We start from the raw sequence: 57,671 nt of genomic DNA on the forward strand, positions 1-57,671 counted from the left end.
TACAGGAAAGCGATAAAAACAAAGTGTCCTCATTGATCGAAACAATAAACAGGATGAACCAATCGGTATTCACCCCCGGAGAACTGATCGCACTGTTCGTGTGGGACATCGCCGCCTGTCTGCAACCGGGAGAAAGAAACGGTTCCTGACAAGGCGGCATCGGTTAATAATAGTTAAAAAAACAAGTATTGCTATTTTTATATTTATTTTTGCAGTGCTTTTATCAAAAAGATTTAGTTTAACAGCCTATAGGATCAGATAAAATATGGAATGCTTCTCCAAGTCAAGTTAAAGTTTTTAACAAAAAAGCAGAGTTTTATATATCCTACAATAGCAACTCAAATTTATTAGCCAATTTATGGAATTCCATAAAGTATCTTTTAAAAAATAATACCCCCAGCATTGAAGGAGCATATGCTTATGCATATACTACAACCTCAGATAAAAAGGAAGTAAAAGGTCTGATATTACAAAAAATTGGAAAATAAAAAATAGTATGAAAAATTTATTCGCTTATTCTTGCATACTTATCGCTTTTTTCCTCCTCTCTGCAGGAGCAATGGCTCAAAAACGGGTCGATCTTAAAATATTGGGATCGAGTGTGGCCGAATTATCCATAAATAACAGATTCGGGGATAATCCATCCATATCGAAATGGGGGTATAAAATAGGTGCCGGATGGGGATATGTAAAAGGAAACACCAATATAATCCCCTTTACTTCAAGAGATGGAATTGTCGGGCTGCCCGATAACCCGGCTTGGATTTCAATTCCATTGGAAGTAACATATACTCTTGGACAAAATTCCCACAAGTTTGAAATAGGTGCGGGATTTGTACCCTTTTATTCGGTAAAATCAGAAATCCTGGATAAATTAGATAAAAAGCATATATCCATGTATGGTATTGTCGAGCCCAAATATTTATACAATAAAAAAGGCAGTTCTTTCCTTTTCGGTATCGGACTCGATTTCAAGTACCAAATCCCCGGGTTGAAATTCTCTGATTTTTACTTGAGGGACTTTTCTGTTTTTCCCGGCTTATATTTCGGTTATATAATCTGATTTTTTAACATTTTATATAAGCCATTACACTAAAAAGGGCAACCTTGTCTGCCCTGCCGCCGTGTTACCGGACAGGTAATTGTGAAAATTCCGTCCCTAATCGAACATTTTCCGAAATTTTTTGAACACACTCTTCCTGGCCGATTTCGACGGTGCAAAATTAGGTGATTTATCCTGAACGGGGACAGTTGTTATAGCTTCAAACTTGTCGGCATCAAAAGGCTGTCCAAGGGCAAACATCCGTTATAACCCAAACGGGAAAGTCAACTTCCGCCTGTCGTATAGCGAAGGGTTCCGCGCGCCGCAGTATTTCGATGAGGACCTGCACGTGGACATTGCCGGCGGCGAACACATCGTCCGTATCCTGTCAAAAGACCTGCAAGAAGCGTGTTTGCAGGGATAAAACTAACGCTTTGAAACATATTGAATTCTGAACTCCAGGAAATTACAACTCCTGGAGTTTAGGTTTCGATCAGACCTACCACTGTATTGAATAGCCTCCCTCCGCGTATTTTTCGAATCGAAAAACAAACCGGCTTGTGGTATATGCACCTAAAATCCCCAATCCGTTTTCCACGTTTGTCCGTACTTGCACCGGCTCCACAAAAGGGTTTTCATCCACATTATACGCTTTGGCGGCAGAAACCACAAAATGATAATAATCGGGAGACATGCTGGATAAGGCGATAACATATTCTTTCGTGAAAGGACCACCGGCATTGATGATTTCTTCGTTTCCATTTGGCCTTTTCATGACGGTTTTGAGGTTCTCATAATATTCAAAATTAAAGAACAGCTCTTTTCCGTTCACCAATGCATCGGAAAAAATATTCTCCAGTTGCCTTTTATAACCGGAATCTTCTTCTCCCCACAAAACTTCTTCGAGCGGGTTACCCGTATCCGAAATGTTTCCTTTCAACACTTTGCTCAACTCTACCTTTTGCAACTCTTTTCCGATGGACTTATCCTTATCGTACAAATTGTGTTCGGCTTTGATAAAATAAAAATTCTCCTCGTTCTTTTCCTCTTTTAAGCGTAAGCGGATCTTGTTAACATGCTCCCATTGCTTAAATGTATACCCCGGATCATCGGTGAATTGGCTGGAAACATCTTTTACCGTATGCGTAAGGGTAGAATCCGCCAATTCAAACACCGGAGCCTGCGGAATCCCGGTTTTCGCTTTTACCGCTTCGAAACCCGGAGCCGATGCGCGGACTTCAATCTCATCGCCAATTCGCGGACGATATTGCCCGGCGTAATTCCCCTCATTACCGTAAACAAGCTTTTCCTTCAACACCCCGTTCACGTATAGCTCTACGGAAGCGTTTTCGATAGATACGTAGGGCGTATGGTCATCCATGACAAAACGGCTTTTCGATAGATGTACCGTTACATTTTCATCGGGCGTGAGATAACCGTTCAATACCAGAACCGGTTTTTTTACATCTCCTTTAAATTCGATTTCTTTTTCGCAGGCGCAGAACAGGAGTGCGCAGAGCAAAATAATACAGAATATGGATTTTTTATTCATTTTTGATTGTTGTTTCATTGACCGTTAACTGTTTAAAACTTTACCACATACGTCACCGACGGCAATACCGGAAAGATGGACACCTGCTTGAGCACCGTTTTCGAACGGCTCTCGCTTGACCCCGTCTGTTCCGTTTTTGACGAAGGATACACGAAAAACGGATTCAGCTGATTATACACGTTATATACGCTGATGTTCCACGTACGCTTCCACCCGCGCCGGGTAGTTTTGTGAAAGTTTACGCCCAAATCCATGCGGTGATAGTTGTTGTACCGAAAGTTGTTGCGGCTCTCCACGTAAGTGACAGATTGCAAGGCGTAATGCGATTCCTGATAATTGGGTGCGGGCACAGTGCGGTAGGACTGATAGCCAAACGTGGCAGCGTTACCCGTGCTGTAAACCCAAGATCCCGAAATATCAAACCGGTCAGAGAACTTATGCATGAGGGTAAGGCTCACATCGTGCCTGCGGTCATACTTGGCAGGAAAAACCTTTCCGAAGTTTATTTCATGTCCTGGCCGATCAAAAATACGATCGGCTTTCGACCACGTGTAGCCCAACCATCCCGAAGTATTTCCGAACGACCGCTGCGCCAGGAACTCCACGCCGTAAGCCACACCACGCCCCATACTGACCTTGTCTTCCCAATTGGACGATGCTCCCATGAACGACGCTCCATCTTTGTACTCCAACAGGTTGTCCATGGTTTTGTAATACCCTTCTACAGAAAAATCGGCCACGTGCGGTACCGTATAAAACAGGCCCGCCGAATATTGGTGTGACGACATGGGTTTTATCTTTTTCGTAACGGGAACCCACAAATCGGTAGGCAGACTCACCGAACTGTTCGAAAGCAGGTGGATATATTGGTTCATATAGGCGTAACCGGCTTTTGCCGAAAAGTTTTCGGCCAACATTACCCGCATTCCCGCACGCGGTTGCACCGAGAAGTAATTTTCCTTTTGCACGTGAAACGACGAAAAATGCACACCCAGGTTCACCTTGAACAATTCCCCCAACGCAATATTGTCTTCGATATAGCTCATGGTCTCGTGCGCATACACTTTAGGACTTCCCACAATCGTATCGATTTTTTGCGTATTGGGGTCGGTATCGTTTACCTTTATCGACGACACATCGGGTGAAAACGTGTGATACGTGTAGTTTGTGCCGAACTTGATATCGTGCGACGGGCCGGGCGTATAATCAAAGTCAACCTTAGCCGTCCAATCGTGGATACCCGAATCGTATTTCAAAGCCGTTTCCGATTTACTCGTTTTATGGGGCGTCACGGATTTATCCACGTATTGATCTTCGTAGCCCATTTTCAGGTCAGACCTGTATCGCGTGAATGCCGCAGTAGTATTCATAAACAGTTTGCTGCCCACCACACGGCTCCACCGTAATGACGTAACCAGGTTACCCCAACCCCAGTTCATTTTTTGCCATTCTTTGCTTTCATACGTTGAACTATTGGTAGATTTTGTACGCATTTTGGTATGCATGGCATCATCTCCCGTGTAAATACTGAGATAGAGTCGGTCACGGTCGGAAAACTTGTGTGTAAATTTGGCGTTAATGTCGTAAAAATAATATCCGCCACCGTAATTCGTATCGTCCTCCTCCTGCCTGGCGGCGTACTTGATAAGCGGCTGGGCCAAAATATCGAAGTAAGTACGGCGCAACGAAACATTAAATGTGGTTTTTTCTTTCACGATGGGCCCTTCCACCTGGAGTTTCGCCGAAAGTGTCCCGATGCTGGCTGTCCCGCTGATCTTTTTATCGTCGCCGTCCTTCATGCGCACATCCACCACGGAGGAGAGCCGTCCTCCGAAACGTGCCGGGAAGCTGCCTTTATAAAGCGTTACGTTTTTAAGCGCTTCACTGTTGAAAACGGAAAAAAAGCCCATCATGTGATTCACGTTGTAGAGCGGGATACCGTCCAGGAGTAACAAATTTTCATCGGGCCCACCGCCCCGCACATACAAACCGGCCGATCCTTCTGTGCCCGACTGCACGCCGGGCAACAGCTGCAAGGCTTTAATAATATCGTTTTCACCCAATAACGATGGAATATTTTTGATTTGTGCGATGGGTACTTCCACGGCGCTCATTTGCGAACCACGTACTCCCGTTTCGGAGCGGTGCCCTACCACGGTCACTTCTTGCAACACGTTTTGCAAGGTGAGTTGAATATTGACAACCGTGTCGCGTTGCAACACAAACGATTGCTTTTCGGGCTGGTAACCGATATAGGAAAAGGCCAAAGAAACCTCGCCTTTAGGCAAGGTGAGGGAAAAAAAGCCAAAATTGTTCGTGGCGTTTCCTTTAGCCGATAATTCGTCAAAGACGGTAGCGGAAATCAGTTGTTCGCCGGTTTCCTTGTCCGTAATATATCCGCTAATGGTGTAATGCTGTGCCGACACACCCAGCGCCGGCAAAATAAAAAACAAAAGTAAGATCCTTTTTAATGTCGTCATACCCTTTAGTTATGGTGTTGGAATTTTGATAAGCTTGAAATTGTTTTGCCGAAAGGTATATGTGCCTCGGTACAGCAATGATGCAAAGCTGCACAAAATCACGGCACGAGACTTAGTTAAAAAAATAAAATAAAAGGTGTAATTTCGTTCTAATGGTACTTATCTCTTCGGCACAGTCGCCTTAAGTGTAATCCTGGCCTGGTATTTTTCTGTCGATTCGGGTTGCGAGGTATCCGGCTGCCAGCTCAATTTCTCATCCACCCAAACTTTCAAGGTTTTAGGAGAATCCGTCACAAAACCACCATCCGATACTTTATTGATCTCATAAAGCACCTTGATGTTCTTTTCGGCATTTCCTTTCAGTGTAAGAAAGATCTCAGTTTCATATTGTGAGGATTTGTCAGTCTCGGATAGCTTTTTTGTTATCTCGCTCAACGATAGTTTTAAGTACGGACTGTCATCCGTTCGTTTTACCGAAAACCCTCTTGGATTATTTGTCATATTTGCATTAAAATAGGGCTTTCCACCTTTAACAAAGCGCACTTCTATTTCTTCATCTTTGAAAGCATCACTTTCATTGGATAACAAATTACGGCCCTCCATATCTTTCACTTCAACGTGAATGTTTTGAAAAGGCTGTAACGCCACGGGCGGCTCCTCCCTTTCGGTTTCACACGACACAAGCAAAAGTAGAGCGAAGAACAAATACAAAAAAATAGCGTCGTGGCCTGTCTCTATTCATCTCTTCATCGGATGGATTCTTTTGAAGGCTGCTTTCTTAATGATTCTATTTATGGTGTAAAAAATTGAAATATGGATGCTGATGGGTTGTTAAACAAATTCGCGGGCGTTGGTTTTTATCTTCGATTGTTTCCGCGTAAGCCATTACCGAAAAAATGCCCCTTATCAGCTCCGGCACCAAGTTTGAGCTGTACCGCCCGCAAAACCTCGACTTTATTTTCAATGAACGATGATTGGGAGTTGGTGGCCGGGCAATCAGTAATTATCAACCTGCCGACAGACATTCTTTCACTTCGCCACACACCATTCGCAGAAGGGTGCGAGCACACGCACAAAAAATGCGCAAACCTTTTTATTCAATTGGTTTACACGTCAAAACTGTCAGTGTTGCAATAATGCGCGTTCAGTTATCAAGTTTTATTTTTAGGATTACGGTGCGTATGAAAGATTGAATACACCACCACTTCATTGTCAACCACTTCATAAATAATGATATAGGGAAACTTCCTGACCACGGCTTCCCGATAGGGAATTTTTCGCGAGGGATACTGATAAGGATTTTGTTGAATACCATTCAAATACGTTTCGATAGTATTCAAAAAAACCAAGCCAAGTCCTCGCTGTTGGCTCTCATACCATGAAATAGCGTCCGACAATTCATTTTCAGCTCTCGCCTTTAACACCAAGTTATAATCCATGCTTCTCAATCAGCCTTTCTTTCACTTCTTTCCAACCGTAAGAGGGCGTGGCTTGGTTCAAGTGCAGTTCCCGTTCTTTATCCAACACCTTATAAAACGATTCGGGCACGGATGTTTCATATGCTTCTTCCGTGTCGATAATTGCCTCCAATATGCGCAGTATTCTATCATCCGCCTTATCCACAAATTCGTGAATCTTCTTTTTGACTACAGCTGTTTCCATATTCTATTATATTTGTTGAAATAGACAACCAAAGATAACAAATATAATTGTAGAACAACTACCTCAAAAAGAAAGTTTTTTCGTGTAAACCAATATGTCAAAGAACGCTATAGCTATCGGGATTTATGACAATATGGATGCGGAGGATATTGTGCAAGACGTTCTGGCAGACATTTGGGTAAATAAACAAGTATTGTTGGATAATAAAATAACGCACAAAGAATCGCTTAACGCATTTTTAATAGAAAAAATAACCGGGAAAATAGCCAACCTAAACAAAAAACACGACCGGAACATTTCATTAGATGTGCCAATAGCAAATGAGAAGGATATATTGAATAATTATATTTTCGACGAGGAAATAGAAAAAATAGAATGGAATGAATTCTCCGAAATACTAAATACTATTATAAAAGAGCTACCCACCCCTTTGAGATTTACGTCTTATTTACTCCTAAAAAAACAATACGGCGAATATGACACGGCCCGTGTTATGGGCGTGTCCACTCATCAGGTAAAGCTGTATTTTGATGTAGCCAAAAAACGTATCAATGAAAATCTAAAGAAGTATTACTCGTTTGATTTTAATATTGGCAAGCACGACCTGAAAAACTCGATATAAGAACGATTCTTATTCTTTGTCCTTAATCAAATGCTTCAAATTATCGTCGTTCTCGATACGGTGTTTTTCTAATTTCACGATATCTCTACAACGGAATCACATATTTTTTCAGCGCAGGATCTTTGAGTGAATAATGCTGTGAAGATCCAGCTTTATTGTGCAATCATCACATATTGCATGGTGACCATAGTAGGTAACAAACTGAAAGTAGACCGTTTAATCTACGAAATTTTACAGATTTTCAGTTTCTCTCTACTTGACAAGTCACCTGTAAAAGAGACACTTAACAAAAGCGATTACAAAAATGTCAAAGAACTCAATTATAAACAATTAGAAATCAAGTGGATCTAAGAGCCCACGTATGAGATGATTAATATAAAACATCTATCATTTTCTTCTCGCAAAAAATAGGTATTTTTACAGATTAAAATGATGAGTCCACTTTAATAAGTCGTTTTTTGAAAATATGATATTTGATTTTCAAGTGATTATGATGTCAATCATCTAATTTGAGACTTCCTCAAGCAGACTCAATAATGGATATATACAATGATTGGAACCCTTGTAAATACAGTTGCCGTGCTGGGAGGCGGAATTATTGGACTTTTGCTGAAGAAACGGATGCCAGAGCGTGTAACCTCCATTTATTTTCAGGCGATAGGGCTTTTTACGCTGGTCATAGGAATAACAATGGCCATTAAGATGGGGAACATCCTCATTGTGGTGAGCAGCCTAGCAGTAGGGTCTCTGCTGGGCGAATGGTGGGACATAGAGAAAGGTGCCGAACGGATGAGCGACAACCTGAAGAATCACTTTCATGTTGGCAGTGAAAAATTCTCCGAGGGACTGGTTACGGCCTTTCTGCTGTTTTGCGTGGGGTCCATGACCATCCTGGGAACCATCCAGGAAGGCACCGGCGGCTCACCCGACCTGCTTTACACCAAATCGTTGATGGATTTTTTCTCTGCCATCCTGCTTTCCTCTGCATTTGGAGTGGGAGTTGTTTTCTCCGCACTCCCCCTGTTTATTTTTCAGGCGGCCCTTACCCTGCTCGCCGGATACGCCGGGAGCTTCTTCACCGATGAGATCATTCTCGGGCTCACCAGCGTGGGAGGGATACTACTCATAGGGCTGGGAATAAACATCCTGGGGATAAAGAAGCTACGCATCATGAATATGCTCCCATCACTGGTAATCGTAGTATTGCTACTCTGGATTTTTCTCTAATCAGAAGATGGGGAAGGACACAGCCCATTCAAAAAAGCCGGTGTTTACCTGCCAATCGTGTATCGAAGCGTAGCCCCAAAACGGGTAGGATACCCCCTCTGAACAAACTGATTCACCTTCCCGGTAGTCATGTCCGATGCTTCGAAAAGGAACGAATGGTAATCGGTGTTGAACAGGTTCTTAGCCCAAAGTTCGAGCGAAAAGGCACCCCTCTCGGCAGAAATGCTACCGTTCACAAGCCCATAAAAAGGCTGATACAGCTCTACCCCTTCGCCCCCATCCTGAGGCGTCGTTTTATTAGATTCTGTCCAATAAATTTTCCCTACTCCAGCATACTGGATGTTTCCGCTCAGGCGGTCGATCAGCGATCCATTGGCAAAATTATGCACATAACTGGTACCCAAGCTTACCGTATGCCGGGGAGCAAACGGTATATGATTCCCTGAGTAATCCACATCCTCAGCCGCTTCATAATCTACAAAACGCGCATCGGCAAATCCGTAGTCGGCATACAACGACAGGTTCTGCAAAGGAACATATTTCAGACTTAACTCAAATCCTTTGCTTTCCGATTTTCCGGCATTCTTTACCGTGCGACCGGATGTTCCCTGATCTTCCAGTTTGATGATCTGAATATTGTTGACACGGGAATAAAACAATGCATAGTTGAGCGATAAACTGTTTTCAAACATCTCATATCTCCCGCCCAGTTCATAGGTCCAGCTGGTTTCCGGATCATAGGAGAGCTGCTCCTCAAGGGTTGGCTTAGTGCCGTCACCATTTGGCGCCCCTCCAGGCATGGGCATATTGGGAGGCATTTTCGCTGCAATTCCTTCCATGATCGACGCCGCCAATGCACCCTGCAATATTTTGGAGAATACTTGTTCATTATATCCGCCGGTCTTGTACCCTTTGGAGGCAGACAGGTAGATGTGGGCGGTGGGGGTGAACTGGTATTGGAGAGCAAACTTAGGTAATATCTTCCAGAAGTCTTTGCTATAGCTTCCCGTCAGCAATGTGTCGCCCTCTATAAACATGGAAGGCATGGGACGGTTGGGAATATTAAACTGGAGATTTACATCGCCACCCTCGCTTTCAGTAAAAAAGTCAAGCCCTGTATGTTCGTAGTCGAAACGGATGCCGGCCGTACCGGACAAACCCGTCACTCCAAAAAGATCGTTCACCGTAGATTGATGAAAGAATGCAGCCCCTCTTGAGGGTTTGGTATACACACCCGGCAAATCGATCTGGTCATTGGCATAGGATATTGTTAAAGGTGCTTTGGCTGTAAAAGCATCGAGATGTGCCTGCATGGCTGCAATTCCCTCCTTTTTGATGGCTACCGGTGTGTCGATCACCCGGTGATCATAGAAACCAAAGGCTCCCAGCACCCAGCGATATTTCCGCTGTGAGTCCGACTTCACCGTGATCTCCTGGCTCAGCGAGTGTTGCTTCTGCATCTGACGAATGGAAAATACCGATTTGGGGGAGTAATCCTGATCCATCTTCATATCGTCTTTCAGATACTGATAACCTGTGGTAGAGTGAATACTATAGCCCTTCCCGGAATAATCCAGCGACAGACCGTTTGTAAAAAGGTGCCGGTCGTACGACGAGGGTTCGTTAAAATTGGATGCGGTGGAATCCTTATGCATATAGGGGAAGGCGCCTCCAGACACATAGTCGTAGTTTCCAAAAAGCAACGCCTTGAACGAGGGAGTCAGCTCCCACTCAAACTTAACCCTGCCGCCGGCATTTTCAGAGGCATCCACTTTCTTTCCGGTATAGCTGTTCGTAAAATATCCATCGTCACGCTTGTAATAGCCACCCACAGAGATCCCGAAATTATCCGCAAGCTTGCTATAGTTCGAGACTTTTGCCGAGAACTGGCCGTAGTTGCCACCACCCACCATCAGGTTGGTACCCTGAAAGGTGAGAGGCGAGAAGGTGTAAAGATTCACAATTCCTCCAATGGCATTCCTGCCGTAGAGTGTTCCCTGGGCACCGCGAAGCACCTCCACACGCTGTATATCCTGAAATTCAAAATCGAAAGCCGAAGGATTAAAGCTGGGGACATTATCCACGTACATGCTCACCGTCTGCGCTCCCAACCTTGCGCCGATACCCCGGATATAGATTGGAGTGGAGACTTTTGAGCCATATACCGGAATAAAAAAGTTGGGTATATAGGCGCTTAAGCCAGGTAATGATTCAATCTGTGTATCCCGCAGTTGTTTTGGAGAGACCACGGATACTGCGGTAGGCATATTTTTCAGCTCGTTGGTTTCTTTCACCGATGAGGTCACCACCACTTCATCAAGATAATAAACCTTGACGGTATCTTTTGGATTGGCCTCTTTTCCCGGCATGTTTTCCCGCGAGAAAGAGATAAATATGTTACAAAACAGGGCAATACATACTATCAGCAATTGTTTCATCGTATACATTTTATTGGATTCTTAACTGCATGCAAAGAAAATCGATTTAATGTTACGAGTCAATCACTACATTTAGTGATATTTTATGCTACTGCTTAAAAATGAAATAGACAGCCAGCACCAGAAACAGAAACCCAATCAGGTGATTCATCCTGATCTGGGTCTGAAATGCAAGGGAAGAGAAGATCACAAACACCAGAAGCGTGATCACCTCCTGAATGACTTTCAGCTGCAACAGCGAAAAGCTGCCTCCGTTACCTTCGAATCCGAGACGGTTGGCGGGCACCTGGAAACAGTATTCAAAAAAGGCGATAAGCCAGCTGATTACGATGACGCCGATGAGCGGCAATTTGCCAAACCAGCTATTTTCAGCCAGCTTCAGATGACCATACCATGCCAGTGTCATAAAAACATTGGAAACAACCAAAAGTCCGATAGTAAGCAAATAATTCATAGATATCCGTAAAAAATTGTGCAAAAGTACAACATTTCCGCAAACAAAGCCCTTCGGAGTCTGCAGGTTTCTCACCTATACATTGCGAACATACTTACACTGGGATCATGCACAACATCACAGTCCAGTCGTTTCCGCTACTTTATCCCGGGAAATGACATTCACGAGTGAGGATGCAGAAGACTGTACGTGAACACCTTCTTAATTCTGTTGTTATAGAGAGAAATAAGTTGTCAAAAATTATGAGAAAAGTATTATTGATTGTAGATGTGCAGAACGACTTCTGCCCCGGTGGTGCACTTGGTGTAAAAGACGGTGACAAGGTTGTTCCGATAATAAATGGTATTATCGACAGATTCGATTTTGTTATTTCGTCACAAGACTGGCATCCGTCCCATTCGGTTCATTTTGAGAAGTGGCCGGTTCATTGTGTGGCCGGCACACATGGAGCTGAGTTGCATCCCGAACTAGAAGCCAATAAGATAGATCTAAGACTATTAAAAGGGACAGATAATAAAGATGACGGTTATTCAGCTTTTGAAGCAACCAATGTGGCGCTTGCAAGTTATCTCCGCGATTATGAAATATCCTCGGTGTACGTTTGCGGTTTGACCACCGACTATTGCGTAAAAGAAACTGCTTTGGATGCAGTTAAACAGAAATTCAATACCTATGTAATCACCGATGCTATCGCCGCGGTAAACGCACAACCGGGCGACGATAAAAAAGCACTGCAGGAGATGTATCGCATAGGGTGTATACTGATAGAATCGAAAAAGATTTCATGAGATTATCGGTTAACCAAAGTAGAAGTATTTATCAACTTTACCTGTTTGCCTTGTGAAATCTTCTTTTCCTTTCGTAAAGCAGTTGTTTGTTTGCCGAATGTATCCATGTTTTTAGCCCTTAAAAGAGTTAATAAAGCCAGCCACAGCCCAAGTGGTGAGCAAAGTGGACATAGTGGCTGACCGTGGTCCCCTGGCCGAGAAGTATTGTAACATGAGTCCGTATGCGTATTGCTCGAATAACCCAGTGAGGTTAATTGACCCGGATGGAAGAGAGTGGAAGTATTTTATAAATGCAAATGGTCATATTACTATTAATGTTGCATTAAATTTTTTCGTATCAGGAAATTATACGTCAAAAGAAATAGCAGCCTATAAAAATGTTATTGCAACACAATTCAATAATACCATATCGGAGGCATCAGGAGGGGTAATGTCCGGAACGATTACTTTCTACGAAGGAAATCAAAACATAGTCCAGTCATTGTCTTTGGGTAAAATGGACGGTGCAATTGGGGGAAGTACTTCTTACTTCAACTCTTCGGTTAATTTATTTAATAAGGCAGGAGAACTAAGATCACTTTCAGAGATAGGTTCGGATGCAACCCACGAAATGTTTCATACAGTAAGATTAGCACATCCATTCGAGATTACGCAAACAGAAGATACAAAGTTGTTGAAGGTAGCTCCTAATTCTTTTATTTCAACTCCTACAACAGATGCAAACATTGTGAATAATATTATGAGTTATTCCATGATAACAATAGACGGGCAAAAAAGTACCAATCAAAATTCATTGACAAAAGGACAATTAAATTTTATGATGAATAAAATAAATTTACAAAATCAAGGATACGGTTTCTTTAAATATAATCCATCATTAACAAATGAACAAAATACTAATTTGTATGAAAAATATTATAAAAACTATTGGGATAATATTCCCGGGATGCCAGTTGGTAATAAATAAATGAGTCTCCTCCGATAAGTCTTTTTTCTTGAAAATTTCACAATATGAACATTGATTTTCAATAAGTTGCAAACCAATAAAAATGAGTTTTGAGGTTTTCGGAGAGGACTCATAAATACAATCTATTAATTATTATCATTTCTGTATTTTCTTGTTCTTCCATAAAAGGTCAACAAAAAAATGAAGGCGTACAATACGATGATTTGACAAAAAAGAATGTGTACATTGTTGTTTAAAAAATGCCTGTTTACAAAAATGGAGAAAAAGATTTTTTGGACAATTTTATAAAATCTTTTCACTATGATTTTCATCCAAATGAAGACATTCAAACAATGTTGCGATTACAATTTGTTATTGACGTAAAAGGAAATTTAATTGGAGCAAGGATTTACGGTAAAAAAGATGAATCTCTAACTAACTTTGAAAAAGAGGGATTAAAAGCATTAATATTGCTTCAAGATTGGTATCCTGGAAGACATAATAACAAGAACGTCAATGTAATGCTGACAAAGATAATAAATGTAGATTATAACAAATAAAGGAGACGGAGCGGATTAGCAAAAATATTACAGGAGACTGTAAAGTAAACTGTGTCAAAGAATAAATCATTTTTTTTACTTTTACACAACAGTTTACATTATGGAAGATTTTGATTACAAGTCCTTTCAAGCCAAGGCGCTGGAACAGCTAAAATCCGGCAAGCCTCTTTTAGGAAAAGACGGTGCATTTGCGCCATTACTGGAGAACCTTCTGAATGCAGCATTGGAGGGTGAGATGGATGTTCACATGGATGAAGAGGAGCGCTTATCGGGTAATCGCCGCAACGGCTATAACCGCAAGCAGGTTCAGACTTCCCTGGGTGAGGTTACAGTTCACACACCTCGTGACAGGGATTTCCGGTTTGAACCTGAGTTTATCAAAAAGCGGGAACGCATATTGACCGAAGGTGTGGCAGACCGTATTATTGGTTTGTATGCATTAGGAAACAGTACACGGGAGATTAGTGACTGGATGGAGGAGAACCTGGGTAATCGGGTTTCAGCCGATACCATCAGCGCCATTACCGACAGGGTACTGCCTGAACTTCAATCCTGGTGTACCCGTCCCCTTGATTCAGTCTATCCCATTGTATGGATGGATGCCATCCACTACAAGGTGATGGATGATAAAAACAGACCGGTTACCCGCGCCATTTACAATGTGCTCGGAGTCGACCGCAACGGGCATAAGGATCTGCTGGGAATGTATATTTCCAGGAGTGAAGGTGCCAATTTCTGGCTCTCGGTACTGACTGATTTACAAACCCGGGGGGGTACGGGATATTTTAATAGCCAGTGTGGATAATCTGACCGGTTTCTCCGATGCGATCAACAGTGTGTTTCCGGAAACAATCGTTCAGAGTTGCATCGTTCATCAGATACGCAATTCCCTCAAATATGTTGCCAGCAAGTATCAAAAAGCCTTCATGAAGGATCTCAAGCCCGTTTACCAGGCCGTAAGCAAGGAACAGGCGGAAGTAGAACTGGACAATCTGGAGTTGAACTGGGGCGAACAATATCCACTGGTGATAAAATCCTGGAGGGACAACTGGCATAAACTATCGGCCTATTTTCAGTATACTGACGCCATCCGGCGACTGATCTACACCACCAACACGGTGGAGGGATATCATCGTCAGATTCGCAAGGTGACAAAAAACAAAGGGGTTTTCACAAACGACACGGCGTTGGAAAAACTGGTTTACCTGGCCTACCGCAATATCCGCAAGAAGTGGACCATGCCCTTGAAAGACTGGGGACAGACGGCCCAGCAACTGGCTATTCTTTTTCCGGATAGATTTAAACTTTTCGATTAAATTTTTATTGATAATGGCGATTCAATAATTTTCATTAGTTTTGTGATGACCAACAAGACGATGGCGATGCTTTGCACCATTGGAACATAAAAACGATTAGGGGGTCGACCCCTAACCGTTTTTGACCAACTAAAACTCAGGTCTCAGCATTACCCATTAGAAAAAAGGTGCCAAATTAACTATAAAAATAAAACCTGACACAGTTTAATTTACACAACCGATAATGAGGCTGTTCGTCAGTAAAAACGTTATGAGAACGACCTGTCTTCGAGAACTTAAAGCAATAATTTTCGAAGGAAATTTTAGTTGCATCAAAAAAGCGCTACTCATTTGAACAAGATAATTAAACGTTTTCTTCATATTTATAACAAGTTTTGAGTTGATCATGAAATTGGCATATCATTTTTCAATCTGTCTTACAATCACAGTCATCACCACCTTCTCCTCTTTCATTTTCTTTTCATCATATTCGAACTGAAGAGATGATATTTTGATTGATTGTATATTGCCTTCCCAGTATTTCAGGGTTTTTACCAGATCGATATATTTCCCCGACAATGTCATATTGGCACTATACAGTTTATAATTGCCTTCGCTATCCAGCAATATGGGCTCGTATTGCTTCACTGTGATGCTGTCTTCTTCACATGCCGGACTGATTAGTTCGATCAGACGGCCATTGCTGGTCAGGTTCTCATCAGAGAACAGCACCGGTGCCAACATCGATTGGCTTAACGCCATATTCGGCAGCTGTTCTTCCAGGGTTTGAATCTGCCGATAATCATTATACAATTGAAATGTTTTGGAAAACGTGCATTTTCCCAGCACAAAGGGCATTAGTATGATCAATGCCGCTAACTTGATGATCCCGCTATAGTATCTCATAATATGATGTGTAATTCAAAATCATATGAACCGTTATCCTTCAAATTGTTGATATTGATGATGTCAACCTTGCTGAATAATTTATCTTCCTGTAAATATTGGGCGAACAGAAGTACTGTACCGGCAATTTCAGCCTTTCCTTTTACAATGATCAAATTCGCGTTGTTTTTTACGGCCCTGGCTCCGGCATTGGATCTGTTTTCAGGGAAGAAGACCATGGAGACCAATCGGACATCCTTCGGCATATAGGAGGCAATGCGATCTGATAGCAGGGCGAGGGGATATGAGCGAATCTTGTCGTACTCACCGAAAAGGCGGTTGGCTTTTTCATTGTTCTCCCTTTCCTGTTTACTTTTCTGAAGTCGGATGTTATAAGCTGTCTCACTGATCTCATATTTTTCCTTTATATTGGAAAATGCGATATAGTTGACAAAAAGGAGTACGAAGAAAAAGAGCAGAAACGGGAGCTTTATCTTATCAAACAGGCTGTCGAAAAAAAATGCGCTGAACTCTTTCGATTTCTTCAGGTGCTCAAAATTCAGCTTCTTTTCGTACAAGTCCAGCAGGGTGGTACGAAGATCGGTATCACTATGTCGGGATACTGTGATTTCCATGATGTGAAGGCTCCTGTCACGCAGTGCGTTCAATATATTTTCAACGGATGATTTTCGTATAAAATCAATGGTGGAAAAATCATTTTCTTCATGAACTGTCCAAAGCAGGTTCTCATTTTCAGTGATCTTTTTCACTCCATCATTATCGGAGGTTGCGAACTCTTTTGTACCCACGTCGCTACCTCTGATAAGCAACAGGGCGATGCCGTGCTTTCTCTTCGGCCATTCCTCCTTTTCATGACCGATCTCCCGAAGAATAATGTCGGAACTTTTTGATGAATATCTGGCAGTCGTTACCCGGGTAGAAGCAGTACCGTTACTTGCTTCCACTTCCGCAATGATGATTTCGCCCAATATAGAAGGGAGTAGTCGCATACTATTGAAGGATTATCGGCCTGATAAATACATTCAGCTTCTGGGAGGATCTTATTTTGGTGGTGTTGCCAAAAAGCAGGCGTAAAACCGGTACCCTTGCCAGAAAAGGCAAACCCCGCGAGGAGGTGTCGGTGAGGTTTTTCTCGATCCCTCCCAAAAGCACCATCTCCTGATCTTTTACCTTGATGATGGAATTAAAACTCCGCTTTGTCATCCCCGGAGGCGCATCCTCGTCGCTGCTCTCGCGCACGGTAAATTCTGCCTGGTCGAGATTGATCTGAAGGGTGATGACACTGTCGAGGCTTACGTAAGGCGTGATTTCCAGTATAAAGTTGGCCTCTACATTTTTCCACAGGTATGATTCCGATTGAAGCGGGTTTTGTGTCCCAATGATGTTGACCTGGCTCTCCTTGTAATATTTCACCTCCCCGCTTTTTAGCACGGCCTTGTGTCCGTTTAACGTAGATAGCCTGGGTGTCGACCTCAAAATGATTTTTCCGGCGTCTTCAAGAAACTTCAGATCGGCATAAAAATTGGGAGTTACCTTACCCAGGTTCATAGAACCGAAACCATTGAATGAGTTGATGATCTTGTTCACGGAAGCCGCGCTGAGCGAAAAATCGATACCCGGACTGATGACACCTCCGCTTACCGAAGGCTTGGCACCTACTCCCATGGATAAACCAATGGATTGCGACGTTTTGTCGGTGGCATCTACAATAATCACATCAAAGGAGATCAAGGGAACACTTCGGTCGATTTCATTCAGGAAGTTCATGATTCGTATTACCGCGCGCTGGTCGCCGTTGATGACAAGGCTGTTCAAATCGGGAAAGGTAATGATCTCCACGTTTGCTTTGAGTTCGGTAGGAATAAATTCCGACACTTTATCTACCATCCGATATTTCATTGGAAAAACCTGCACCGTGGATAAACGTTCCCCTTCGGTATTGCTGCCTATTATGTACACGCCATGATCTATGCGCCAGGTAATGTGGGTACCCGTGAACAGCACATTCAGAAAAGTATGCAGGTCAACTTCTTCCACATTTATATTGGTGGCATGACTGATATCGTTGGATAAAAAGTAGTTGATTCCAAGACGGTGAAACAGATCCGGTATCATGTCACGTACATTTCCTGCAGTGATCTTAGCCGTAATCAGCCCGACGCTGTCCACCAGAAGCTGATCAAACCGGAAGGCATGATCGGTTGTTTGTGATTGTTCTCCCTGGGGTTTGAACAGAGACCACGAACTTTCGGATTGCCTTGCATATCCGAGCCCGTTCACTGCCGCGATGGTTCTCACCGCCTCGTTCATATCCATGTTCGTACCATAAGCCGAAACCCGGTGTTCGTATAGAGGCTGAGGTATGACGATGTTATACCCGGTGCTCTCCATGATCTTTTTGGTTACAAACGACAATTTGCTGTCGGTAAAGTCAAAGGTGATCACCTCTCTCAGCGGATCATAAGCGATGTGTATTGGAGGCTCCGTTTCGGGTTCATTATAAGGAATAATGGATAGTATGTTATCCATTATTTCTACCTCGAGGCTTTTTTCTTTGCAGATAAAGAAAAGGATATCCACTATCGGAACCTGTTGCAGGTTGCAATTAATGAGTTTGTCAGGCCCGAAAGCCACGTTGATATTCAGAATCTGTGCTTTCGCCAGACTCCGGATCAGTTCGGAAACCGGGAAACTGGTGACAGAGACATCTACTTTCTCAGCATAACGGCTGTCGGCATACGACAAGCGCTGCAGTTTACCCTTCAGCTCAGCCAGCCGGGTTTCTTCAAGAGATTGTGCAAGCAGGTTTACCGATATGGATATCAGGATAATAAAGAAAGCGGAATATTTTTTCATCTGATCATTGTTCATATCGTTTCACTGATAAGCGGAAGAATTTCTTCCAGTGAGGTTTCACCTTTGGCAAACATTTCCAGAGCTGAATCTTTTAATGTTTTGATTTTGTGACGCTCTAGATATGCATCAATGTCAGGTTCACTTTTTCTAATGAGTTGCGATAAATGCTTGTCAATCGGTATCACCTCATAAATGGCTTTTCGTCCCAGGTAGCCGGTATAGTAACATCTTTCGCATCCTCTTTTTTCATGATAACCTGCGTTGGGATCTAAAGCAAACCCACTGGTAAAGGAAGCATCGGGATGTAATGCCTTTTTACAGTGGGGACACAACAACCGGATCAGTCTCTGTGCCACACAGGCAATCAGGGTCTCCGATATCAGGTAAGGGTGTACCCCCATGTCTATCAAGCGGGTAATGCTTCCCCATGCGCTGTTGGTATGCAGCGTAGATAATAAGAGGTGCCCGGTTAAGGAACTGCGTATGGCCATTTGAGCCGTATCCTGGTCGCGGATCTCGCCCAGCATGATGATGTCGGGGTCCTGCCGGAGGAAGGTGCGCAGGGCGCTTCCGAAAGTCAGACCTATCTCCTCCTTCAACTGCATCTGGTTAATTCCCGGCAGCGTATATTCCACGGGATCTTCAATGGTAAGGATATTGTTATCCTGTCGATTCAATATGCCCAGGGTGGCATATAACGTGGTACTTTTACCCGAGCCGGTAGGTCCGCTAATAAGGATAAGCCCGTTGGGTTGCATGATCGCCTGATAATAATCGGCATATTGCTTTTCACTAAACCCCAGGCAGCTTAGGGAAAGCAGGCGCTGATCTTTTGAGAGCAGACGGAGTACGATCTTTTCGCCGTAGATGGTGGGCATCACCGAAACGCGCACATCAAATTTGAGATTGTTCCTTTCAAAGAGGATCCGGCCATCCTGGGGTAGCCGTTTCTCGGAGATGTCAAGGTTGGCCAGTATCTTGAGACGGTTTACCAGTGCGGGGTAGTCCGTTCTATTGATGATATAGCGTTCAATCAGCTTCCCGTCGACCCTGAAACGGACACGGCATTTTTTCTCATACGGTTCAAAATGGATATCGCTCGATTTTAAGGTATCGGCTTCCTCGATCAGTTTACCTACAAAGTCAGCGTGGCTTATATTGAGGGATTGTGCATTTGAGGAGAAAGTCCGGTCCTGCCGGTAATAGAAATTCAATGCTTTGTCCAGTTCCGCATTATCTACCGGTTCAATCTCCACGCTTAAATCATAAATGATGGCAATCTCCTGTATAATTTTCTCATACGCCGTACTGCTGTCGCCATAACATTTTAGCATGTTATTTTCACCTGTTTCAAAGGGAATAATCCGATAATTCAAGGCATCGCTGCTGGAAAATAACTGGATCAGTTCGGTGGGGATATGGGCGTTTATCATAAGATTCAGATTAAGTGTTGATAGAGAAGAAGTATACATAGGCAGACTCCTACTCCCGATACCAGCGGAATGTTGCTGTCATTTCTGCGGATGGAAGCAATGATGATCCACATCAACAAGGTAACGACGAAAGATACCAGCATAAAGACAAGAAACGACCGGGGTGTAAAAAAAGGGGTCAGAAACAGGATAAACAAGATATCCCCTTTTCCTATGACCGACTGCACCGATTTATACTTCCATAAAAAATAGCCATATACGCATAATCCAATGAAGAGCGATAAAAATATGTTGGTTACCAGGTTGGTGCATGTTTCCCATAACCCGTTCTCCAACCAGCTTATGATCAGGACGGTTATTCCAAACAGCAATAAGTGCCACAAGATAACCGTTCTGCTTCTGTAATCTGAGAGGATCATCAGCGTTAAAGGTATCAGAATGATCAGTTGCATATTCAGTCTCTTTCGGTCTCTCTCAAATGTTTGTTATGATCTATTTCCCAGGTATTGAATGTGCCGTCACGGTCGAAATCCACCACAGCCATGGCCTGTGCCCGGTAACCATTCTCATCGGCTTCTACAATCTCAATCTTGTAGTTGGCAGTGCCGTCTTCACTTACGAGTGGTTGTTGTTCAAAACCCAGTTCATCCAGCGAGAGTGAGTATTTGGAATGGGTGAAGAAATAACTTTGTTGCAACGAGTGTAAAAAAACCAGTTGCTGTTGTGCCTCCACACTCTTAGCCTTCGAGATCAGTGGCATCAGGTTGGGTAGGGCAATTAACACCAGGATACCGATAATTACCAAAACTACCAACAGTTCAGACATAGAAAATGCATTCAGCCTTTTGGGAGTGAAATGCCGATTGATTAAATTTTTCATGCGACTATTTTATCTTTTTCATTACAAAGTCAAAATAAACTGTTTTTCTAAAACATGTCAATAGGTGCAGAGAAATCTCACCTGCTTTTGATGGTTAACATGCAATATATAAGATGTTTGAGAAAATAAATCTCACCAGCATAACCGGCTCAAAACCCAAAATAGGCAGGCTTGTGGTCGCATGAAAATCCCCTGTTTTTCACACAAAACTCCCCAACAATGGGTAATTGTTGGGGAGTATCACAATCACGACAGTTGTGGTCGTCAAGAAACCACTTCTCTTTCTTTAAAGAAAGTATCCAACCGAAAAGGTCGCCGTCCACATTTGTGTGGTGGGTTTTATTGAGCCGCCGCCCGAGATGATACCATATGCGGCCATATTGTTGAGTACCTGACGGAACCCGATACCGGCGGTAATGCTGTTCCTGATTTCAATGCCCGTTTCGGCTGCCAGGCCGGCGTTCCAGCGTTGCTGCAGATGCACATTGCTTTCATCCTGATCAAAAATACGCACGTTGGGCTCATACAGGCTCCATTTCAGTTTGAGGGGTACTTCGCCCGCTAACGACAGCTTCTCAAACATATCAGCTTTTAGCGCATATGTAGCAAATCCGCCTCCCATCAGGTAAATTTTGACGGTGGGTGAAAGTGCGAACTTTGTTTTCAGATACAAGGGTAACTGAAACGTGTGCATGTTCAAACTTCCGGTCACGGAAACATCTTCGGAAACATCAAACCATTTTTTAAACTGTCCGGGATTTATGTTGGCTCCACTGTTGAAGTAGATCAACTCGGTATGCAACCCCAGATGAGCACCAAACATGTATTCGGTCATAAATCCGGCATGAATGCCGGGACGCGGATCATAACTGTCGAGTTCAATGCCGTTGATATTCATGCTTACATTCGATAAATTTACTCCGCCTTTTATTCCGGTGTGGAATTGTGGAAACACGAATGAGGCCGATAATAACAATGCCGTGAGACAGATCATTTTTCTTGCCATGGTGATAGTTTGTATAAGCTTGGGGATTACCACGAACGGAAGCTGATGAACAGCGTCGCCATCAGGTTCGACACACTGATTTTCTCTTCTGGTTTCACGTTTTGTCCTTCCACGTTCAGGTTGTCAATCGAGCCCATCACGTACGACAGCTTAAGTCCCACCCCTGTCTTATTGTTCACTTTATATTCTCCTGCAATCCCAGCATTAACGCCCACGGTGGTCTTATTTCCCGTAATGCTCTGTCCGCTGTAATTCATATCGGCATTGAAGAAAAGCGGCCCGACACCCACGTGGGTAATCAACAGGAATTTTTCCGACTCGTTTCTCCCGACGAACGAAGGTCCGACATACACAATGCTTTGCGTTTCCTTGTAATTCACGGCTTGATCAATGCCCGGTATGGTTACATTATTTCCCGACGTGCTTGCCGAAGAAAAATTGGCATTCAAACCCAATCCCCAGCTTTCTTTAAAAAAGTATTGGGCATCGGCGTCAACTGTAAAACCGTGTCGCAGTTTTTTATTCATATCATCCAATGCGGCATCGCCTGTTTTCTCGATGTTGCCGAGGCGGTAAGCATAGCCACCGCCAATGGAAAAGCGGAAATCCCTATAACGTGGCATTGTTTGGTATTCTGCCTGCTGGGCCATGGCCGTTGAAAATACCGAAGTTAAAACGATAGCAGTTGCGAGTGCGATAAAGTACGTAAGTTTCATAAATAGGTGTTCTTTAAGTTGTTGATAAAAATAAATTAAAAAATATTTTATTCTTTTTCTCCACTGTAAGTGATCTTCCAATCTATTTCATTTAAATCATGAATCGTTAAGACATATTTACTATAATATAAATATTAGAACGAAAAAAGTTTATTTCCTCTATGATCCTCGATAATATGATTCTCTTTCTACTGGCCAATATGGTAATGACCTCATTATTGGAATTCCTTTTGGCCGGCGATCATCTGGATAGTATAACTTATAAACCACTTCTTTTGAACAAATATCCCCATTTTTAACGATATACTTAAACGGTACTGGATCATAAAAAAACATTGCCTCCGTTCTATTCATATCACCAGTCCCCCAAATTGGTCCAATCACACTATCATTCGACCAGACTACATTAAAATCGGGAGCACCTAACACAATACTAGTCTCTTTCATGATATTATTCAACCAAGTAGAATCACTTACATGAATGTGATCTTTGGTATACAGGTATGTTATTATTGTATCATTACACTTGAAATAGCAGTCGGGCCTTTTGAACATTATTTCAAAAATATATCTCGTCGAGAATAGATATAATTCATTGAAATTATCTCTTTCTACTATTTCTATAAGAAAAAACTTCTCATTTTGCCCTCCTGCTCCTGTTTGCATAAAATCTTCAAAAGCAACTTCTATATCATACACTACTTCGTTGCTCAACTCATTATCTTCTATATAGTGTATTTTATCACATAATTGAGGCCTTACAGTTTGAAATAAAAATAGAATAATAACGGTAAATATAATTTTTTTCATATTAAAGGTAAAATGTTTCTTAGAAATATTATTATTTGAAATAACCTGGACCACCATATTGATATCTGACACCACTCCAGCCAAGTACGTATCCAGTTATTCCAAATATTCGTGACAATAACAAATCTGCCCCTGATGGTGGACTATTATGTGGATGGGTATGTGTTTCAGAATAAACTCTAGCTCTTTGAAAAATATTGCCAATATAAAAAAAATCTCCAACTTTGTCAAAGTAAGTATAGCGGTATGCTTCATTCATAGAATTTCTCTGTTCTCCAATATTCACATTATAATTATATGGAGTAAAGTTTATTTTATTATCGTGTGCTACACTAGGTGGTCCCCAATCTACATTAAATGCTTCTCCAGATACACTTTCGAAATAATATCCTCTACTAGTTTGATAGTAAGATGTTTCCATTCCTAATTTTTTACTTAAATTTAGAGTGATTGCATCTGCTTCTTCCTGAGTACCAGTAAAATAATCTCCATCCCATTTCGGTTTTTGGTGTTGTTTGTATTTTACAGCAGTATCTTTTCGATTTTTATATGTCTCGTTTGCTCCAGCTAATTGTCCTAGTGCACCGCCAAGCGTTGAGCCTATAACCGCTCCTCTCTTTCCCATTTGATGCGCAAAACTTGAATTTCCATTACTATATAATAAGCCTCCTGCATATCCCGAACCATAACCTATTGCACCGCCAATAACTCCTCCTGCTACCGTGTATGCAGCTACAGTTCCGCTTGTACCAAAATGAGCAAAAAATGCTGTGTTTGCTAAGGCAGGAGCTCCAAGTGCAAAACCATATCCTCCTGCTCCTCCAATCACAGCACCTATTCCAATGCCAAGCCAAGTTTTTCCACTCCAACTCCACTTAAAAGGATTCAATTTTCCACCTTCCGCCGATGAACCTCCAATATACCCTCCGATTACTGCTCCAATAATAACAGGTATAAACCATGCTAGTTCACCATCCTGATCAATATACACCAGCGGATTATTCATCGCGTAGGTATACCGGTTATAATTTTGTGATATAAATGGATTTTGCACATAGGGATCGGGGCTTAAGAACCGTCCCAATGCCGCATCGTAAAGACGCGCATTCATATTAATCAGTCCGAACCAGGTCAGGTGTTCGTGACCCGTGTATCCCCTGCCGAGGTACAAAACCGGTTCACTGCCGGGCGTGTATGCGACGTGTGTGGAGGGATTTCTTAACCGTCCCCATGCGTCATAGCTTAATTCCTGTTTCAAAGAACCATCGGCATTCGCCACGTGGGTGATACTGCCCAGATAATCACGACAAATATAGTAAATATTCCACACACCCGCTTCTTTTACCAGGACAGCGGGTGCCGAATAGGCATCCCCTCCCAGATAGAGCCGTTCGGTATTGGACTGCAGGTCCAGTTCATACTGTCCCCCGATGTAGTATCTGGTCAATACCGGAGTGACTCCGTTGGCTACATACATTTTCACCCTCCCGCCGGCCGCGTTGTAGGTGAACGATGCGCTCAAGCCATTTTCGTCGATACGTGATGGACGCTGGAACGAGGTGTACGATACGCTCTGGTTGCGCAAGAGTACGGCCATGCCTTCCGGGTTGAGCATGGTCACCTGGTACGGCTTGTCCATGTTGCCGTATGCCATGGTGCCCACCCCTTCGATGTGGGTGATATTTCCATTGTCGGCATAGGTGATTACCTTGCCGGCGGCACTGGTCAGACGGTTCAGGTTGTCGTAGGAGAACGATTCCGTCCTTGTGTGTCTGTTGTCTGTACGACTTAAAAGGTTTCCTTTCTGCGTGTCAAAACTGTAGGAGAAGTTCTGGATGCTGCCGGCCGTCCTGCCGGTAGGTATACCATAGTCGTTATAGGAGTAGCTTCTGTTCATGCTTCCGGTGGTGGCTGCCGTGGGTTGACCGGGATCATTCTCCGCCGTCAGTTTCCAGATGGTGGTGGAGCCGTTTAGCCTGATCTCCGTATTGTGTCCGTAGGCATACAGGAAACTTTCCGTGCCAAGCGTCCCGCTTTGGGCCGCATATTGTACCGAGGATACATTTCCATCACCATAGGTGTAAGTCTTTTGCAGCCACTTGTTATCGGGAACGGTTTCCTTTTCTGTCAGTATCCGGTCAAACGTGTCGTAAGTGAATGCCTTAGAGGTACCGTTCGTGGAAGTTTCGCCCGCCAGTAACTCGTCCGCATTATACACGTAATTAGTCGTGAACTCACCCTGCCGTTGCAGGCTGGTGATACGGCCATATTTATCAAAAACCGACACGCTGGTTCCCTTGGGGTTTGTTTCGGTAAGAGTCAACACTCCCGCAGAAGAATAGACGGGCTCAGTAATTTGGCGCCCGGCGCTCGGGTCCACCAAGGCGGTTTGCCTGCCAAAGGCATCATACTCAAACGAAGTGATAACACCACCCGGAGCCGTGATGGACGAGGGTTGTCCGTCGGGGCGGAGGCTATAGGAGATGGTTCCCCCGGGGTCGGTCACGCTTGCCAAGGCACCCGAGGCATCGGTCGTTTTGGTGGTAGCAATTCCGTTTTTGGTTTCCGTCACACTCAACCCGTTGTAACTCCAGGAGGTAGTTTTGCCGGAAGCTTCCAAAAGCTGGGTAGGACGGTGATAGGTGTCGAACGAATAGCTATTCCAGTAAGATGGAGAAGCGCCTCTGAAAGGCAATGACACCTTCTCGAGCCTGCCCTTGTTGTCGTATGCGTTGTCCACATACTGCCACTGGCCGTCGAAACGTTGATTCCCTTTGCGCAACCCACGCCCCGCCGCATCGTAATGTGCCACTGTTGAAGGTTGTCCGGTAACCGTCCTGGTCACGGTGTACACTCCCTGTCCGCCCCATGCGGGTGTGGTGGCTTCAGTCACGCCATCATGACCCGTCACTGAAACAGGTTGTCCCCAATCATCAAACGTGCGGGTAGTGATACGTCCTTTGTGGTCGGTAACTGTACGTGCATTCCCGTACTTATCGTAATTGGAGAATGTGGTAGTTTGCGAGAATGCATTGGTCTGCGAGGCAAGATACCTTCCGGAGGGATCATAGGTATAAGTATTTCCTAAAAACTCCGTCACGTTGTAGGGCGCCGTTTTTTCAGAGGCAACAATACCACTGCCGTTCGTCTCGTATGTCCACTTGGTTTCTCCTGTTTTATTCACGGCAGTCGTGCCGGTGTAGGTGCTCCTGCCCAGTGGAAGGCGGGTTGTGGCATCGTATGTAATCTCTTCCTTGTCCTGCCACGACGCACCACCGCGTGTACTGGTCACTGTTTTTATCAATGGTTGCCCAATCAGGTAGCGCGATGAGGAAACCGAGTTATGATAGGTTTGATTGGTGACAGTATTCAAAGCCGAACCGATATTATGATTCACTTGTGTCGGGTTACCATATGCATCATAGTCATAATAGGCATAGGTGTAAACATTGGTCAGCTTATCTGTTTCCGACACGTTATATGCCCTGGGGTTTGCCTGCTTGTTACTTTCTTCGTTTCTTATGTAGTTATAAAAACTCTCTTTCAACGGGGAACTGAGAGATATTGTGACACCAAACATCTGGGGATCTTTGGTTTCAACGGACTCCATGTTTAGCATGTAGTCAAACGTTCTTACTTTCTCGAATCCACAAAAGCCCAGTCCCTGCTGGTGAATTACCGCCCCGTAATAGGTATAATATTGATGCTTTATGTAATTCCCGTAGTTTGGTAAAGTGACATAAGCCGAAGAGAGTAGGTTCAACGGGAAAATCGAAGATGCGTACGGGTAAGAGCGGGATGTTGTGGTTGGGATATAATTACCACCCTCCGCCATATTAGAATAGTTGTTCTGATGCAGCGAGCCGTAACTGTCTGTCGTCAATGTGAGCAAGTTTGCCTTGCTCTCGTCCTTGGTATAGGTTATGGTATATATTTCAGCATCTTTAATACAAACCAGGTAGCTTGAGTTGTAATAATTCACCACATTCGAAGGCATAAAACCGGATGTTCCGGAAGGAACGTTGATGGGGCTCACCGGCGTGGAGCTTTGAATGGTTCCTTTGGAATTTAAATACAACTTTGCCTGTGTGCCCCTTATTTGTATCAGGTCGGAGAGCCCGTCCCGGTTCATATCCATCACGGTTATCTTGTCATCATATTCTACGTTGACAATATTCTGCGTGGTGGCGGTAAATCCTTTCCCCGTATTGATATAGCAACTCCATTGATTCCCGTTATCCACATATCCCATTTCAATTTCGGCCAATATCACAGATCCATGTGTGGGGCAGCAAAGACTTTGCCCCGGATAGTTCGGATCGTTGTAACATGTTTGTAACTGTAAACCACACTCGCGGCAGCTTGCGTTATAAGGATTCTGCTCATAATAAAGCTTAAGATCTATGCCACAGTATCTGCAGTGAATACTATACGAGTCTGTGATGGGTTCGCTTCCATCACAGTATGGGCAATTATGCGGAGCCCACACCGGAAGTTCCACATACTGTATGTCTTGATATGAATCATTCGGTGGGACAAGGATGTCGAGCTTGCCGTCCGCGTTCAAATCTCCGAACTTTACTTTTTTGTAAAAGGCCGACCGGGGAACAGCGGTAGAACCGTACTGATAGGTGAAGCTGTTTCCCGAAAGGCCGTACACATTGTAAGCAGAAGCGCTTGCATGGCACAATTCAGATTTGGCGTCACCGTTCACATCAAACGTGTGCACATATGTATCTTCGTAAGTGGAATGTGAAAAAAGTGTGTTCTCACTGATCAGACTCCCGCTGTTCAGGTCGACCACTGCAAAGTAAGAGGTCCTGTCCTGGTTATCAAAAGTCTTGTTGTGCGAAACGGTCACCATTTGTATCTGTCCGTCTCCTCTGAAATCTCCAAAGTAGTAGCTTCTGGAAACAGGACTGTAATAATAGTCGTCGCTGTTGACCACCCCTTCCACATTTACATTGAAGGTGCGGGTAGTGTATGCAGTTCCCGTCGTGAGGGTGTAAACCGTTACCTTCAGGACGGTCTTGGATCCGGATGTCCCGTTAAAGTTCACTTTAACGATTTCATCCACGCCGTCTCCGTTCACATCCACGGCATTGATGGTTTGAAATCCAGATTCAGCTGTAATGGAGATTGAATTGCTGAAGAAATCGAGATTTGGTACAATCAGGATGGTTTGATCGGCAGGATAAGTACTCCCATATAAATAGGCATAAACGTAATGGAACGGCACCCATCTTCTTCGTGTAGCTAACAGGCCATACGTTGAAAATTTACCCGGGAAGGTGATCATACCGTCGCCGAAACTGTTTTTTCGGAATTTTCCACGAATATACTGCATCTTATTGGCCGGGGTGTTGTTAAAATACTGAGAAAGGAATCCATACAGCTCTTCATCAAATTGCCCGTTTGACATATAAGACGGATAGTAGTCATAACCGAAAACGAGTGGGTTCAGGGAACTTGTGCCGGAAGAACAATCCAGCCGGGTAAGCCTGTTTACTTCGCTTTCCAGCGTATGGGTAAGGGTATACGTCCGTATTTCCTGTCCATTATTGTAAGAGGTCACCTTTTTCAATAATTGATTCAGAGAGATTCCGGTATTGGAAATATAAGCGGTAGTGTAATCTGTTCTGGCAACATATTCAAACCGGATTTCAGCCGGATGTGTGGTTGTCTTGCTTCCATACTTTATCTTCGAGATGAAATACATGTTGCCGGACTGCAAATATTCAAAATCTATCCTGTACCCTTTCATATCCACGATGGAGGTTACAGGATACGTATGTTTCATGACCGTGTTGTTGGTAAATCCGTAGGTTGCCTTGCTGCCATCGGGGAACAAGGCCTCAAAATAGGCAACATTGCTGCCGTACATGATTTTCTTCACCAAGATATATCCTTGTGCGGTCTCGTAATGGTAGTCGGGAACAGCGGTATTGTTGTTCGTGACCAACCGGGTTCCGTCCAAAGAAAAGGCACAGGCTGAAGGATTGGAAAGATCGGCCGGGGCGCTTGTCCCGTCGTAGTGTATGGTTTTGTTGGTTACATTGATCGCTGTCAATCCGGAAATGTTCCAGCCATATCCTGCCGGCGAGTTGCCCATTTGGCTGTTGTAGTTCAATGACACCTGAGGAGCAGCTGAAGCAACCGGGGCGGTGAGGATTGGAACAGTGATCGTTTTACCGCCGGAAGGTGTCACCCCTTCTTCAAAAGGAATCTGCCCCACAGACTTGCTTTGATCGATTGACTGTACGGTGATGCCGGTGGTCGTTGCTCTTTCGGGCTGAGTTTCAGCCGACGCCTCCTTCCTGTCAGCCGGTGCTTTCTTTGCATTCGCATTGACGGTAGATCCGGAAGTATATAATTCACCGAAATCAAAGGGTTCATAAATATAGTGTGTAATGGTATCGCCTTTTGCGGTTATTTCAAAGCGTGTTCTGACATCTTTCCTTTGTTGTAATTCCGCTATCTCGTCGGACACATTTTTCACCGTGCCTGTTCTCAACGAATCTGGTACCGGATTTCTCCTCACGACGGAATGGATGGTATCATCGGCCGTTTGGGAAAAAACGACCGTGTTTACAATCGATAAAACGAGTATCCCGGCAAAGATTATTACCGGAACACTTTTTATGGAAGTGTATAAAGTTTTCATAAGGGTATGTGTCAAGTTAGGTATTTGGTTACAATTTAATCAACTCCCATTCGGAAGAGTGATCGTTTACGAGGATATGGAGCGTGTAAGTGCCTGGTGGAACCTCCTCCAGTTCCACGCGTGTTTTCCTGTCAGATAGAATATCTCCGGTTAATAGATCGTCATTCTTGTCTGAAAGGGTGTATGTTCCCTCTAATAAGGAATCGTGGCTACTTACTTGGATTGTAAGACCGGGCTTTTCGCGCTCGACATGGATGGAAAGTTCTCTTCCGTGGATGTTCTCCACGTAAAAGCGGGATGAGTCATGCTGCTCCCCGCCAGAGGGATGATAGGCACCCACTACAATAGTCCGGCTGATGCGGTTACCCGCGGCATCGTAAGCATAAGAAAGCTGTTGCGACCAGCCTGTAAGGGAGAACAGCAAAACAAAAAATAGGAGAATAGTTTTCTTCTTGTTGTCAAGTTTTGTCACGGTACCACGGAAACCCGTAATTGCATGGAAGGACTTCATCCGCCCCCATGGTAAGACCCCGGGAAAAATGTTTGGCTTCATAGCTGTTTATTTTTGACTGATGGATTATGGGGTCAAAATAAACTGTTTTTCTAAAACATGTCAATAGGTGCAGAGAAATCTCACCTGTTTTTGACGGTTAACATGCAATAAATAAGATGTTTGAAAAAATAATTCTCACCTGGTTAATGGATCAGAAAATCAAAAAAGTGACATGATCTGTTCAAAATTATTGATCGATGAAGCATTTTCTTTCAGTTTTTTCTTTAAATAAGTTTTTCTTGATTTCAGGTTAACCAGGTTTATATTTAAAAATGCGGCTATCTGGGAATTTTCAAGTTTCATCGCGAGCATGGCCAACAGAAGATGATCTCCTTCATTCAGGAAATTCTGTTCAGATGAAAGCTCTATCAAATTATTAGATATTTGCGATAAGAACAGCTGATTTGAGAGGTCATTAAATTGCTCTTTCCCCTGTTCTATCATTTTTTTAAAATCATCGGCCAGCTCATTCTTATTTCTTCGACCACCTCTGATTTTCATTTCAAATAAACTCATTAGTTGCTTATTTTCTGAATATTGGGTTAAATATAAACTGAATATCTTAATTCTGTGGCTTTGCTCTGTTGCTTTGTTTTGCAACAACAAGGCCTGAGATTCTATTGCCAGTTTCTCTGCTTGGAGTATGTCATTTTTTAATTTAGCCATTCTTTTGCGTTTTGAATAAACGAACAAGACGAAGGATAAAATGAGTATCAACAGAAACAACAGAAGTAAAAGAATTTTTGCTTTTGATTCTGCTTTCAATGCTTTGTTTTCGGCTTCGGTAAGGTTATAAAGCTTTTCCAGTTCTAAAATTCTTTTGTCAACCCGCTCATCCACCGATTTTTGGTAGCTTTCAAACATTTTTTTCCTGTATTCTTCTGCCATTTTATAGTCATCCCGTAGCAAGGCGATATCCGCAATGTTCTGGTATAACAGATAATTTGATCTATACGTTGAATCTTTGTTTTGTTGAATTGCCTGTAAACCGTAATACATGGCACTATCTACCTGATTCAGACTCTTGTACTTGGTGGAAATTGAAAAAAAGGTATGAGATTCATCCACCTTATAAAGAACGAAAGGGAGTAGATGGGACATTTGCATTTCGAGTTGTAAAGAAAGATTATCATTGCCCTGGATAAGGTAATAGGTAGATTGCATGTTCAACAAATTGTATTCTTCCTGCCGGGAAATATTTTCAATGGCCAAAAGCTTGTCTAAATACATTTTTCCTGCCAGCGTATCCTCCCGCTTCATTTCATTCCAGAAAAGGGCTGTGTATGCATCAAAAATATGTGTTTTGTTATTCTCCAACTCCGCAAAACGGAGACTTTCCAGGTAATAATGATTTGCCTCTATAGGGTTATTATGACTGTAATGCATATCACCCAAATGATAATGGATCAAGTATCCTGCAGAAAAATTATTGACTTTTGATTCATTGAAAAGCTTTTCAGCCTCCTTTAACGGTTTGTAAGTCATGGTGTCAATATGCCCCATCCGAATACCCACTATACTACGATAAATTAGTGAGCGGATATGGTCTATTGATCCTGGTTGGCTTTTCCAATAGTACTGCTCAGTTTCGGTAATCAATGAATCAGAACTGAATTCTGTATATGTTTTATCATCGACAATGGTTTTTAAAAGCCCATAATAAGCGCTATTAGCTTGGGATAATTTCTCAGGTTCAATCGCCTGGAGGCTGTCGAGAACCATGTCTGGGTGACGTTCCAGCAGAGCGTCCCATTGTTGCAGTCGGGCATAGGTAAGTTTCTCCTGTTTCCTGTCGCATCCGATAAACAGCAGAAACAGAGACACGACTACTATCGTAATCCGACGTCCGAAGTCGGACTTGGTTATTGTTGAAAGTTTCATGTATCGCAGAAGAAGAATAGAAGACCTCTAAGATACAAAAGTAAGGAAATAAATGAACAATAAAGTTAAAAAAAGACCTCTGCCTTGTTAAAGATGTAATTTTATATATTTTTCTTTGGGGAGTTTAAGAGAAAAGGGACTGAATTTAACTTGTCATTGTATGGTCTGCCCAAGTTTAAACATAGGGAGGTACATGGCGATGAGAATAAATGCTACAACAATACCGATACCCAAAATCAGTAAAGGTTCCAGTACATTACCCAGTTGTTTTAATTTGCACTCAAGCTCAGTCGTAATATCTGCAGCTTGCTGGTGCAGCATTTTATCAAGCGTATTGGTTTCTTCTCCCACTTTCATTAAAGCGATCAGTTTCTTGCTGTAGATTTTTTCATACTTTCCCAGGTTCTGAGCAAATGAACCCCCTTCAATTATATTTTTGGATATTTCCCCAAACGATATGCTGAAAGGGTAAAAGCGAATGATATCCCCGAGCATCTGCAACGATCTCAATAATGGAATGTTCGCACTGATAAGCAAGTGCATAAGCTGGCAGAACTGCGATTGATAATATAATTTTAAAAGCTCACCGGCAAAAGGAAAACTGAGTTGTACTTCAGCGGTAGCCTGTAGGTACTTTTCGCTTTTTCCATAAAAGTGTTTGATAAACAAAAGCAACGACACAAGAATTGTTATAACAATAAAAATTACCGGTGCGATGCCGGATAACTTAATAATAAAATAAGTTACCCCTGGCAATTCACCTCCCATTCGTGCATATACCTGTTGGAACATAGGCACAACGACCAGAATCATGAACGTAAGTACTAGCACTGCCACGATCAAGATAATAAGTGGATAGCTGAGTGCTCCCGTAAGTATTCTGCGTTGTTCATTTTTTTTGTGGTAATAGGTGTTTAAAAACTCTAAAGACTGATCGAGTTTACCCGTTTCTTCTCCAATCCTGATCACTCCGCAATCCAGATCGGAAAAATTACCGTTTTTCTTTAGTGCAACCCAAAGTTCATCACCAGAGATAATATCTTGATAAACAACCTTTAATATTTTGGATTCATCCTCACTGCCATTTTCGATAAGCAGCTCGAATGAACGGCTAAAGCTCAGTCCCGATTTCAGTAAGGAGGTGAGCTGTGAGAAAAACAGATACTTTTTCTTATCCGTAAATCGATGTAATTTAACTGGGATCTTCATATCTTTCCGTAACATTTAAATAAGCGTAACGGCTGGAGGGCAGCCCATATTCCAGCCACACCGAGTCGCCTGTATTTACGATACAATGAATCAATAAAGAATCTACATGATTGATACGATTCAACGATGGTATGATGCGGTAATTTAAATAGCCGCTAAATAAAGTATCCGTAACTCCCCGCGATTGAAGCATAAAAAACGATTCGCCTATGGTTACAGCGTCGGATCCAATTCCCTGCCCGTAAAAAAGAAACTGGTTATTCCGTTCAACCACACTATCTGCATTTTCCATCAAGTATTCCAAAACCTCGTGGCTATAGAGCATGGCCTGGACGGAGGAAATACGTTTATTTACGGTAAGACTGAATTTCTTAATCATATCGACTCCATCGAAAACCAATGTGAAAATGATGCCGGAAATGATCATGGTCAGTAAAAGCTCTACCAGCGTACTTGCTTTTAACTGCTTGTGTGTAATATACCTCTTTTTTCCCATACTCATTCCTGGTTCACGTGGAGGAAATAATACCCTGTTGATTGTCCACCCTCTATTTTAGAAGATATATGAATTAAAAGAATATCTCCTTTATAGGGAAAGATAGAAACTTTAATCTTACCCCACGGGAAAGAATAGTATCGTTCCTTCGTGTTCTTGTAAACACCTTCTTTTTCAATCAATTGACGGCATTTTTTCAGGTCGTTCTCGATAACGAGATGATTTGGTTGTCTGTTTTCATATACCAGCAGATTGGTCATCGAGTGCATGGCGATAATAAAGAGGATCATAAATATGACTGAAGAGACAATGGTTTCCAGTAAAGAGGTAGCAATTAGTTTTTGCGTCAGTTGTTTCATAACGACAAGTTTATTCCGCAAATAGTTCCATATCCAGTCCCTGTCGGCGTACCACCAGCTTGTCGGCGGTAATATGCACAATATAAAAATCCCCGATTTTCTCTCTTGTACGTGCCATCATTGTTTCTCCCTCAAAGTCCAATAACCCGTAGGTTATCTTACCCGCTTTCAATATGCCTTTGAATTTAAAAGCAGGGCCCTGCACCACATCGGGTTCCGCTGGTAAAAAGTTGGTTGCCTGATTGTCTTGATCAACTTTGGGCTCTTCGCCGGTTTGTAATAAGTTTCTCGATGGCTTTTTCAGGAAAGGGTCATCGTAGTTTAATAACAATACTGCGCTATCGGGTTTGTTTACGAAAGTACGTGGTTGACTCTTTTCTATCGGAGCATCCTCCTTCCTGATAGCTTTTGAGACTCTCCGCGCAATGCTTCCCCAGATTATTATGGATGCCATGAGTAATAAGGAGGTCGTGATCTTCTTATTTTTCATTATTTCCCGTCTCATAAGCCAGCTATTTATAAATAAAAGTTTAATAAACCGATTTTATTTCCTTCCGCGTATATTCACCCGATAGAAAAATTGGATAAGCAATATTGTCATTACGCAATATACGGGTGTTGTACAATGCGCCAGCATATACATTCTGATTGGATGTGAAAAAGCAATCCTTAAGATATACAGCACCCGAGATTTCACCACGAATATTGGTGGTTCCATCCACATATAAAAGTCCTCTGAGCAGTGATTTTTCTGATTGCCGGTAAGCAGGAAACAGCAATTCCTCATCCCTTATCTTACCCTTGATGATCACGTAACCATTGATTTCACTGTTCTCGGAAAGTGACACATAAGGACGGTCAATTTCCGCATCCACAAATATGCCGGAAGGGTACTGAAGCGTTACATTCTCATAAATCAGCACCGTATCACTGCAAAAGATCTGAATGCTTCCTGTAAATCCTTCTTCAATCGTAACTTTTCGGGCACATATAATCACCTCGTTGATTTTCGATGAAGCGGAGATTTTTAATTCCTCTGCAAATAAGACTGCATTCCCCCGAAGTAAGATATCATCCTTGTTCTCTGTTAGTTTAAAGAAACTTGTCGGCATCTGAAAACCATAATAAGTATTGGTTGTTGCCGGTAAATCAACCGCTATACAACGACTTCCTTTCAGATTTTCCGGAAAGGACAAACAGTTTGAATCAATGGGTGGTAACTCCGCATCGGCAATAGCAAGTAGTGAATATGGAATTTCTTCACCTCCATAATACTCACCATCGATCTCAGTATAATTGATACCGTTAAGCGGAATAAAAATTTTACCCCTGAGCTCAGTTTCACCGGACAGGGACAACGCCCTGTTCCGGTCACACAACCAAAGGGCAGCCCTATGATTGCATTCCTGTTTTTTACCCAATAACCTTGTAGATGAAAAACTACCATTGTGGGAAGAAACGCTGACAACCTCGTAAAATCCCCATTGCTTTGTAAGGAAATTTATGATGGAAGTACTGTCTGCTTCGTATAAGCGGTAGTCTTTTTCTTCATTATGATTTCTTAAAAAAGTACTGTCGTTGCAATATAAGACAATGCCTGAATTCAGGTTCTCCTGTTGTTGTTTTTTGTAATGATAGGAAGAATAATGGAAGAAATTCATCTCCCACAAAGAATACACAAAAAGCACAACAAGAATTATTAATACAGAGATTACCAATACCATCGGTAAAGTGACAGCCTTGAGCCTCGTTTTCATATTCAGCCTTTTTTTAATTCATGTATGGTTACATTAGCAACTAGGGTTATCATCCAATGAAAAAGAGGATTTTATTTCTCAAAATAACCTTCATAAACCCCGTTCTCCAGCGTAATACGCAGATAGTAATTTCCATTTGGAAGGGTGGAAGTATCCAGCATGACAAGTCCATACTCGTTTACCTGAGCTATTTGTTGAAGCCCTCCACCTGTTCCTTCTACGCTTACCCATACGGTACCACTGTAGTATTTAATTTCCACCGTAATCCAGCCTTCGTTGTTCCTATATGCGAATACTTCGGTGGCTGTAGCCGATCGCGTGCCTCCTGAACGTTTGATGAGATCAATCGTTTCATTGACCCCGCTCAAGCTATTGTTGGAACCGGTAAATGCGGATAAAAGAATCATCAATCCCAAAGTTGAAAGAATAAGAATAGTTTGTTTCATAGATGTGTTTTTTTATGATTATTGATCATGGGTCAAAATAAGCTGTTTTTTGAATAGATGTCAATAGACGCGAGAAAATCTCACCTTGTTTTTAGTGTTAGTGCATTGATAACGTTGTTGTTGTAAAAATAAATCTCACCTGAAAAATCGATAATTTTTATTGAATGAATGCTTTTTTCTTCTGTTTTTTCTCTTCGTCTCTGTTTTGCGAGTCGACTTTTTTAGGGAAAGGCAATCCGTCAAGAGGTATTATGGTTCACCTGATACACTATTCCATCAGTATCACCCGGTTTTTGCCCTTATGGTCTTTTAGGTAGTAACGATAGGTGGTAAGCATTCGGTGATCCCCGTATTTGATTCTATGATTTCTTGTTTTCTGAAAGTAGACTTTCAAAAACCTCCAAAACATTCGGAGTCGATGTGGAGTTTTTAGGAGTTTCTTTTGGAGTAGTTACCCGGGAGTATATCTGGATACGGACTGCATTCTCAGTTACACCCCAGAATTTTTGGATATTGAGATGCTGTTTCATCCATTTGAAAAACAGCTCAATCTGCCATCTGTTCTTGTAAAGAAGTGCAACTTGCAATGCGTCAAGGCTAAAAACGTTAGTAAGAAATGTAAACTCTCGGTCTTGATCTTCGCCGTAGAAGACAATTTTTCGCAAGGGTTTCGGGTAATGCTTTTCGCTCATATATCCGGTGAATATCACCACACAATCTGAGCGAACGTTTTTAGACATCCTTCTTTTCCATCTTACAGCCTTGCATTGCAGATTGTTCTTGGCTCTCACCATAAACATTGATCGAATCTCGTTGATCTTAAACAAGCGTTTGAAGTCATTGTAGCCACGGTCGAAGACATAGAAGGAGCCGGGTTCATAGGGAATGACATCCATAGCATTTACATCATTGACTGCTGCGGAAGTGATATGGAAAAACGTTGGGATTTGAGTTTCCAGATCAAACAGGGTATGGATTTTAACTCCTCCCTTGGTCTTTCTAAAACGAGCCCATTGATAAATGATCAAACATAGGTCAATGGTGGTAGAATCAAAGGCATAGACTTTTCCTCCCAGCTTGAAGATATTGTCCATACGTCTTGATTGGGCTTTGCCAACCATGTAGTATGCAAATTCTTCAAAGATCCGATAGTCACGATTGGTATTTGCTTTGGATAGATTGCTTAGTTTGACATCACTGCCAAACCCGAGATGATAGCCTTTTCCCCGATGTGCACCAATAGCCATTGCCAGCTCCCTTAGGCTTTTTCTATTGCAGAGTTGGCCGAACATGAGAACAAGCAGTTGATTCCAGCAGGTGAAAGACTTGATATAGCGGTTTCCTTGGCACTTATCCACGATATGCCTGAACTTGTCGGCATTTAGGAACTCGACTAATTGGGCAAAAACGAACTTCTCTTTATGCATAATGTATTGTATATCAATACAAAGATAAATTGAAATCGTCGCATCCCAAAAGACGCTACAACTATCTAATATTCAATAATTTCAAAGAGCTTTTGCGAATTTTTAGTGGACACTAATGTACGCAAATAGAATCTTATTTTGTTATACGTGAGAAAAGCCGTTTGCAGTATGAGGTAATTAAGAATCAGAATACAAACCATAATGCTAATGGTATACTGGCCGATCAAATAATAAAACTTACCGATTATGCTTCTTCCGGAAAGTATCCGGGAGAACTTCGCAGGATTGTTTACTATGCTGAATTCCTGAATCATACATATGTTTACTTGACAAATAACATTGAAGCCCCCGCCTATCAAATTGCCTTGCTTTATAAGTACAGGTGGCATGTAGAGCAGTTCTTTAAATGGATTAAGCAGCATCTTGAGATTAAATCCTTTTGGGGTACAACAGAAGGAGCTGTTCGAATCCAGATATTTACAGCTATTATAGCCTATTGTATGGTAGCCATTGTTGAGCATGATCTTCATCTTAATAGAAGTACTTACGAAGTCTTGAGAGTCTTGAGCGCTTCGTTGTTGGATAAAACTCCTGTCAGGGATATTTTCTTCAAAGAGACTAATATGGATGAAAATGATATTCAATTAAAACTTAATTTTTTTTAGTGGACACTAGTGATAATAATTTGTCAATACGTTTTTATTCCTGCATCACGCAGAGGCGAAACTGTTAAAGCCATTTATCCGGGTCTATAGCATTAACCGGTTTATAGCTCAATACGTATACGGAGAGATGGAGTAGCACTTCTCCGCCAGGGGATCCACGGTCAACCACCTGCCGAGGGCGGCGTCACAGTGTCTTGCGCCGTAGTCGTACTTGTCCAGGTTTTGGAATCTGTCCAGCTCCTTGCCGTTGTACCTGTAGGGCTGGTTGGAGGAGCATACCTGTATAACCCGGCCCCGGTCGTCGTGGTAGAAGGCCGAGAGGGTGGACTTCGCGGGGTCGTCATAGGGGACTGACGCGATCTTGAATTTTATTTTTATGCATTTGGAAATACTTTTATTTTCGTGTACATTTGCCAAAATGGAAAAAGATCTTTCTTTGCGTACCGTGAAGGTGATGCGCTATATTGTGCCTTTACGCGAAGGCGGCTCACTGCCGGCCCTGGCTGAAGCGGACGACGGATTCAAGTATGTATTGAAGTTCCGGGGTGCGGGCCATGGCACAAAGATGCTGGTATCGGAGCTGCTGGGCGGAAGGATTGCATCTGTACTGGGTTTGCATAACCCCGAACTGGTTTTTGCCACGCTTGACGATGACTTTGGCCGGAGCGAAGGGGATGAGGAGATCCAGGACCTGCTCAAAGGAAGCGAAGGGTTGAACCTGGGGCTGCATTACCTGTCGGGAGCAATTGCCTACGATCCCTCCGTGGAGATCGATCCTTTTCTGGCATCAAAGATTGTCTGGCTCGATGCGTTCACCACCAATATCGACCGCACCTTCAACAACACCAACCTGTTGTGGTGGCACCGTGAGTTGTGGATCATCGACAACGGCACTTCGTTTTATTTCCATCACTCCTGGAACGATTTCGAACGACATGCCCTCAACCCGTTTCCCCACATACAAGATCATGTATTGCTACCCCAGGCAACGATGCTCGACGAGGCAAACGATTTTGCACATGATATCCTTTCGGATGATCTGCTGGAGAAGATCGTCTCACTCATCCCCGACAACTGGCTGACGTGGAACCATACGCAGGAGACTCCCGGTGAGATCCGGAGGACCTACCTCAACTTTCTGAAAACGAGACTGCAGCATTCCCAAAACTTTCTAAATACCGCCAAAAATGCAAGAGGATAAACTGTACCATTACGCTGTGATTCGACTGGTACCGAGGATTGAGCGGGAAGAATTTTTCAATGTAGGCCTGATTGTTTTCTGTAAGAGAGATTGTTATATTCGTTTTGAATACCACCTCTGCCCCGAAAAATTCAGGCTGATGCATTCGGAAGCGGCATACGAGGATGTGATTGAAAATCTTGAAACACATAAACAGATTGCGCAGGGCAATCCAAAGTGCGGCCCCATTGCGCAACTGGATATTCCCGAACGCTTACATTGATCGCGAGCTCCGCCTGGGCACTACCAATAAAACTGACCTGAATACCTCCCGGAAGCTTAATCCTGATCTCTGTGTATTTCGGTCTGATAGTGCCACTCTTTTCGGTCAAACCGTGCCACTATAATTCATAGTTTTTTACCTATTTGAAAGATCATTGGCAAAGTTAATAATTTTATTCAGTTGTACTTATTTTTCCTTTCCTAAGTGACTCACCTTTATTATGGAAAGCTTTCCATAATAAAGGTTATGACAACAATCTAATTATGTGAATTGTGCTGCACATCCTCCATCTAACTTCATTATAACAAAACTCTTACTATATATACTTTCCATAATCACTTTCCATAACTTTACTGTGGCATATTACACAAACAACATTAAAAAACAAAAGTTATGGAAATCCAAAATGTAATTGATCGTGCCAATCAACTGCTTACAGAGGCCCGGTATACAAGTTCCCGGATCTACACCTATAACTGGTTGTGGAAAAAAGGAATACTTTCGTACATGACCGCCAAAAGCTTGGTTGACTTCGACGAGAAGGTAGGTAAAGAATGTGTGCTTACCTTCCATGACGGTAGTACCGTCACATTCTACCATCGTGATTTGATCAAGAGCGTTGATGTCTTGATCAATGTATTTTTGAACGATAATCTGGGCAAGAGGCTGCACACTCCCGCGCAGTATCCCTTCAGAGGTGAAATTGGAACTGCAGCCGAAGATTATTTTGAATCCTTGAAAGCCCATGGTATAAGCGAGAAAAAAACTATACAGGCCTACAAAAGAATAATCAGCAACTTCGTTGAGTACATGTTTGAGAGCGGAATCAGTCATATATCCGGGATAATCGAAGACTGTATTGTAAATTTCATAGAAAGCCGCCAGTACCGCCAGAAAGAGTATATGGGAACGATACGCCGCTTCCTGAATTATCTTTATAAAGAGAATCTCATAGCCAAGGACTATTCTTATGTTCTTCGGTCTCCGGGCAAGAATATCGATCATATCAAAACACCATCATTCTATAGTCCAGAAGAAATACGGCAATTGGAAGAGTCGATATCAAGAACCAGCAATGTCGGGAAACGTGACTACGCAATGGTTGCATTATGTTCCAGGCTTGGACTGCGAGTATCAGACGTGGCAAGCCTGAGCCTCAAAGATATTAACTGGGAGAACAATAGCATCAACATCATACAGTACAAAACTGGAAATCCACTGACCCTCCCCCTATTGCCTGTCGTAGGCAATGCAATAATCGACTATCTCAAGAATGCACGTCCAAAGTCTACATCAAACAAGGTTTTTCTAAGTTGCCGCCCACCATATGGTGAAATGACTCCGGGTTCGGTTCATAGTGCAATCGCTGTCGCTTTTAGAGAATCAGGAGTTGACTTCGGTGACCGTCATCATGGTGGCCATGCCCTGAGGTTCAGCCTGGCTCAGAGGATGCTCGACAAATCCATACCAATACCTGTCATATCCGAGACACTGGGGCATACGCAGGTGGATACAACAAGGACATATGTTCGAATAGACCTTGCGCACATGATGAGGTGCGTATTGGATGTCCCGGAGGCCAGTGATGCCTTCTACACACAGAGAGGAGGATGGCTTTATGGCTGATCCGTTTAACTACAAGGGAGTATTGGCACCTTATATGAAGGCCATAATCCGCATGAAAGAAGCCTGTGGACAGACGATCATATCGACGAAATGGGCTTATAAGGAGTTCGACGAGTTCACGATGCAATATGGACTTACAGAGCCGGTTATCACCAAAGAGCTTACAGATGCGTGGGCAGCGACAAGACTCAATGATTGTAGCCGGACGTTCCATGGAAAATGCTCACGGATTGCCCAGTTGGCAAAATACATGAATGAACATGGCATCAATTCTTATATAATGCCATTGCCAAAATGTGATAATGATCGTGCATTCGTACCGTATATCTTTACGGAAAAACAAATGCAAGATATTTTAAGTGAGGCGGACCTTCTATTACGGAGAATTCACAGGAAGGATGACCCGATCATATCCATACCTTGCCTGCTTCGTCTTCTTTACAGTACGGGTTTGAGAATCACGGAAGCTGTCTCTTTAAGGAACAAGGATGTGGACTTGAAAAGGAATATACTGCGAGTGGGAACATGGGGCAGTACGAAGAATGGAGAAGAGCGTTTGGTGCCGGTATGCGGTTCACTTAAGGATAACCTCTTGAAGTATCTGCATTACAGGAATATGTTGCCTATCAAGGGTATAAACTACGCTGAACATGCTTTCTTTGTAAAACTTAATGGAGACGCGGTCTCTTCAGCAAATGCTTATCGATGGTTCAAAAAGGTATATACACGCTGTGGCATTGCGTATCGGGGGGAACACTCCGGCCCACGCGTTCATGATCTGAGACATACCATGGCAGCTCATTCACTTGTAAAGATGATAGGGGAAGAGATGGATATCTATGCTGCACTTCCGTTGTTGGCCGCGTGCCTTGGGCATAAGACTCTAACTGCAACAGAAGGATATGTGCGCCTCACATGTAGTGAATATCCCGACCTATTGCGGCAGTGCTCATCTTTGAACAACTTTATATATGGCAAAGAAGATGGCATCGAATGACTTCGCAAAACAACTCTCAAGATTCCTCGGTACATATCTGCCCCACGAAAGGAATGTCAGTCCCAATACGGTGTCTGCTTATCGAGATGCGTTTATATCTTTCCTTTTATACTTGAGAGATGAAAAGCATATTAAAGCAGACAAGGTTACACTTGCTGATACAAACAGGGATAATATCATCGGATACCTGCAATGGCTAATTGACAAGCAAGGCTGCAGTATTGCAACCCGAAACAACAGGCTGGCTGCTGTCAGATCCTTCGTGTCGTATCTTCAGTACGACAGTGTGGAGCATATGGACCAGTGGCAAAGAATCCTGGCAATCAGAGGACTGAAAAAGGGACACACAACTCCCTCGCACTTCACCAAAGAAGGGATAAAACTCTTGCTTGAACAGCCGGACACGACCGACCCGAGGGAACTGAGGCATCTTGCAATACTTGCCTTGATGTATGATACCGGTTGCCGGGTTCAGGAACTCGCTGACTTGACGATAGAATCATTGAGAATACAATGTAAACCATACTCAATCAAAATCTATGGAAAGGGGCGGAAAACGAGGATCGTGCCTTTATGTGAACATGTCGTTGATATCCTGACCAAATACATGATCTGCTATCACGTTGATACGGATATCGGTAAAAAGAATCCACTCTTTTGCAATAGCTCGAGGAACAAACTCACAAGGGCAGGTATAACGTATATACTGAAAAAATATGCTGTAATGGCTCGAATAAGCAATCCGAATCTCATTCCCGAGATCACGAGTTGCCATCAACTGCGACATAGTCGGGCAATGCACCTTCTTCAATCAGGGGTCAACCTTGTATGGATACGGGACTTATTGGGACACTCCTCCATACAGACAACTGAGATATATGCGAGAGCCGACTCGAAACAGAAAAGAGAGGCTATTGAAAAGGCATCTGAAAATCTCACTCCTTCTGGTGTTATTGGAGAATGGGTTGATAATAATGACTTGATCTCATGGCTCAAAAGACTCGGTAAGAAATGAATATTATGTAAAGTCCAAATGTGAAGCATGTTTGTAATATGCCGATAATCAATATGCTTTGCACTGGACTTTACATAATTAATTTGTTGTCATAACCTTTAAGTATTATTCTGTGTGATGAGTTTACTATCCTGTCCAGGACAGCATCTGCTATTGTTTGCTCCCCAATCAGATCATACCAGGCTGATACCGGTATCTGTGAGGATAATATAGTTGATGCCTGATTATGCCTCTCGTCAATAATATCCAGTAATATCTCCCTGGATTGATTGTCAAAGGCATGCAGCCCAAAGTCGTCTAAGATAAGTATATCTGTTTTTATTAGTTTTGACAGCTCCTTCAGGTAAGTGCCGTCTATTTTACCGAGTTTGAGTCTGCCGATAAGTTTGGCGGTGTTTGCATATAACACTTTGTATTCCATTAAACAGGCCTGATATCCCAAAGCTTGAGCAAGATAGCTTTTGCCCGTACCGGATGCTCCAGTTATTATGATGTTTTCTTTTCGTTTAATAAAGTCCAGAGTGGCCAGGCGGGTAAACATATTTTTATCCAGATTACGTTGCTGATTATACTCAACATCTGCTACACTGGCCTGTTCTCTAAAGCCGGCCTGTCTGATAAGACGCTCAATTTTATTATTTAATCGTTCTTCCCATTGATGATCTGTAAGCAAAGCCAGGTATTCATCAGCTGTAACATTCTCTATCCTGTTGTCTTTGATATGCTGATAATGTAATGAAGCCATCGCTCCGAGCCTCATTTGTTTTAATCTTTCGACTGTTTGATTGTTGTTCATTATTATAGGTTTATAATTAACTGATTTGCTTAACTGTAGGATGATGCTCCCCTTATATTATGATGCAGCGGTATGTGCGACTGTGCACTATCGGATTCATCATAAAAGATTAATGCTTTATCCATGTTATTCTTCAGGATGTTTTTGATTCGGGTATATGATGGTATCCCGGCATTTAAAGCCATTTTACAGGCCCTGTTTAATCTTCCTGAGCCGTAAGCTTTATGGAGTTGTAAAAGACCGGTTACACGCTTGTATCCAATCTCAGGATAATCTACAGATGCAAGTATATGTTCTACACAGCTGACAACATGCTCACCATGTGCTGCAGCTTTATTCTTAAAGTAATCCGGATTCCAACCCAGGTATGATTGATGCGTACTGCTCAGGTGATCCGAGTTGGTGTTATAGCTGCCTGTTGAGTGATTCCTCTGATGTATGGCTATGCGCTGATGATTGTAGTAAACCTCTATATACTTCTGTGTATAATGTATTTGCGTTTGTTTGCCTATATGGCGGTATGGTACACTATAATAACTCTTATCGGGTGAAAAATATACATATCCCATTTTCTGAACCTTTGCCCTGCAATACTCTTTTATCTCGTACTGATCGGCGGGTAATGGCTTCAGATAGCCTCGCTCTATTGTCTGAAACAGTTCCAGTCTGCTGGCCTCTTTACGCTTAAAGAGCAGTTTGTTGTATTCTGTAAGCAATCGCCTGATCTCCCTGTTGAGCTCTTCTATCGAGAAGAATGTCATCTCTCGAAGAGGGTAATAGATTCTTTGATAAGTAAGGTGTACAGCATTTTCTACTAATGCTTTATCCTGTGGAGCATACACTCTTGCGGGGTTAATAACGCAACCGTAATAACTGGCAAAGTCTTTGAAGCAGCGGTTAATAACTGCTTCATGTTTGCTGGCTCTTGTAACGGCAGACTTTAGATTGTCAGATACGATTGCCTTTGGAACACCACCATAAAAGTGTAATGCGTTTTTACAGCAACTTATAAAATCATTACGGTTCTGTGTGGCACAGGCTTCAACATAAGTATATTGGCTGCAGGGTAAAATTGATACGAAGACTTCAACCGGTTTGATCTCACCCGTATCTTTATCTACTATCTCAAGCCTTTTACCGGCAAAGTCAACGAACATCTCATGGCCTGCAATATGCTCAAGCTTCATTGAACCTTTTACTTTACTGTATTTACGGTGGAAGTGCTCCAGGAACTGAGTGTAGCTGTAGGGGTTGCTTACATTATTTACATACTCATTATAATGGTACTGAAAAGTAAAACCGGGATGACTCCGGGCTGCTTTGATACGCTCAATATAGCGCATTAAATCATCATGCCGGGAAGTGTCGATAGTAGTTTTACTGGTGAAGAGTTCGTTTAAACGAGTCTCTTCAAAGTTTAAAAGCTCGCCAATGCTGTAACCACTTGATTTAAACTGTTGTACATAGCTGTTAACGGTATTACGAGATATACCAAGTGTAGCACCAATCTTGCGGTTACTAAAACCGTCGTTGATTAAGACTAAAATTTGTTTTATATCCATAGGATCAAGTTTATTTGCCATACCGCATCCCTTTTTTAGGGACAAGATAACTTGATCTTTTCAAAGTGGCACAAATCGAACCGTAAAAACTGGCACGGTTTGAACCGAAAAAGGTGGCACACATAGACCGAAATCACTGGCACAAATCAAACCGTTTTATCCAATTGCCAGGAATTCTTCTTTGCTTACAGGCTTCATAAAAAATAAATTTGCCGGCAAAGATCATCAAAAACCATTTACGCTAAAATGGGTATTTTATCGGGGGCTTACCAACTATCCATGAGGCAATAGGAAACTGTGGCGGTGGGAGACAAGCCTTTTTCTGGAGATGCTTATTTTATCCACCCGGCAAAGTTAGCGACTCCAATTTATTGGATTAAGCTTAAGACTTAATAGTACAAAAGGAAAGTATAAGATTAATAAAAGAACCAACCAATATTTAGGGATATAGATATTGGTTTTTGTTTCAATATAGTATTAGAGTGTGTAATAGAGTAGTTATGTAGACGACAAGCGATAGAAAAAGAAAGCCGGTTTTCATCAGTAATTTCATATAAGTCCCCAATTGATATTGAAGCATATAAACCTCCAGAATATTTTTTAGACCATTGTACATTATCATTTTTATTTTCAAAATTTATTTCTTTTGATAAAGCTTCATATCCAAATTTTGTGTTTAAGAAGGGAGTATGTTTACTTTCATTCCTCCTATGAAAGTATGTACCGTGAAAATATAAAGGAAACGAAAATAGAATATTTTTATTAGAATACTCAGACAAATTAGAATTAAGTTTAAATAACTTTACTGAATATCCGAGACCCAAGGAAAATGTATTATTTGAAAATGTATTATCAAATATATATCCTGGTGAATTATCAAAGAAAACACAGACTCCGGAAAAGTCTGAGTTTTCATTTTGTGGTATTGTTCCCCCAATTCCTAATTCAACAAAAGAATAAATCCCGTTTCGAGAAGTATATTGGGGTTGTGAGTAAATGAATAAAGAAATTAATAATAAACAAAATGTTATGCTAATTTTTTTCATTTTCTTTTTATATTAATGACATTGGCTGTTTACATTTATATCTATAATAGATAGTGCTTTCAGCCCTGAGCATTTAACTTCTTCCCTCTCTTAGATAGTTGTTATTCAACGATAAGTTAGTTTGTTGGGATCGCCCAGTTGGGCGATCCCAACAAACTAAGCGGCCGCCCGGAACATTTCCACCACCCTTTTATATTCTAATCCCTTATGGGTATTTCCATATTATGTATTTTATATAATCTTTTATCTAAATGGGGTTATCGGGATTTCTACGCCCACTAGGATTAACTTGTTTATTTAAAAATGTTATACCAAACCTTGTATTACCAAATCCTTGATGACAAAAATATCCCACCCCCTTTATCCAAGGTGTTACCATTCTAAAAGGTACTCCCACAAAGCAATAACTTGGATAATAACCAAGGGCAAACTCGTAATTATGAGACGAACTTTTATCATTAAAAGAGTAAGTCTTTCTACTTTCACCTGGTCGTAATGCAGGACTATTCTTTGCTATATAAGGTAAATTATCAGTAATAGTTATATATGAAGGAGCATTTTTATGATAATACGTAAGTGATTCAAGCCAAGCATGTGAAGAAGCTTTACCATTATACCAAATACCTAAAAATCCTTTTTTCCTGAAGGATACTGTATAGTACATACTTAAATAACCATGATTTACGTTTGATTCCCATATATAGCTATTTACCCATAATTTAGTTTTCTTATCACTATTATAAAAAGGAAAACTTTCGCTACCATCCATACCGCCTGCAAACTGGTCTACCCGTGTAAATGTAGTATCAATTTGAGGATTAAAGCTACTACGGAGAACAGATCCGGGATAATCAATTTCTATAGTAGGTATGTCGGATTCATTAATTACAGGAATTTCGACTTCCGGGTTATCAATAAATGGGATAGCTAACCCGAGTTCTTTAATTTTATCATAACTGAATACATCTCTAAAATCTTTTTCTTTACCTGCTATTAGCACTTTTCCTTCACTATTCAGCAGCTTACTTACCGATTCATCACTAACTGGCAGGTATACAGAAAAATCGACTTTATATTATAGGACCGATATTTAGCGATACAACCGCAGAAGACTAAAAAATAACACCTACATTAAATCCAATGGAAGATATGTTTTTTCTTTCAGAGTTAGACATATATTTATATGTTACAGGCTGAAAAAGATAAAACACGGATACAGTTAAAGCCTTTCCAAAATGATTTGAATGTTTTAAAATGCCTAAACTGACAGTAGAGTTAGCCCCCCCCTTTATATCAAACGGTATAGTAACATAATCGTTTTCATTTTCATCTACGTAAGAAAGTCTTTTCTTATGGGAAAAGAATGCATAGCCAATATCAACCTTAATGAAAGGGTTCACCCGATGATTTGACGAAATACTATATTTTCCATGTATATAAGGCTTCCATGCATTATGCCAGCCTGTTTGAAAATAATGATTATCTATTAATTTATTTTTTAAATCCGTTCTATTATTATAGTTTACAAATCCGATTCCTACTCCTAATGTGAAATTTTCTGTTAATTTATATCCTGGTGAAAACTGAAAGTTATAACTAAAAACGTCATTTATCCCCTTTGCGGAACCTGCTTCAATAAAAAATTCTATCTTTTCGGAGTTCTGGCCGTTCAAGTATGTGCATGCGAAAACAAATAACACAAATAATGTTGTCCTTAAAATCGAAAACATAATCCTTTTTCTTTTATATCTATAATAAAATAATGGTTACTGCTACAGGTATTAACCACAGGCCCCAATTAACTAGAAAACTAGCAAGGTCTTCCCCAAAGCCCGTGCCGTTATTCAGGGACATTAAATGATTTATATCTACAGTATAAAAACCTGTAAAAGAGTATTTAGGATAATCTTCTCCGCATCTGAATTCTAATTTAAGATAATCAAGTTCTGATGGATTTATAGTTTGATAATACCTGGATGCCGAAACATAATATTTATGGGGGGAATATTCAAGTTCTTTTAGTTCTTGACTTTTTATGGGCCTTCGATAGCCCTCTTTTGTGTATCCATATCCCCTTGATGTCATTTTCCCATTATACCAATGAACCGCTCCTTTCTTCCTAAAACATAAATCAACTCTTCCAAGTTTAACTTTAGATCCGTCTTTTGATTTTTTATCACTAACCTCGATTCCCCTCAAAGTAATCCAAGCTTTTCTTTTTTTATTCATCTTTTCTTTACTTAAGGTAAGATACTTAATATCTGTAAACGCACGGGTAGAAGGATTTTCGTCTGTATTTTCATATTCAGGCATCCCTAATCCTAATTCTTGAATTTTCTCGTATGAGTCTACATCACGTAGATCCTTCTCTTCTCCAGCTATAATAACCTTACCTTGCTGATTAAGCAATTTTGCTACCGCTTCGTCACTTACTGGCAGGAAAGCTGCGTAATCTTCACCGTGTTCCGGATAATAGAGATTAGGAAACTTTAGCTTGAATTCTTCGTAACCTCCCTCACGTTGATAATAGTCGTCCGCTTCATTCATAGCTTCATCGAACTCGTCATATATAGAAGTAAAGCCTTCTCCTGAAGCGGAACGAGTAAAAGTGGTAGTTTCAGATTGATTATTTCTCATTGTTTCGACTGCTTTCCGAAAATCGGCCTCATTATCAAATGTAAGAATTCCATCCGATTGCTTAAAAACGGTATTAGTTTCATTGATGATGGCAATTTGCGATTCATCTAACTCATTATTACAAGAGGATAGCATCATACAAGTTAATGCCAGTAATGTGAATAATTTTGTTTTCATAATTGAGTCCCCTCCGATAAGTCTTTTTTGCTGAAAATCCCACAAAGAACACCATTGATTTCCAGCTAGTTGCGACCTCCTGAAATCGGGTTTTGGGGTTTTCGGAGCAGACTCATAATTTGAATTTTTTAGTCTAAAGTACCCATTTAGTTAGGTCCTCTGAGAGTGAATAGTTATTGGTTGACATCATAACACCCGTTTTTCTATATTGCGCACTATATAAAACAGGCACGTTAGTTTTCTATATATTTAAGGCTAATCCGACATTTCGAGTGATACGGCAATCGTGTAAGGCATAAAGTCTGAGTTTGAAATATCTATCGTCCCTAAATCCGTATGCGTTTCTCTTCATCACCTTAATCTTATTATTAATGCCCTCCACTTTACCAGTTGAAATTCTACAATCATACCAAGCCAGAATTCCTGTTCTATGTGCCATCAGGGTAGCAGCCATCTGTAGTAACTGCTTAATTCCGCTCGTCATGGCTTGTTCCACTCAGTCTATCAATACATCTTCCGCCATCTCCTTGTCAGGCTGCATCCATATCTCTCTGAGTTGTTCCTTGAGATAGTAGGCCTGGGAAAGCGGTCTGTTCATCTCCAACGCATTCTCCAGCCTGCTGTTGTATTTGGAATCATACACGTCCTCTCCGTTGCTCAGCAGAAGATAGCGCGTACCTTTGATAACCTTGCGTTTGTTGAAATCCTTCTCCATATTGTACACCATCCGTCTTATATCATCCAGTTTGTCGTTCATCAACTTGACCACATGAAAATGGTCGAATACATGCACGGCATTAGGGCAATTCTCAAAGACGGAGGCGATGAATGCCGACGAGAGGTCGGTGCCACGTGCTTGATGGTTAGCCCCTTGCGTTTTACCCTCTTCCAAAATTTATCAAGAGCGTCAGCACCCTTTCCCTCACCGACATACAGGATGCGTCCGGTGTCCAAATCAACCACGATGGTCTTGTATATGTGTCCCTTCCTTACTGCAAACTCATCTATACCAATGTTTTCCACACCATCGAGACACGGAGGGGAATAGTGGCGTTCGAGGTGATCGCAATGAATATCCCTGATCATATCCCAGTTCACGTCCAGTAGCCGAGACACATCCAGAAGGGTCATGCCCTTGAGCAGATCCACCACGTATTTGGCGAAACGATGGGTGTAGGAGCGGCTACCCGTGGCAAAAGGTATCTTTTCCTGCTGGTCGTAGTTACACTCGGGGTTCCTGCACCTGTAGCGTTGTACCTTCATGCGGATGATGACCTTCTTGCCACCGATGGGCAAACCAACAAACTCCCGAAATCGGTAGCCGTTTTTCACCAGGTGGATATGACCGCATTTAGGACAGCACTTTTCTCGGTTCTTGCTCTCCACATGTAATATAATTGTATTACCCTTGTATTCCTCGCGGGTGCATTCCAGACTGTAAAGACCCCAAGCATGGCATAGGAAACTGCTGTTCATATTTTTGTTTTTTGTTGTGGTAATATAAAAATACAAAATATTCGGCAGTTTCTTTTTTATATAGCTATCACTCCAAATTCCAGAAGAACCTTATATTAATCACCACAGAATATATTCTATTCATACTTCTAAAGTGAGATCAAAGCAATAGTTTGCAATAATAAAGAAAATATATATACAATCCAAATTGCTTATATATTGGGGGATTTCATTCATAAAATCACAATATGACTGATAACAAGCTCATTACATTATAGTCGTATCAAATTTATTAGATCAATCAATGTAAAAAAACGCACAAAATACGACATATTTATATAACATTAACAATGGGATAGCGTTAGTTTTGTGATAAAATATTCATATAGGCGAACAAAGTTTCGTCAAACTACCGGAAGTTTAACTTTCCCTGAAAAAATTAAATAATCCAATTATTTTAAATCCAATAAATAGTATCAAATATACATTGCTCTTAATCCTTTCAACTCTGTTTTGGTGTCATAATGTGGTTCCGAAGATTTTCCTGGATAAAAAAATGGTGTCTTAATTATCCAGGATCTTCCTCCGGCATTCCGATATCCAACCTATGAATGACACCAAAAATTGGATCGAACTGGATCGAACAATCGAACAAATTGTGTCAATATCAAAAGATCGTAAGCACCCGACAGTCTGTGCAAAAACTAAAAAAAATCATAATAATAATCATACATCTCAGAGTTTTTTCGTATATTTAACCTGTAATCAAACCGTTAGAGCAATGAATCACATTTTTGGCGAAGATCGCAACAAGTTACAATTTCTATCGCTTGAACAAGTTGTTCCGGTAGATTCGTGGGCTAGAGTAATTGATTTTTTCGTAGACATGTTACCTATGGAGGAGCTAGGCTTCAAACATTCGAACACGAAAAAAGAAGGACGCCCTCCTTATAACCCATCCACGTTGTTGAAGCTGTACCTGTATGGCTATAAACATTCTCTCAGGTCATCCAGAAAACTGGCGTACTCCTGCAAGATTAACGCTGAACTGTGGTGGCTACTACGAGGATTGACACCTTCATTCAGTACGATAGCGTATTTCCGGAAGGAGAACGCCGATGCATTCAAGGCATCTTTCAGAAGATTTGTTCTCATGCTAAAAGAACTCGACGCCATTGAAGGAGAAACGATAGCGATTGATTCCTTTAAAATATTTGCTCAAAACGGGTTGAGAAACAACTTTAGCCAAAAGAAGATTGAGCGACACATAGAATATATTGACGGGAAAATAGAAGAATACGAGAAAGAATTAACCGAATCCGACGCGAAAGACAAGGAACTCGCTAAATTGAAGATAGCTCCCTATTTGACTCGAAAAAAGAAGTACCAAGAGCTCAATGAATCATTGAAAGATAGCGGAGAGTCAAATTAGCCTTACCGATCCGGATTCCCGCAACCTGATGTCATCAAGAAATATTTCCGGCGTTGGTTATAATATCCAGGCGGCCACTGATGGCAAACATAAATTGTTCGTTCACGCCCATATAGGAGGATCAACAGATAAGCGGGAACTTGCAGAGTCTGCCTGGAGATAAAGTCATTACCGCGATTAAAACATTTCAAAACTCTTAGTGATGCAGGGTACACTACCGGTGATCAGTTACACCTTTGCAAGCAAGCCGGCATAACCACCTATTCATCACCCATGCCCAGCACGTCTCCCAGTGCAAATTGTTACCCGTTATCCCGGTTCATATACAATAAAGAAGAGGATCATTACACATGTCCCGAAGGAAAAATTATGTCACCGCACGCGGGTTGGTCCCACCATCCCAATTACAAATCAAAGATATACAAGACCAGAGCGTGCGCAACTTGTACAGTTCGAGGGGAATGCACTCAGAATAAACTCGGGCGGGTAATCGAGCGGAGTGAATATCAAGATATTATCGATGAAAACACCTTAAGGGTTAGAGAGCGCAAGGATTATTATAAGCTTCGCCAACAATTAATAGAGCATCCCTTCGGCGTTCTCAAGCGACAATGGGGTTTTACATATACCGTGATGAAAGGCAAAACGAACGTCATGAGTGAGGTAAACTTGTTGATGATCATTTACAACCTCCGGAGATGCGTTACTATTTTCGGAGATGATTTTAAAAGAACGTTAAAGGAATATAAATTGAGTTACTAACTATCCATACAGCCGCATTACCTGCTCACTCTTCAAATTATGGTAATGAATGGGATTCAAATCGACTTTATAATCTCCATTATAATTAATTACACCCTGAAAAACTCACAAATCCATTGGATGGAAAACTCATAAAAAAAGAGTTTTTGCACAGACTGCCGAACGGTTCCGCTGGCTGACGGCCACGCGTAGTTCTATCCTGCAGGCCTCCCCCACTCATCCGGGGAAAACAACTGACCTGGATGCCACCTTCAACCGCCTCTTTGAGGAGCTGGTAAAGTAAAAATGGGAAGCACACCGATTCCGGGCAAGTCGGAAGCGATCATTTTTCCGTTTTCAAGCTTTGCACCGTCGAAGCAATCGTTTCCTATCAGCAGCGCACCGTCGAGATCGGCAAAATCCATTCCCGGATAGATTTGTGATGCAGCAGAAATAGCGCAGGAGGTCTCCGTCATACAGCCCATCATCACCTTCATCCCCAGCGCTTGTGCCAGGGTGCGCATCTTCCACGCTTCGTGCATACCGGTACACTTCATTAATTTGATATTGATGCCGGAAAAGACACCTTTTAGTCGTTCCACATCGGCGAGCCGTTGCACAGACTCATCGGCAAAGATGGGGAGCGGGCTTTCCTCCGTCAGCCGGGCAATACTGTCTAAATCGGACTTAGGCATGGGCTGCTCCACCATCACCACCCCTCGCTCTCTCATCCAGAAGATCATATCCAGCGCCTCACTGCGCTCTTTCCATCCCTGGTTGGCGTCTACCGCCAGTGGCAGATCGGTTACGGAGCGGATAGCTTCAATCATCCGCTTATCATCCGGCCCTCCTACCTTTATCTTCAATATGTTGAAACGCCCCAACGCTTCGCGTGTTTTTTCACGAACCACTTCATCGCTATCTATACCAATAGTGAAAGTAGTATCTGGCACATTCGTTTTATTCAGCCCATACATCCTATGCCAGGGAGCACCGATAATCTTTCCTGCCAAGTCGTGCAGTGCGATGTCCACTGAGGCCTTGGCCGCAGTGTTAGCGGGAGCAATTGCATCAACATATAATAAAATCTCCTCCAGATGTGTGGGATCAGAGAATCCTGACAGATCTACCTTCTTCAAAAATTCAATAACCGAAGCCTGTGTCTCACCCAAATAGGGCGGCAAAGACGCTTCTCCATACCCTTCCAGTCCATCATACTCTATCCGGGTAAGTACTACGGGTGTGGTTTTTCTTGAGAAACCCGAAATTGTGAATGTATGTCTCAGTTGTAAATCGTATGGAATCCAGGTTAGTTTCATTTTTACTGATGATTTTGCCGTTTTTTTGGAAGCACCGCTCAAAGTAAACGAAGGAGCTGCAAGAGCTGCAGCCATAAAAGCAGATGTTTTAAGAAACTGCCGGCGGTCTTGTTTCATCTTCAATATTACTATTTATTTGTTATTTATAAAAATTGTTCTTGAAAATCTCTTCAATGCCTTCACTGTCCACCTCACCAATGATTCTTTTGGTGCGCAGATAACGGTTGGCATTGAATTTGTCATATAACGGGCTGGGCGGATCTATACTGTTTACACGTATATAGTCGGATGCATGGATAAATTGTTTATTACCGATATAAATACCTACATGTACCACCCTCTCTTTTGGACTGTCTTCGGTAGCTTTTGAGCCGAAAAACAGTAGATCGCCAGGCTGAGCCTCGTCAAAACTACCTGTCTCATCAATTAGCTTGCCATACAACACCTGTTGGGAGGCATCGCGCGAGAGAATAACACCGTGCAGAAAATAGACCAATTTGGTAAACCCGCTGCAGTCGAGCCCCTTGGAAGAAGTACCTCCCCAGAGATAAGGTACGCCTATGAATTGCATAGCGCTTTTCACAATGCTTTCCCCGGTCAGTTCTATGCTGCAGCTCCACTCATCTACTGTTAAAGCATCCTCCTTTCTCACATACGCCTCGCGGCCATCGGGGTAAACCACCTCATAAAATTTACTCTTCCCCGGCTTAACTGTCAACATATCTCCTGCCACCAGATCGGATACGGGATAAGAACAGGTATTGTTATTTTCAAAAGATCGGGCATAAAGAGAAGTTATAATTATCTTCGGCTTCTGAAGATATCGCTGTAAGTCTGGTTTTGTCATCGCCTTTACCGAGCCGTTTATCCAGCCTATATATTTATCAGGAGTTTGAATGCGCAGCCATCCTCCTCTATTCTCCAATATCTTAACGGGCATCCCAAGTAATGACTGCGATACAAGTTCCGAATCATATCCGGGTTCAGATCGAATTGTTCCCACTGAATTATAAATCACACCCCATGTCTCATCACCCAACTCTTCACCAGGTAAAAGGCGAATGTTCTCCTTCACATTTGCAGATATTTTTTTTGCCCGCGACATCAATTCCATATACGCCGGCTCGCTTGTAGTTTCACCATTGAGCAGGATGGTATCAGACTGCTGAGAAGCCTCAACCCTAAACAATTCTACTCTGCTGTCGGGTGCATATTTTTCCCGAACCGATTTTATTAAAGATTGAATGTCGCTTTTCTGAGCCATAATAGATAATGATGAAAAGATCCACAAAAAGAATAAAAAAATTACTTTTCGCATGTTACTGACCAAATAATTTAAAACAACCCGAAATATACAATATTTAGTTCAATTTAATGCAAAACGATGAGTGTATTTAGGTAAGTAATAATGAAAGTATTTAGATAAGAAACAGAAAATCATTATCTTTGAATTCTCAAATTAATGTTTAGCTAATATGAGAACAATAAGAATAAAACATTATATTTCACTATTCATTATTGTCTTGTGTTGCACTGGATCCGTTGCTTGTGCATCTAATGCAACAAAAAGGCAAAGTGAAAAATCCAAGTCCCCCATGTCTGATACATTCCAAAACAATAACAGAGAAGCCGAAAACCTTGCCAAAGAACTGAAACGAAAAGGGATCAGGGACGAACGGGTTTTAGCAGCCATAGCCAAAGTGCCCAGACATTCATTTATTGATGAGAGTTTGAGGGAATTGGCCTATATTGATAAGCCGCTACCGATTGAAAAGGGGCAGACCATATCCCAACCATATACTGTAGCCTATCAGACCGAGCTGCTGAAACTGCAACCAGGTGAAAAAGTACTTGAGATAGGCACAGGAAGTGGCTATCAGGCCGCAATCCTTTGCGAAATGGGTGCTGAGGTTTACAGTATCGAGAGGTATCATGAACTTCATCTTACTTCGAAAAAAGCACTCAACAAGTTAGGTTATTATCCAAAGCTGTTTTTCGGTGATGGTTTTGAGGGATTGCCGGAATATGCGCCTTTCGACAAGATACTTGTTACAGCAGCACCTGATGAAATTCCGGAGAAGTTGTTAAGGCAACTGCGTATCGGTGGATGGATGGTTGTTCCCGTCGGGGGAAGGATGGGACAAAAGATGACCGTCATCAAACGCGTAAGCGAGGAGAAGTTCAGCGAGTCGGAGCATGGAGATTTTATCTTTGTCCCCATGCAAAAAGGCACCGAAGAATAAAAAATGAAATTAAGCCTTCTTACAGGTTAAAC

51 protein-coding genes and 5 pseudogenes are annotated in these 57,671 nt (G+C 42.1%); 18 read left to right on the forward strand and 38 right to left on the reverse strand.

The features are described from left to right. The first annotated feature begins 496 nt into the window (after nucleotides 1–496). A complete protein-coding gene (locus KDN43_RS02350; RefSeq protein WP_238868096.1) occupies nucleotides 497–1,063 on the forward strand; it encodes a hypothetical protein in 567 nt (188 codons plus the stop codon). 96 nt (nucleotides 1,064–1,159) lie between these two features. Here the strand turns inward: KDN43_RS02350 and KDN43_RS02355 are convergent, their stop codons facing one another. Then, the gene (locus KDN43_RS02355) at nucleotides 1,160–1,303 is read right to left on the reverse strand and encodes a hypothetical protein (protein WP_238869538.1); all 144 of its coding nucleotides are present in this window, start codon (nucleotides 1,301–1,303) and stop codon (nucleotides 1,160–1,162) included. Between KDN43_RS02355 and KDN43_RS02360 the strand changes: the two are divergent. Next, nucleotides 1,290–1,448: pseudogene (locus KDN43_RS02360) on the forward strand (TonB-dependent receptor domain-containing protein); the annotation flags it as partial. The gene KDN43_RS02355 and the pseudogene KDN43_RS02360 sit on opposite strands and share 14 nt — an antisense overlap. A 93-nt stretch (nucleotides 1,449–1,541) precedes the next feature. On the opposite strand, the gene KDN43_RS02365 reads toward KDN43_RS02360, so the two are convergent. The 3 genes from KDN43_RS02365 to KDN43_RS02375 form a co-directional block, all read right to left on the reverse strand. Beyond that, entirely contained in the window at nucleotides 1,542–2,594 is a 1,053-nt protein-coding gene (locus KDN43_RS02365; RefSeq protein ID WP_238868097.1) for a DUF4249 domain-containing protein, read from the reverse strand. Nucleotides 2,595–2,626: 32 nt separating this feature from the next. Beyond that, nucleotides 2,627–5,074: a TonB-dependent receptor gene (locus KDN43_RS02370; protein ID WP_238868098.1), complete on the reverse strand. Its 2,448-nt coding sequence runs from the start codon at nucleotides 5,072–5,074 to the stop codon at nucleotides 2,627–2,629. 159 nt (nucleotides 5,075–5,233) lie between these two features. Beyond that, a complete protein-coding gene (locus KDN43_RS02375; RefSeq protein ID WP_238868099.1) occupies nucleotides 5,234–5,755 on the reverse strand; it encodes a hypothetical protein in 522 nt (173 codons plus the stop codon). A 132-nt stretch (nucleotides 5,756–5,887) separates the two neighbouring features. On the opposite strand from KDN43_RS02375, the gene KDN43_RS02380 reads away from it, so the two are divergent. Continuing rightward, the gene (locus KDN43_RS02380) at nucleotides 5,888–6,211 is read left to right on the forward strand and encodes a hypothetical protein (RefSeq protein ID WP_238868100.1); all 324 of its coding nucleotides are present in this window, start codon (nucleotides 5,888–5,890) and stop codon (nucleotides 6,209–6,211) included. Nucleotides 6,212–6,225: 14 nt separating this feature from the next. Here KDN43_RS02380 and KDN43_RS02385 read toward each other — a convergent pair whose 3' ends face one another. Further along, on the reverse strand, nucleotides 6,226–6,513 hold the full coding sequence (locus tag KDN43_RS02385) for a type II toxin-antitoxin system RelE/ParE family toxin (protein WP_238868101.1): 288 nt from the start codon (nucleotides 6,511–6,513) through the stop codon (nucleotides 6,226–6,228). After that, the gene (locus KDN43_RS02390) at nucleotides 6,503–6,736 is read right to left on the reverse strand and encodes a hypothetical protein (RefSeq protein ID WP_238868102.1); all 234 of its coding nucleotides are present in this window, start codon (nucleotides 6,734–6,736) and stop codon (nucleotides 6,503–6,505) included. The genes KDN43_RS02385 and KDN43_RS02390 overlap by 11 nt, the downstream gene beginning before the upstream one ends. A gap of 94 nt (nucleotides 6,737–6,830) precedes the next feature. Here KDN43_RS02390 and KDN43_RS02395 point away from each other — a divergent pair, with 94 nt between their 5' ends. Both KDN43_RS02395 and KDN43_RS02400 read left to right on the forward strand, forming a co-directional pair. Then, on the forward strand, nucleotides 6,831–7,358 hold the full coding sequence (locus tag KDN43_RS02395) for a sigma-70 RNA polymerase sigma factor region 4 domain-containing protein (RefSeq protein ID WP_238868103.1): 528 nt from the start codon (nucleotides 6,831–6,833) through the stop codon (nucleotides 7,356–7,358). A 549-nt stretch (nucleotides 7,359–7,907) separates the two neighbouring features. Further along, a complete protein-coding gene (locus KDN43_RS02400; RefSeq protein WP_238868104.1) occupies nucleotides 7,908–8,585 on the forward strand; it encodes a DUF554 domain-containing protein in 678 nt (225 codons plus the stop codon). Between the two features lie 44 nt (nucleotides 8,586–8,629). Here the strand turns inward: KDN43_RS02400 and KDN43_RS02405 are convergent, their stop codons facing one another. Together KDN43_RS02405 and KDN43_RS02410 are read right to left on the reverse strand one after the other, a co-directional pair. Further along, a complete protein-coding gene (locus KDN43_RS02405) occupies nucleotides 8,630–11,023 on the reverse strand; it encodes a TonB-dependent receptor (protein ID WP_238868105.1) in 2,394 nt (797 codons plus the stop codon). Between the two features lie 88 nt (nucleotides 11,024–11,111). Continuing rightward, nucleotides 11,112–11,477, reverse strand: coding sequence for a DMT family protein (locus KDN43_RS02410; protein ID WP_238868106.1), 366 nt, complete (start codon nucleotides 11,475–11,477; stop codon nucleotides 11,112–11,114). Between the two features lie 242 nt (nucleotides 11,478–11,719). On the opposite strand from KDN43_RS02410, the gene KDN43_RS02415 reads away from it, so the two are divergent. From KDN43_RS02415 to KDN43_RS02430, 4 genes and pseudogenes are all read left to right on the forward strand, one after another. Then, nucleotides 11,720–12,265, forward strand: a complete 546-nt coding sequence (locus KDN43_RS02415; protein ID WP_238868107.1) for an isochorismatase family protein — start codon at nucleotides 11,720–11,722, stop codon at nucleotides 12,263–12,265. A gap of 244 nt (nucleotides 12,266–12,509) precedes the next feature. Next, complete coding sequence (locus KDN43_RS02420) at nucleotides 12,510–13,232, forward strand: hypothetical protein (protein ID WP_238868108.1); 723 nt, start codon at nucleotides 12,510–12,512, stop codon at nucleotides 13,230–13,232. A 239-nt stretch (nucleotides 13,233–13,471) separates the two neighbouring features. Beyond that, nucleotides 13,472–13,771, forward strand: coding sequence for a hypothetical protein (locus tag KDN43_RS02425; RefSeq protein ID WP_238868109.1), 300 nt, complete (start codon nucleotides 13,472–13,474; stop codon nucleotides 13,769–13,771). Between the two features lie 100 nt (nucleotides 13,772–13,871). After that, nucleotides 13,872–15,087, forward strand: a pseudogene (locus tag KDN43_RS02430) (IS256 family transposase). Nucleotides 15,088–15,486: 399 nt separating this feature from the next. Here KDN43_RS02430 and KDN43_RS02435 read toward each other — a convergent pair. The 19 genes from KDN43_RS02435 to KDN43_RS02525 form a co-directional block, all read right to left on the reverse strand. Then, the gene (locus KDN43_RS02435; RefSeq protein ID WP_238868110.1) at nucleotides 15,487–15,972 is read right to left on the reverse strand and encodes a hypothetical protein; all 486 of its coding nucleotides are present in this window, start codon (nucleotides 15,970–15,972) and stop codon (nucleotides 15,487–15,489) included. Continuing rightward, entirely contained in the window at nucleotides 15,969–16,961 is a 993-nt protein-coding gene (locus tag KDN43_RS02440) for a hypothetical protein (RefSeq protein WP_238868111.1), read from the reverse strand. Before KDN43_RS02440 ends, KDN43_RS02435 begins: the two co-directional genes overlap by 4 nt. A 1-nt stretch (nucleotide 16,962) precedes the next feature. Then, the gene (locus KDN43_RS02445) at nucleotides 16,963–18,828 is read right to left on the reverse strand and encodes a type II secretion system protein GspD (RefSeq protein ID WP_238868112.1); all 1,866 of its coding nucleotides are present in this window, start codon (nucleotides 18,826–18,828) and stop codon (nucleotides 16,963–16,965) included. Between the two features lie 11 nt (nucleotides 18,829–18,839). After that, on the reverse strand, nucleotides 18,840–20,261 hold the full coding sequence (locus KDN43_RS02450; protein ID WP_238868113.1) for a GspE/PulE family protein: 1,422 nt from the start codon (nucleotides 20,259–20,261) through the stop codon (nucleotides 18,840–18,842). A gap of 5 nt (nucleotides 20,262–20,266) precedes the next feature. Then, complete coding sequence (locus KDN43_RS02455) at nucleotides 20,267–20,713, reverse strand: hypothetical protein (protein WP_238868114.1); 447 nt, start codon at nucleotides 20,711–20,713, stop codon at nucleotides 20,267–20,269. A 2-nt stretch (nucleotides 20,714–20,715) separates the two neighbouring features. Next, nucleotides 20,716–21,141: a type IV pilin protein gene (locus tag KDN43_RS02460; protein ID WP_238868115.1), complete on the reverse strand. Its 426-nt coding sequence runs from the start codon at nucleotides 21,139–21,141 to the stop codon at nucleotides 20,716–20,718. A 286-nt stretch (nucleotides 21,142–21,427) separates the two neighbouring features. Then, nucleotides 21,428–22,147: a porin family protein gene (locus tag KDN43_RS02465; RefSeq protein ID WP_238868116.1), complete on the reverse strand. Its 720-nt coding sequence runs from the start codon at nucleotides 22,145–22,147 to the stop codon at nucleotides 21,428–21,430. A 26-nt stretch (nucleotides 22,148–22,173) separates the two neighbouring features. Further along, a complete protein-coding gene (locus KDN43_RS02470) occupies nucleotides 22,174–22,863 on the reverse strand; it encodes an outer membrane beta-barrel protein (RefSeq protein WP_238868117.1) in 690 nt (229 codons plus the stop codon). A gap of 159 nt (nucleotides 22,864–23,022) precedes the next feature. Next, complete coding sequence (locus tag KDN43_RS02475) at nucleotides 23,023–23,673, reverse strand: hypothetical protein (RefSeq protein ID WP_238868118.1); 651 nt, start codon at nucleotides 23,671–23,673, stop codon at nucleotides 23,023–23,025. A 31-nt stretch (nucleotides 23,674–23,704) separates the two neighbouring features. Then, a complete protein-coding gene (locus KDN43_RS02480) occupies nucleotides 23,705–30,337 on the reverse strand; it encodes an RHS repeat-associated core domain-containing protein (protein WP_238868119.1) in 6,633 nt (2,210 codons plus the stop codon). Nucleotides 30,338–30,365: 28 nt separating this feature from the next. Further along, nucleotides 30,366–30,890 carry a hypothetical protein gene (locus KDN43_RS02485; RefSeq protein ID WP_238868120.1) on the reverse strand — a complete coding sequence of 175 codons (525 nt, stop codon included), beginning with the start codon at nucleotides 30,888–30,890 and terminating at the stop codon, nucleotides 30,366–30,368. A gap of 159 nt (nucleotides 30,891–31,049) precedes the next feature. Then, nucleotides 31,050–32,771 (reverse strand): hypothetical protein, encoded by a 1,722-nt coding sequence (locus tag KDN43_RS02490; protein ID WP_238868121.1) that lies wholly within the window; start codon nucleotides 32,769–32,771, stop codon nucleotides 31,050–31,052. Nucleotides 32,772–32,924: 153 nt separating this feature from the next. Continuing rightward, entirely contained in the window at nucleotides 32,925–33,980 is a 1,056-nt protein-coding gene (locus tag KDN43_RS02495) for a type II secretion system F family protein (protein ID WP_238868122.1), read from the reverse strand. Beyond that, nucleotides 33,964–34,476, reverse strand: a complete 513-nt coding sequence (locus tag KDN43_RS02500; protein WP_238868123.1) for a hypothetical protein — start codon at nucleotides 34,474–34,476, stop codon at nucleotides 33,964–33,966. Before KDN43_RS02500 ends, KDN43_RS02495 begins: the two co-directional genes overlap by 17 nt. 2 nt (nucleotides 34,477–34,478) lie before the next feature. Then, a complete protein-coding gene (locus tag KDN43_RS02505; protein ID WP_238868124.1) occupies nucleotides 34,479–34,835 on the reverse strand; it encodes a hypothetical protein in 357 nt (118 codons plus the stop codon). A gap of 10 nt (nucleotides 34,836–34,845) precedes the next feature. Further along, nucleotides 34,846–35,340, reverse strand: a complete 495-nt coding sequence (locus KDN43_RS02510) for a hypothetical protein (protein ID WP_238868125.1) — start codon at nucleotides 35,338–35,340, stop codon at nucleotides 34,846–34,848. A gap of 25 nt (nucleotides 35,341–35,365) precedes the next feature. Then, nucleotides 35,366–36,592 (reverse strand): hypothetical protein, encoded by a 1,227-nt coding sequence (locus tag KDN43_RS02515; RefSeq protein ID WP_238868126.1) that lies wholly within the window; start codon nucleotides 36,590–36,592, stop codon nucleotides 35,366–35,368. 71 nt (nucleotides 36,593–36,663) lie between these two features. Further along, nucleotides 36,664–37,038 (reverse strand): DUF3244 domain-containing protein, encoded by a 375-nt coding sequence (locus KDN43_RS02520; protein ID WP_238868127.1) that lies wholly within the window; start codon nucleotides 37,036–37,038, stop codon nucleotides 36,664–36,666. Between the two features lie 359 nt (nucleotides 37,039–37,397). Beyond that, complete coding sequence (locus KDN43_RS02525; protein ID WP_238868128.1) at nucleotides 37,398–38,465, reverse strand: IS4 family transposase; 1,068 nt, start codon at nucleotides 38,463–38,465, stop codon at nucleotides 37,398–37,400. Nucleotides 38,466–38,608: 143 nt separating this feature from the next. Between KDN43_RS02525 and KDN43_RS02530 the strand changes: the two genes are divergently transcribed. After that, a complete protein-coding gene (locus tag KDN43_RS02530) occupies nucleotides 38,609–39,130 on the forward strand; it encodes a transposase (RefSeq protein WP_256448744.1) in 522 nt (173 codons plus the stop codon). Between the two features lie 108 nt (nucleotides 39,131–39,238). On the opposite strand, the gene KDN43_RS02535 is transcribed toward KDN43_RS02530, so the two are convergent. Beyond that, nucleotides 39,239–39,547, reverse strand: coding sequence for an RHS repeat domain-containing protein (locus KDN43_RS02535; RefSeq protein WP_238868130.1), 309 nt, complete (start codon nucleotides 39,545–39,547; stop codon nucleotides 39,239–39,241). 1 nt (nucleotide 39,548) lies between these two features. Between KDN43_RS02535 and KDN43_RS02540 the strand changes: the two genes are divergently transcribed. The 5 genes and pseudogenes from KDN43_RS02540 to KDN43_RS02560 all read left to right on the forward strand — a co-directional run bounded on the left by KDN43_RS02540 (nucleotide 39,549) and on the right by KDN43_RS02560 (nucleotide 44,231). Beyond that, entirely contained in the window at nucleotides 39,549–40,331 is a 783-nt protein-coding gene (locus KDN43_RS02540; protein WP_238868131.1) for a HipA family kinase, read from the forward strand. Beyond that, nucleotides 40,318–40,584: pseudogene (locus KDN43_RS02545) on the forward strand (DUF3037 domain-containing protein); the annotation flags it as partial. The gene KDN43_RS02540 and the pseudogene KDN43_RS02545, both read left to right, overlap by 14 nt. Before the next feature lie 402 nt (nucleotides 40,585–40,986). Next, nucleotides 40,987–42,219 carry a site-specific integrase gene (locus KDN43_RS02550; protein WP_238868133.1) on the forward strand — a complete coding sequence of 411 codons (1,233 nt, stop codon included), beginning with the start codon at nucleotides 40,987–40,989 and terminating at the stop codon, nucleotides 42,217–42,219. Continuing rightward, nucleotides 42,212–43,216: a tyrosine-type recombinase/integrase gene (locus tag KDN43_RS02555; RefSeq protein WP_238868134.1), complete on the forward strand. Its 1,005-nt coding sequence runs from the start codon at nucleotides 42,212–42,214 to the stop codon at nucleotides 43,214–43,216. Before KDN43_RS02550 ends, KDN43_RS02555 begins: the two co-directional genes overlap by 8 nt. Continuing rightward, the gene (locus KDN43_RS02560) at nucleotides 43,191–44,231 is read left to right on the forward strand and encodes a tyrosine-type recombinase/integrase (protein ID WP_238868135.1); all 1,041 of its coding nucleotides are present in this window, start codon (nucleotides 43,191–43,193) and stop codon (nucleotides 44,229–44,231) included. The genes KDN43_RS02555 and KDN43_RS02560 overlap by 26 nt, the downstream gene beginning before the upstream one ends. A 70-nt stretch (nucleotides 44,232–44,301) precedes the next feature. Here KDN43_RS02560 and istB read toward each other — a convergent pair whose 3' ends face one another. The 8 genes and pseudogenes from istB to KDN43_RS16530 form a co-directional block, all read right to left on the reverse strand. Then, on the reverse strand, nucleotides 44,302–45,027 hold the full coding sequence (gene istB, locus KDN43_RS02565) for an IS21-like element helper ATPase IstB (RefSeq protein ID WP_238868136.1): 726 nt from the start codon (nucleotides 45,025–45,027) through the stop codon (nucleotides 44,302–44,304). A gap of 29 nt (nucleotides 45,028–45,056) precedes the next feature. Further along, on the reverse strand, nucleotides 45,057–46,610 hold the full coding sequence (gene istA, locus KDN43_RS02570) for an IS21 family transposase (RefSeq protein WP_238868137.1): 1,554 nt from the start codon (nucleotides 46,608–46,610) through the stop codon (nucleotides 45,057–45,059). Between the two features lie 395 nt (nucleotides 46,611–47,005). After that, nucleotides 47,006–47,635, reverse strand: a complete 630-nt coding sequence (locus KDN43_RS02575; protein WP_238868138.1) for a hypothetical protein — start codon at nucleotides 47,633–47,635, stop codon at nucleotides 47,006–47,008. A gap of 247 nt (nucleotides 47,636–47,882) precedes the next feature. After that, nucleotides 47,883–48,635, reverse strand: coding sequence for a hypothetical protein (locus KDN43_RS02580; RefSeq protein WP_238868139.1), 753 nt, complete (start codon nucleotides 48,633–48,635; stop codon nucleotides 47,883–47,885). A gap of 112 nt (nucleotides 48,636–48,747) precedes the next feature. Then, complete coding sequence (locus KDN43_RS02585) at nucleotides 48,748–49,365, reverse strand: hypothetical protein (RefSeq protein ID WP_238868140.1); 618 nt, start codon at nucleotides 49,363–49,365, stop codon at nucleotides 48,748–48,750. A gap of 19 nt (nucleotides 49,366–49,384) precedes the next feature. Then, on the reverse strand, nucleotides 49,385–50,449 hold the full coding sequence (locus KDN43_RS02590; RefSeq protein WP_238868141.1) for a hypothetical protein: 1,065 nt from the start codon (nucleotides 50,447–50,449) through the stop codon (nucleotides 49,385–49,387). 241 nt (nucleotides 50,450–50,690) lie between these two features. After that, nucleotides 50,691–51,242, reverse strand: a pseudogene (locus tag KDN43_RS16525) (transposase). Further along, on the reverse strand, nucleotides 51,206–51,925 hold the full coding sequence (locus KDN43_RS16530; protein ID WP_256448719.1) for a transposase family protein: 720 nt from the start codon (nucleotides 51,923–51,925) through the stop codon (nucleotides 51,206–51,208). Before KDN43_RS16530 ends, KDN43_RS16525 begins: the two are co-directional and overlap by 37 nt. A 760-nt stretch (nucleotides 51,926–52,685) precedes the next feature. Here KDN43_RS16530 and KDN43_RS16640 point away from each other — a divergent pair. Further along, nucleotides 52,686–54,098: pseudogene (locus KDN43_RS16640) on the forward strand (IS1182 family transposase). Between the two features lie 199 nt (nucleotides 54,099–54,297). Next, a complete protein-coding gene (locus KDN43_RS02610; RefSeq protein ID WP_407681802.1) occupies nucleotides 54,298–54,381 on the forward strand; it encodes a hypothetical protein in 84 nt (27 codons plus the stop codon). On the opposite strand, the gene KDN43_RS02615 is transcribed toward KDN43_RS02610, so the two are convergent. Continuing rightward, nucleotides 54,350–55,513 carry a dipeptide epimerase gene (locus KDN43_RS02615; protein WP_238868143.1) on the reverse strand — a complete coding sequence of 388 codons (1,164 nt, stop codon included), beginning with the start codon at nucleotides 55,511–55,513 and terminating at the stop codon, nucleotides 54,350–54,352. The two genes, KDN43_RS02610 and KDN43_RS02615, sit on opposite strands and share 32 nt — an antisense overlap. 22 nt (nucleotides 55,514–55,535) lie before the next feature. Beyond that, nucleotides 55,536–56,660 (reverse strand): C40 family peptidase, encoded by a 1,125-nt coding sequence (locus tag KDN43_RS02620; protein ID WP_238868144.1) that lies wholly within the window; start codon nucleotides 56,658–56,660, stop codon nucleotides 55,536–55,538. 331 nt (nucleotides 56,661–56,991) lie between these two features. Between KDN43_RS02620 and KDN43_RS02625 the strand changes: the two genes are divergently transcribed. Then, entirely contained in the window at nucleotides 56,992–57,639 is a 648-nt protein-coding gene (locus tag KDN43_RS02625) for a protein-L-isoaspartate(D-aspartate) O-methyltransferase (protein WP_238868145.1), read from the forward strand. Nucleotides 57,640–57,671 lie beyond the last annotated feature (32 nt).

It is taken from the genome of Proteiniphilum propionicum, assembly GCF_022267555.1.
GTDB classification, from domain to species: Bacteria; Bacteroidota; Bacteroidia; order Bacteroidales; family Dysgonomonadaceae; genus Proteiniphilum; species Proteiniphilum propionicum.

Excerpts from the sequence above, each read along its gene's own strand:
- istA (WP_238868137.1), bottom strand. The coding sequence starts at position 46,610 with ATGGCAAATAAACTTGATCCTATGGATATAAAACAAATTTTAGTCTTA.
- KDN43_RS02425 (WP_238868109.1), top strand. The coding sequence starts at position 13,472 with ATGCCTGTTTACAAAAATGGAGAAAAAGATTTTTTGGACAATTTTATA.
- KDN43_RS02415 (WP_238868107.1), top strand. The coding sequence starts at position 11,720 with ATGAGAAAAGTATTATTGATTGTAGATGTGCAGAACGACTTCTGCCCC.
- KDN43_RS02480 (WP_238868119.1), bottom strand. The coding sequence starts at position 30,337 with ATGAAAACTTTATACACTTCCATAAAAAGTGTTCCGGTAATAATCTTT.
- KDN43_RS02510 (WP_238868125.1), bottom strand. The coding sequence starts at position 35,340 with ATGAGACGGGAAATAATGAAAAATAAGAAGATCACGACCTCCTTATTA.
- KDN43_RS02395 (WP_238868103.1), top strand. The coding sequence starts at position 6,831 with ATGTCAAAGAACGCTATAGCTATCGGGATTTATGACAATATGGATGCG.
- KDN43_RS02625 (WP_238868145.1), top strand. The coding sequence starts at position 56,992 with ATGTCTGATACATTCCAAAACAATAACAGAGAAGCCGAAAACCTTGCC.
- KDN43_RS02620 (WP_238868144.1), bottom strand. The coding sequence starts at position 56,660 with ATGGCTCAGAAAAGCGACATTCAATCTTTAATAAAATCGGTTCGGGAA.
- KDN43_RS02455 (WP_238868114.1), bottom strand. The coding sequence starts at position 20,713 with ATGCAACTGATCATTCTGATACCTTTAACGCTGATGATCCTCTCAGAT.
- KDN43_RS02355 (WP_238869538.1), bottom strand. The coding sequence starts at position 1,303 with ATGTTTGCCCTTGGACAGCCTTTTGATGCCGACAAGTTTGAAGCTATA.
- KDN43_RS02525 (WP_238868128.1), bottom strand. The coding sequence starts at position 38,465 with ATGCATAAAGAGAAGTTCGTTTTTGCCCAATTAGTCGAGTTCCTAAAT.
- KDN43_RS02505 (WP_238868124.1), bottom strand. The coding sequence starts at position 34,835 with ATGAAACAACTGACGCAAAAACTAATTGCTACCTCTTTACTGGAAACC.
- KDN43_RS02405 (WP_238868105.1), bottom strand. The coding sequence starts at position 11,023 with ATGAAACAATTGCTGATAGTATGTATTGCCCTGTTTTGTAACATATTT.
- KDN43_RS02400 (WP_238868104.1), top strand. The coding sequence starts at position 7,908 with ATGATTGGAACCCTTGTAAATACAGTTGCCGTGCTGGGAGGCGGAATT.
- KDN43_RS02495 (WP_238868122.1), bottom strand. The coding sequence starts at position 33,980 with ATGAAGATCCCAGTTAAATTACATCGATTTACGGATAAGAAAAAGTAT.
- KDN43_RS02615 (WP_238868143.1), bottom strand. The coding sequence starts at position 55,513 with ATGAAACAAGACCGCCGGCAGTTTCTTAAAACATCTGCTTTTATGGCT.
- KDN43_RS02555 (WP_238868134.1), top strand. The coding sequence starts at position 42,212 with ATGGCTGATCCGTTTAACTACAAGGGAGTATTGGCACCTTATATGAAG.
- KDN43_RS02490 (WP_238868121.1), bottom strand. The coding sequence starts at position 32,771 with ATGAAACTTTCAACAATAACCAAGTCCGACTTCGGACGTCGGATTACG.
- KDN43_RS02475 (WP_238868118.1), bottom strand. The coding sequence starts at position 23,673 with ATGAAAAAAATTATATTTACCGTTATTATTCTATTTTTATTTCAAACT.
- KDN43_RS02410 (WP_238868106.1), bottom strand. The coding sequence starts at position 11,477 with ATGAATTATTTGCTTACTATCGGACTTTTGGTTGTTTCCAATGTTTTT.
- KDN43_RS02550 (WP_238868133.1), top strand. The coding sequence starts at position 40,987 with ATGGAAATCCAAAATGTAATTGATCGTGCCAATCAACTGCTTACAGAG.
- KDN43_RS02460 (WP_238868115.1), bottom strand. The coding sequence starts at position 21,141 with ATGAAAAATTTAATCAATCGGCATTTCACTCCCAAAAGGCTGAATGCA.
- istB (WP_238868136.1), bottom strand. The coding sequence starts at position 45,027 with ATGAACAACAATCAAACAGTCGAAAGATTAAAACAAATGAGGCTCGGA.
- KDN43_RS02515 (WP_238868126.1), bottom strand. The coding sequence starts at position 36,592 with ATGAAAACGAGGCTCAAGGCTGTCACTTTACCGATGGTATTGGTAATC.
- KDN43_RS02500 (WP_238868123.1), bottom strand. The coding sequence starts at position 34,476 with ATGGGAAAAAAGAGGTATATTACACACAAGCAGTTAAAAGCAAGTACG.
- KDN43_RS02540 (WP_238868131.1), top strand. The coding sequence starts at position 39,549 with ATGGAAAAAGATCTTTCTTTGCGTACCGTGAAGGTGATGCGCTATATT.
- KDN43_RS02590 (WP_238868141.1), bottom strand. The coding sequence starts at position 50,449 with ATGAAAACAAAATTATTCACATTACTGGCATTAACTTGTATGATGCTA.
- KDN43_RS02450 (WP_238868113.1), bottom strand. The coding sequence starts at position 20,261 with ATGATAAACGCCCATATCCCCACCGAACTGATCCAGTTATTTTCCAGC.
- KDN43_RS02350 (WP_238868096.1), top strand. The coding sequence starts at position 497 with ATGAAAAATTTATTCGCTTATTCTTGCATACTTATCGCTTTTTTCCTC.
- KDN43_RS02520 (WP_238868127.1), bottom strand. The coding sequence starts at position 37,038 with ATGAAACAAACTATTCTTATTCTTTCAACTTTGGGATTGATGATTCTT.
- KDN43_RS16530 (WP_256448719.1), bottom strand. The coding sequence starts at position 51,925 with ATGAACAGCAGTTTCCTATGCCATGCTTGGGGTCTTTACAGTCTGGAA.
- KDN43_RS02435 (WP_238868110.1), bottom strand. The coding sequence starts at position 15,972 with ATGAGATACTATAGCGGGATCATCAAGTTAGCGGCATTGATCATACTA.
- KDN43_RS02380 (WP_238868100.1), top strand. The coding sequence starts at position 5,888 with ATGGATGCTGATGGGTTGTTAAACAAATTCGCGGGCGTTGGTTTTTAT.
- KDN43_RS02445 (WP_238868112.1), bottom strand. The coding sequence starts at position 18,828 with ATGAAAAAATATTCCGCTTTCTTTATTATCCTGATATCCATATCGGTA.
- KDN43_RS02575 (WP_238868138.1), bottom strand. The coding sequence starts at position 47,635 with ATGAAAAAAATTAGCATAACATTTTGTTTATTATTAATTTCTTTATTC.
- KDN43_RS02485 (WP_238868120.1), bottom strand. The coding sequence starts at position 30,890 with ATGAAGCCAAACATTTTTCCCGGGGTCTTACCATGGGGGCGGATGAAG.
- KDN43_RS02390 (WP_238868102.1), bottom strand. The coding sequence starts at position 6,736 with ATGGAAACAGCTGTAGTCAAAAAGAAGATTCACGAATTTGTGGATAAG.
- KDN43_RS02585 (WP_238868140.1), bottom strand. The coding sequence starts at position 49,365 with ATGTTTTCGATTTTAAGGACAACATTATTTGTGTTATTTGTTTTCGCA.
- KDN43_RS02365 (WP_238868097.1), bottom strand. The coding sequence starts at position 2,594 with ATGAATAAAAAATCCATATTCTGTATTATTTTGCTCTGCGCACTCCTG.
- KDN43_RS02470 (WP_238868117.1), bottom strand. The coding sequence starts at position 22,863 with ATGAAACTTACGTACTTTATCGCACTCGCAACTGCTATCGTTTTAACT.
- KDN43_RS02385 (WP_238868101.1), bottom strand. The coding sequence starts at position 6,513 with ATGGATTATAACTTGGTGTTAAAGGCGAGAGCTGAAAATGAATTGTCG.
- KDN43_RS02440 (WP_238868111.1), bottom strand. The coding sequence starts at position 16,961 with ATGCGACTACTCCCTTCTATATTGGGCGAAATCATCATTGCGGAAGTG.
- KDN43_RS02560 (WP_238868135.1), top strand. The coding sequence starts at position 43,191 with ATGGCAAAGAAGATGGCATCGAATGACTTCGCAAAACAACTCTCAAGA.
- KDN43_RS02370 (WP_238868098.1), bottom strand. The coding sequence starts at position 5,074 with ATGACGACATTAAAAAGGATCTTACTTTTGTTTTTTATTTTGCCGGCG.
- KDN43_RS02465 (WP_238868116.1), bottom strand. The coding sequence starts at position 22,147 with ATGGCAAGAAAAATGATCTGTCTCACGGCATTGTTATTATCGGCCTCA.